62 protein-coding genes and 2 tRNA genes (2 of these 64 only partly in view) are annotated in these 54072 nt (G+C 68.4%); 20 read left to right on the forward strand and 44 right to left on the reverse strand.

Going from position 1 to position 54072, the window contains the following annotated elements:
• On the forward strand, positions 1–394 hold the 3' portion of the coding sequence (locus HHL10_RS01580; RefSeq protein ID WP_169158582.1) for a Smg family protein. The gene continues 59 nt to the left of window position 1, outside the view; 394 of the gene's 453 nt are visible here — the last part of the coding sequence; its start codon lies beyond the left edge, outside the window; its stop codon occupies positions 392–394.
• A 100-nt stretch (positions 395–494) separates the two neighbouring features.
• Here HHL10_RS01580 and secF read toward each other — a convergent pair whose 3' ends face one another.
• The 5 genes from secF to HHL10_RS01605 all read right to left on the reverse strand — a co-directional run bounded on the left by secF (position 495) and on the right by HHL10_RS01605 (position 4319).
• Positions 495–1517: a protein translocase subunit SecF gene (gene secF / locus HHL10_RS01585; protein WP_169158583.1), complete on the reverse strand. Its 1023-nt coding sequence runs from the start codon at positions 1515–1517 to the stop codon at positions 495–497.
• A 23-nt stretch (positions 1518–1540) separates the two neighbouring features.
• The gene (gene secD, locus HHL10_RS01590) at positions 1541–3421 is read right to left on the reverse strand and encodes a protein translocase subunit SecD (protein ID WP_169158584.1); all 1881 of its coding nucleotides are present in this window, start codon (positions 3419–3421) and stop codon (positions 1541–1543) included.
• Between the two features lie 67 nt (positions 3422–3488).
• Positions 3489–3809 carry a preprotein translocase subunit YajC gene (gene yajC, locus HHL10_RS01595; protein ID WP_169158585.1) on the reverse strand — a complete coding sequence of 107 codons (321 nt, stop codon included), beginning with the start codon at positions 3807–3809 and terminating at the stop codon, positions 3489–3491.
• 199 nt (positions 3810–4008) lie between these two features.
• Positions 4009–4085 (reverse strand) — tRNA-Met (locus tag HHL10_RS01600).
• 157 nt (positions 4086–4242) lie between these two features.
• A tRNA-Met gene (locus HHL10_RS01605) sits at positions 4243–4319 on the reverse strand.
• Between the two features lie 225 nt (positions 4320–4544).
• Here HHL10_RS01605 and HHL10_RS01610 point away from each other — a divergent pair.
• The 18 genes from HHL10_RS01610 (at position 4545) to HHL10_RS01695 (ending at position 22552) form a co-directional block, all read left to right on the forward strand.
• Positions 4545–5951, forward strand: coding sequence for a phage tail sheath subtilisin-like domain-containing protein (locus HHL10_RS01610; RefSeq protein WP_169158586.1), 1407 nt, complete (start codon positions 4545–4547; stop codon positions 5949–5951).
• A 21-nt stretch (positions 5952–5972) separates the two neighbouring features.
• A complete protein-coding gene (locus HHL10_RS01615; RefSeq protein ID WP_169158587.1) occupies positions 5973–6365 on the forward strand; it encodes a hypothetical protein in 393 nt (130 codons plus the stop codon).
• Positions 6362–7261: a hypothetical protein gene (locus HHL10_RS01620; RefSeq protein ID WP_169158588.1), complete on the forward strand. Its 900-nt coding sequence runs from the start codon at positions 6362–6364 to the stop codon at positions 7259–7261. Before HHL10_RS01615 ends, HHL10_RS01620 begins: the two co-directional genes overlap by 4 nt.
• 1212 nt (positions 7262–8473) lie before the next feature.
• Positions 8474–8938 carry a hypothetical protein gene (locus tag HHL10_RS01625; RefSeq protein WP_169158589.1) on the forward strand — a complete coding sequence of 155 codons (465 nt, stop codon included), beginning with the start codon at positions 8474–8476 and terminating at the stop codon, positions 8936–8938.
• Positions 8935–9963, forward strand: coding sequence for a hypothetical protein (locus HHL10_RS01630; RefSeq protein ID WP_169158590.1), 1029 nt, complete (start codon positions 8935–8937; stop codon positions 9961–9963). Before HHL10_RS01625 ends, HHL10_RS01630 begins: the two co-directional genes overlap by 4 nt.
• Positions 9964–9973: 10 nt before the next feature.
• Entirely contained in the window at positions 9974–10858 is an 885-nt protein-coding gene (locus tag HHL10_RS01635) for a DNA circularization N-terminal domain-containing protein (RefSeq protein ID WP_169158591.1), read from the forward strand.
• Positions 10855–11412: a hypothetical protein gene (locus tag HHL10_RS01640; RefSeq protein WP_169158593.1), complete on the forward strand. Its 558-nt coding sequence runs from the start codon at positions 10855–10857 to the stop codon at positions 11410–11412. The genes HHL10_RS01635 and HHL10_RS01640 overlap by 4 nt, the downstream gene beginning before the upstream one ends.
• Positions 11413–11458: 46 nt before the next feature.
• Positions 11459–12592 carry a peptidoglycan-binding domain-containing protein gene (locus tag HHL10_RS01645; protein WP_169158594.1) on the forward strand — a complete coding sequence of 378 codons (1134 nt, stop codon included), beginning with the start codon at positions 11459–11461 and terminating at the stop codon, positions 12590–12592.
• Between the two features lie 27 nt (positions 12593–12619).
• On the forward strand, positions 12620–13258 hold the full coding sequence (locus tag HHL10_RS01650) for a phage baseplate assembly protein V (protein ID WP_169158595.1): 639 nt from the start codon (positions 12620–12622) through the stop codon (positions 13256–13258).
• A 21-nt stretch (positions 13259–13279) separates the two neighbouring features.
• On the forward strand, positions 13280–13927 hold the full coding sequence (locus HHL10_RS01655) for a hypothetical protein (RefSeq protein WP_169158596.1): 648 nt from the start codon (positions 13280–13282) through the stop codon (positions 13925–13927).
• Positions 13928–13953: 26 nt separating this feature from the next.
• Entirely contained in the window at positions 13954–14382 is a 429-nt protein-coding gene (locus HHL10_RS01660; RefSeq protein ID WP_169158598.1) for a contractile injection system sheath initiator, read from the forward strand.
• Positions 14372–15895, forward strand: a complete 1524-nt coding sequence (locus tag HHL10_RS01665; RefSeq protein ID WP_169158599.1) for a baseplate J/gp47 family protein — start codon at positions 14372–14374, stop codon at positions 15893–15895. The genes HHL10_RS01660 and HHL10_RS01665 overlap by 11 nt, the downstream gene beginning before the upstream one ends.
• A gap of 76 nt (positions 15896–15971) precedes the next feature.
• Positions 15972–17945 (forward strand): hypothetical protein, encoded by a 1974-nt coding sequence (locus HHL10_RS01670; RefSeq protein WP_169158600.1) that lies wholly within the window; start codon positions 15972–15974, stop codon positions 17943–17945.
• Positions 17942–18403, forward strand: a complete 462-nt coding sequence (locus HHL10_RS01675) for a hypothetical protein (RefSeq protein ID WP_169158602.1) — start codon at positions 17942–17944, stop codon at positions 18401–18403. Before HHL10_RS01670 ends, HHL10_RS01675 begins: the two co-directional genes overlap by 4 nt.
• Before the next feature lies 1 nt (position 18404).
• Positions 18405–20057: a tail fiber domain-containing protein gene (locus HHL10_RS01680; protein WP_169158604.1), complete on the forward strand. Its 1653-nt coding sequence runs from the start codon at positions 18405–18407 to the stop codon at positions 20055–20057.
• Between the two features lie 71 nt (positions 20058–20128).
• Positions 20129–20338, forward strand: a complete 210-nt coding sequence (locus tag HHL10_RS01685; RefSeq protein WP_205832860.1) for a hypothetical protein — start codon at positions 20129–20131, stop codon at positions 20336–20338.
• A gap of 35 nt (positions 20339–20373) precedes the next feature.
• Positions 20374–21711, forward strand: a complete 1338-nt coding sequence (locus tag HHL10_RS01690; RefSeq protein WP_169158605.1) for a hypothetical protein — start codon at positions 20374–20376, stop codon at positions 21709–21711.
• A 10-nt stretch (positions 21712–21721) separates the two neighbouring features.
• Positions 21722–22552 carry a hypothetical protein gene (locus HHL10_RS01695; protein ID WP_169158606.1) on the forward strand — a complete coding sequence of 277 codons (831 nt, stop codon included), beginning with the start codon at positions 21722–21724 and terminating at the stop codon, positions 22550–22552.
• Positions 22553–22734: 182 nt separating this feature from the next.
• Here the strand turns inward: HHL10_RS01695 and rplQ are convergent, their stop codons facing one another.
• From rplQ to rpsL, 34 genes are all read right to left on the reverse strand, one after another.
• The gene (gene rplQ / locus HHL10_RS01700) at positions 22735–23133 is read right to left on the reverse strand and encodes a 50S ribosomal protein L17 (protein ID WP_169158608.1); all 399 of its coding nucleotides are present in this window, start codon (positions 23131–23133) and stop codon (positions 22735–22737) included.
• A gap of 128 nt (positions 23134–23261) precedes the next feature.
• Positions 23262–24248, reverse strand: a complete 987-nt coding sequence (locus HHL10_RS01705) for a DNA-directed RNA polymerase subunit alpha (protein WP_157269293.1) — start codon at positions 24246–24248, stop codon at positions 23262–23264.
• Between the two features lie 158 nt (positions 24249–24406).
• Positions 24407–25030 (reverse strand): 30S ribosomal protein S4, encoded by a 624-nt coding sequence (gene rpsD, locus HHL10_RS01710; RefSeq protein ID WP_169158610.1) that lies wholly within the window; start codon positions 25028–25030, stop codon positions 24407–24409.
• 197 nt (positions 25031–25227) lie between these two features.
• Positions 25228–25632, reverse strand: a complete 405-nt coding sequence (gene rpsK / locus HHL10_RS01715) for a 30S ribosomal protein S11 (RefSeq protein ID WP_169158611.1) — start codon at positions 25630–25632, stop codon at positions 25228–25230.
• 30 nt (positions 25633–25662) lie between these two features.
• Entirely contained in the window at positions 25663–26028 is a 366-nt protein-coding gene (rpsM, locus tag HHL10_RS01720; RefSeq protein ID WP_169158612.1) for a 30S ribosomal protein S13, read from the reverse strand.
• Positions 26029–26066: 38 nt separating this feature from the next.
• Positions 26067–26180, reverse strand: a complete 114-nt coding sequence (gene rpmJ / locus HHL10_RS01725; protein ID WP_028997278.1) for a 50S ribosomal protein L36 — start codon at positions 26178–26180, stop codon at positions 26067–26069.
• 26 nt (positions 26181–26206) lie between these two features.
• Positions 26207–26425 carry a translation initiation factor IF-1 gene (infA, locus tag HHL10_RS01730; RefSeq protein ID WP_009855680.1) on the reverse strand — a complete coding sequence of 73 codons (219 nt, stop codon included), beginning with the start codon at positions 26423–26425 and terminating at the stop codon, positions 26207–26209.
• A gap of 7 nt (positions 26426–26432) precedes the next feature.
• Positions 26433–27743 (reverse strand): preprotein translocase subunit SecY, encoded by a 1311-nt coding sequence (secY, locus tag HHL10_RS01735; RefSeq protein ID WP_169158613.1) that lies wholly within the window; start codon positions 27741–27743, stop codon positions 26433–26435.
• A gap of 11 nt (positions 27744–27754) precedes the next feature.
• Positions 27755–28195, reverse strand: a complete 441-nt coding sequence (gene rplO / locus HHL10_RS01740; protein ID WP_169158614.1) for a 50S ribosomal protein L15 — start codon at positions 28193–28195, stop codon at positions 27755–27757.
• A gap of 33 nt (positions 28196–28228) precedes the next feature.
• Positions 28229–28411, reverse strand: coding sequence for a 50S ribosomal protein L30 (gene rpmD, locus HHL10_RS01745; protein ID WP_066342448.1), 183 nt, complete (start codon positions 28409–28411; stop codon positions 28229–28231).
• A gap of 20 nt (positions 28412–28431) precedes the next feature.
• On the reverse strand, positions 28432–28950 hold the full coding sequence (gene rpsE / locus HHL10_RS01750; RefSeq protein ID WP_169158615.1) for a 30S ribosomal protein S5: 519 nt from the start codon (positions 28948–28950) through the stop codon (positions 28432–28434).
• A gap of 12 nt (positions 28951–28962) precedes the next feature.
• Positions 28963–29331 (reverse strand): 50S ribosomal protein L18, encoded by a 369-nt coding sequence (gene rplR, locus HHL10_RS01755; RefSeq protein ID WP_169158616.1) that lies wholly within the window; start codon positions 29329–29331, stop codon positions 28963–28965.
• 11 nt (positions 29332–29342) lie between these two features.
• Positions 29343–29876: a 50S ribosomal protein L6 gene (gene rplF, locus HHL10_RS01760; protein ID WP_169158617.1), complete on the reverse strand. Its 534-nt coding sequence runs from the start codon at positions 29874–29876 to the stop codon at positions 29343–29345.
• Positions 29877–29889: 13 nt separating this feature from the next.
• On the reverse strand, positions 29890–30285 hold the full coding sequence (gene rpsH, locus HHL10_RS01765; RefSeq protein WP_028997285.1) for a 30S ribosomal protein S8: 396 nt from the start codon (positions 30283–30285) through the stop codon (positions 29890–29892).
• A gap of 24 nt (positions 30286–30309) precedes the next feature.
• On the reverse strand, positions 30310–30615 hold the full coding sequence (rpsN, locus tag HHL10_RS01770) for a 30S ribosomal protein S14 (protein ID WP_169158618.1): 306 nt from the start codon (positions 30613–30615) through the stop codon (positions 30310–30312).
• A gap of 8 nt (positions 30616–30623) precedes the next feature.
• Positions 30624–31178, reverse strand: a complete 555-nt coding sequence (gene rplE / locus HHL10_RS01775; protein ID WP_169158619.1) for a 50S ribosomal protein L5 — start codon at positions 31176–31178, stop codon at positions 30624–30626.
• Between the two features lie 12 nt (positions 31179–31190).
• Entirely contained in the window at positions 31191–31508 is a 318-nt protein-coding gene (gene rplX, locus HHL10_RS01780; protein ID WP_169158620.1) for a 50S ribosomal protein L24, read from the reverse strand.
• 22 nt (positions 31509–31530) lie between these two features.
• Entirely contained in the window at positions 31531–31899 is a 369-nt protein-coding gene (gene rplN / locus HHL10_RS01785) for a 50S ribosomal protein L14 (RefSeq protein ID WP_028997289.1), read from the reverse strand.
• A 269-nt stretch (positions 31900–32168) separates the two neighbouring features.
• On the reverse strand, positions 32169–32687 hold the full coding sequence (locus tag HHL10_RS01790) for a peroxiredoxin (RefSeq protein ID WP_169158621.1): 519 nt from the start codon (positions 32685–32687) through the stop codon (positions 32169–32171).
• 91 nt (positions 32688–32778) lie between these two features.
• Positions 32779–33066: a 30S ribosomal protein S17 gene (gene rpsQ, locus HHL10_RS01795; RefSeq protein ID WP_043458341.1), complete on the reverse strand. Its 288-nt coding sequence runs from the start codon at positions 33064–33066 to the stop codon at positions 32779–32781.
• Entirely contained in the window at positions 33063–33263 is a 201-nt protein-coding gene (gene rpmC, locus HHL10_RS01800) for a 50S ribosomal protein L29 (RefSeq protein ID WP_028997292.1), read from the reverse strand. Before rpmC ends, rpsQ begins: the two co-directional genes overlap by 4 nt.
• A 14-nt stretch (positions 33264–33277) precedes the next feature.
• Positions 33278–33694, reverse strand: a complete 417-nt coding sequence (rplP, locus tag HHL10_RS01805) for a 50S ribosomal protein L16 (RefSeq protein ID WP_028997293.1) — start codon at positions 33692–33694, stop codon at positions 33278–33280.
• 12 nt (positions 33695–33706) lie between these two features.
• The gene (gene rpsC, locus HHL10_RS01810) at positions 33707–34519 is read right to left on the reverse strand and encodes a 30S ribosomal protein S3 (RefSeq protein WP_169158622.1); all 813 of its coding nucleotides are present in this window, start codon (positions 34517–34519) and stop codon (positions 33707–33709) included.
• 16 nt (positions 34520–34535) lie between these two features.
• Entirely contained in the window at positions 34536–34865 is a 330-nt protein-coding gene (gene rplV, locus HHL10_RS01815; RefSeq protein WP_028997295.1) for a 50S ribosomal protein L22, read from the reverse strand.
• A 12-nt stretch (positions 34866–34877) separates the two neighbouring features.
• On the reverse strand, positions 34878–35153 hold the full coding sequence (gene rpsS, locus HHL10_RS01820) for a 30S ribosomal protein S19 (RefSeq protein WP_066342435.1): 276 nt from the start codon (positions 35151–35153) through the stop codon (positions 34878–34880).
• Between the two features lie 15 nt (positions 35154–35168).
• A complete protein-coding gene (gene rplB, locus HHL10_RS01825) occupies positions 35169–35993 on the reverse strand; it encodes a 50S ribosomal protein L2 (protein WP_028997297.1) in 825 nt (274 codons plus the stop codon).
• Positions 35993–36307: a 50S ribosomal protein L23 gene (gene rplW / locus HHL10_RS01830; protein WP_028997298.1), complete on the reverse strand. Its 315-nt coding sequence runs from the start codon at positions 36305–36307 to the stop codon at positions 35993–35995. Before rplW ends, rplB begins: the two co-directional genes overlap by 1 nt.
• Complete coding sequence (gene rplD / locus HHL10_RS01835; RefSeq protein ID WP_169158623.1) at positions 36304–36924, reverse strand: 50S ribosomal protein L4; 621 nt, start codon at positions 36922–36924, stop codon at positions 36304–36306. The genes rplW and rplD overlap by 4 nt, the downstream gene beginning before the upstream one ends.
• Entirely contained in the window at positions 36924–37595 is a 672-nt protein-coding gene (gene rplC / locus HHL10_RS01840) for a 50S ribosomal protein L3 (RefSeq protein ID WP_169158624.1), read from the reverse strand. The genes rplD and rplC overlap by 1 nt, the downstream gene beginning before the upstream one ends.
• A 209-nt stretch (positions 37596–37804) precedes the next feature.
• Positions 37805–38116, reverse strand: a complete 312-nt coding sequence (gene rpsJ, locus HHL10_RS01845) for a 30S ribosomal protein S10 (RefSeq protein WP_019561663.1) — start codon at positions 38114–38116, stop codon at positions 37805–37807.
• Between the two features lie 93 nt (positions 38117–38209).
• A complete protein-coding gene (gene tuf / locus HHL10_RS01850; RefSeq protein ID WP_169158625.1) occupies positions 38210–39400 on the reverse strand; it encodes an elongation factor Tu in 1191 nt (396 codons plus the stop codon).
• A 191-nt stretch (positions 39401–39591) separates the two neighbouring features.
• Entirely contained in the window at positions 39592–41694 is a 2103-nt protein-coding gene (fusA, locus tag HHL10_RS01855; protein ID WP_169158626.1) for an elongation factor G, read from the reverse strand.
• 69 nt (positions 41695–41763) lie between these two features.
• Positions 41764–42234 (reverse strand): 30S ribosomal protein S7, encoded by a 471-nt coding sequence (gene rpsG, locus HHL10_RS01860; RefSeq protein ID WP_169158627.1) that lies wholly within the window; start codon positions 42232–42234, stop codon positions 41764–41766.
• 176 nt (positions 42235–42410) lie between these two features.
• Complete coding sequence (gene rpsL, locus HHL10_RS01865; protein ID WP_169158628.1) at positions 42411–42785, reverse strand: 30S ribosomal protein S12; 375 nt, start codon at positions 42783–42785, stop codon at positions 42411–42413.
• 373 nt (positions 42786–43158) lie between these two features.
• Between rpsL and HHL10_RS01870 the strand changes: the two genes are divergently transcribed.
• Positions 43159–43635 (forward strand): PIN domain-containing protein, encoded by a 477-nt coding sequence (locus HHL10_RS01870; protein WP_169158629.1) that lies wholly within the window; start codon positions 43159–43161, stop codon positions 43633–43635.
• Between the two features lie 92 nt (positions 43636–43727).
• Here HHL10_RS01870 and rpoC read toward each other — a convergent pair whose 3' ends face one another.
• The 5 genes from rpoC to rplA form a co-directional block, all read right to left on the reverse strand.
• On the reverse strand, positions 43728–47966 hold the full coding sequence (gene rpoC, locus HHL10_RS01875) for a DNA-directed RNA polymerase subunit beta' (protein ID WP_169158630.1): 4239 nt from the start codon (positions 47964–47966) through the stop codon (positions 43728–43730).
• An 11-nt stretch (positions 47967–47977) separates the two neighbouring features.
• A complete protein-coding gene (gene rpoB / locus HHL10_RS01880; protein WP_169158631.1) occupies positions 47978–52102 on the reverse strand; it encodes a DNA-directed RNA polymerase subunit beta in 4125 nt (1374 codons plus the stop codon).
• 300 nt (positions 52103–52402) lie between these two features.
• Complete coding sequence (gene rplL / locus HHL10_RS01885) at positions 52403–52780, reverse strand: 50S ribosomal protein L7/L12 (RefSeq protein WP_169158632.1); 378 nt, start codon at positions 52778–52780, stop codon at positions 52403–52405.
• 41 nt (positions 52781–52821) lie between these two features.
• Entirely contained in the window at positions 52822–53349 is a 528-nt protein-coding gene (rplJ, locus tag HHL10_RS01890) for a 50S ribosomal protein L10 (protein ID WP_169158633.1), read from the reverse strand.
• Between the two features lie 275 nt (positions 53350–53624).
• Positions 53625–54072: the 3' portion of a 50S ribosomal protein L1 gene (rplA, locus tag HHL10_RS01895; RefSeq protein WP_169158634.1), read on the reverse strand. 260 nt of this gene lie beyond the right edge of the window; only the last 448 of its 708 coding nucleotides appear in the window; the start codon falls outside the window, past its right edge — the gene reads right to left on this strand; the stop codon is at positions 53625–53627.

The raw sequence follows: 54072 nt of genomic DNA on the forward strand, positions 1-54072 counted from the left end.
CCATGACCAGCTCACGCGCAAGCTCTCGGCGGTGGGTTTCGAGTCCGACGACATCGAGGAAGCGCTGAGCTGGCTCGACGGCCTGGCCGGCATGGCCGAGTCCTGCACGCAACCCCAGGCTGCCACGAGCATGCGCGTCTATACCGCCGCCGAGCGCGAGTTGCTGGGCGATGCCTCCATCGGCTTCATCAGTTTCCTCGAAGGCGCGGGCGTGCTGCCGCCGCTGATGCGCGAGATGGTGGTCGACCGCGCCACCGCCATCGGCCGCGTGCCGCTGGAGCTGGAAGACCTCAAGATCATCGTGCTGATGGTGTTCTGGAGCCTGGGCGAGGAACCCGACGCGCTGATCCTCGACGAGCTGTTCGTGGACGACGAGGAACGCATCATCCACTGAGCTTTCCCATGAGTTGCATCGGCGCCCTCACCGGCGTCAGCCGCAAGAAAAAACAAGGGCCGCGATCGCGGCCCTTGTGCTTTTCAGGAGGACGGCAGCGTCACACCGCCGCTCCGGCGTTGGGATCGTTCGAATCCGAGCCGCGTGCCGAAGCCTTCACCAGGTCCTCGCGCTTGACGCCCATCCACATGGCGATGGCGGCAGCAACGAACACCGAGGAGTAGATGCCGAACAGGATGCCGATGGTCAGCGCCACGGCGAAGTAGTGCAGCGTCGGCCCACCGAACAGCAGCATCGCCAGCACCATCATCTGGGTCGAGCCATGGGTGATGATGGTGCGGCTGGTGGTGCTGGTAATGGCGTGGTCGATCACCTGCTGGGTATTCATCTTCCGGTATTTGCGGAAGGCCTCGCGAATCCGGTCGAAGATCACGACCGATTCGTTGACCGAGTAACCGAGTACCGCCAGCACCGCTGCCAGCACCGCCAGCGAGAACTCCCACTGGAAGAAGGCGAAGAAGCCCAGGATGATGACCACGTCGTGCAGGTTGGCGATGATGCCCGCCACGGCGAACTTCCACTCGAAGCGGATCGCCAGGTAGATCATGATGCCCAGCACCGTCACGGCCAGCGCCAGCGCGCCGTCGCGCGCCAGCTCCGAACCCACGGAGGGGCCGACGAACTCGGTGCGCGAGAGCTTCAGCGGCTCGCTGCCATCGGCGGCCACGCAGGCTTGGCGCGTCGTGTCGCCCTCGCCCGGGCGCGTCTCCACGCGGCCCGGAGCGGCTTGGCACAGCGCGGCGAAGACGCGGCCCGCGACCTCGCTTTGCTTGACGTCGCCGCGCACGGGCAACCGGATGAGCACGTCGCGCGCGGTGCCGAAGTTTTGCACCTGCACCTCGCCGAAGCCCAGCGAGTCCACCGCGGCGCGGGTGCGGTCGATCTCGGCCGGCTGCGCGTAGTTGACCTCCAGCACCGTGCCGCCCGTGAACTCGATGGACAGGTGCAGCCCGCGCGTGACCAGGAAGAACACGGCCGCGGCGAAGGTCAGGAACGAAATGACGTTGAACACCAGCGCATGCCGCATGAACGGGATGTCGCGCCGGATGCGAAAGAACTCCATGCAGGTCTCCGGAGGCTACGGCTTCAGGCCTTGGCAGCCGGGGTGTCGCCCTCGGGGCGCCAGACCTGGCCAATGGACACGGACTTCAGGCGCTTCTTGCGCCCGTACCAGAGGTTGACCAGGCCCCGCGAGAACATCACGGCCGAGAACATCGAGGTCAGGATGCCCAGGCAGTGCACGACGGCGAAGCCGCGCACGGGGCCCGAGCCGAAGGCCAGCAGCGCCACGCCGGCAATGAGCGTGGTGACGTTGGAGTCCAGGATCGTGGCCCAGGCGCGCTCGTAGCCGGCGTGGATGGCCGTCTGCGGCGAAGCGCCGCCGCGCAGCTCCTCGCGCACGCGCTCGTTGATGAGCACGTTGGCGTCGATGGCCATGCCCAGCGTCAGCGCGATGGCGGCGATGCCCGGCAGCGTCAGCGTGGCCTGCAGCATCGACAGCACCGCCACCAGCAGCAACAGGTTGAAGGCCAGCGCCAGCGTGGAGAACACGCCGAAGAGCAGGTAGTACGCGCACATGAACGCGGCGATGGCCAGGAAGCCGTACAGCACGCTGTTGAAGCCCTTGGCAATGTTGTCCGCGCCCAGGCTCGGGCCGATGGTGCGCTCCTCGATGATCTCCATCGGCGCGGCCAGCGAGCCCGCGCGCAGCAGCAGCGCCGTGTCGTTGGCTTCCTGCGTGGTCATGCGGCCCGAGATCTGCACGCGCCCGCCGGAGATTTCCGAGCGGATCACGGGCGCGGTGACGACCTCGCCCTTGCCCTTCTCGAACAGCAGGATCGCCATGCGCTTGCCCACGTTCTCGCGCGTGACGTCGCGGAAGATGCGCGCGCCCTTGGCATCGAGCGTGAGGTGCACGGCAGGCTCGTGGTTCTGGCTGTCGAAGCCGGCCTGGGCGTCGGTGAGGTTCTCGCCGGTGAGGATGAACTGCCGCTTGACGATCAGCGGCGCGCCGCCGCGCTCGACGTAGCGCTCGGTACCGAAGGGCACCGGGCCGGAGCCCACCGCGGCCGCGGCGGCCTCGGTGCTGTCGTCCACCAGGCGCACCTCCAGCGTGGCGGTGCGGCCGATGATGTCCTTGGCCTTGGCGGTGTCCTGCACGCCGGGCAGCTGCACCACGACGCGGTCGGCGCCCTGCTGCTGGATCACGGGCTCGGCCACGCCGAGCTCGTTGACGCGGTTGTGCAGCGTGGTGATGTTCTGCTTGAGCGCGGCTTCCTGCACCGCGCGCTGGGCCTGGGGCTTGAGCGCGCCGACCAGGCGCAGCTCGCTGCCGTCGCCGGTGGGCGTCCACTGCAGGTCGGGCAGCTGCTCAGTCAGCAGCGCCTGGGCGCTGGCAAGCGTGGCGGCGTCGCGGAAGCGCACCTCCACGTTGTTGCCGTCACGCGCGATGCCGGCATGGCGCACGTTCTTGTCGCGCAGCAGGGTGCGCACGTCGCCGGTCAGCGACTCGGCCTTCTTGGTCAGCGCCGCGCGCATGTCGACCTGCATCAGGAAATGCACGCCGCCGCGCAGATCCAGGCCCAGGTACATGGGCAGCGCGTGCACCGCGGTGAGCCACGACGGCGAGCGGCTCACCAGGTTGAGCGCGACGATGTAGGTCGGGTCGGCTGGGTCGGGGTTGAGGGCGCGGTTGAGCGCATCCTTGGCCTTGAGCTGGGTGTCGGGGTCGCCGAAGCGCGCGCGCACCGAGTTGCCATCGAGCTGCACGAAGTCGGGTTGCACACCCGCCTGTGCCAGCACGCTCTCCACCCGCTGGACCAGCGCAGCATCGACCTTGACGGTGGCCTTGCCGCTGGAAACCTGGACCGCGGGGGCCTCGCCAAAGAAGTTGGGCAGCGTGTACACGAGCCCAACCAGCAGCGCGACCGCCAGGATCGCGTACTTCCACCAGGGATAGCGGTTCATCGATGTTCCTTGCGCCGCGACGGGAGCAGCGCGTGGCGCGGACCGCCAGGGGCCCGCAGCCGATTACTTACTTGAAGGTGCCCTTGGGCAGCACCTGCACCACGGCAGAGCGCTGCACCTGCAGTTCCACGCCGTTGGCGACCTCGATGTGGACAAAGCTCTCGTTGAGCTTGGTGACCTTGCCCAGGAACCCGCCGGCGGTCACGACCTCGTCACCCTTGGCCAGCGCGGCGATCATGGCCTTGTGCTCCTTCTGCCGCTTCATCTGGGGACGGATCATGATGAAGTACAGCACCACGAACATCAGCACCAGGGGCAGCATGCTCATCAGGCTGTCGGTGGCGGAGGGGGCGGCGGCGGTCTGGGCAAAGGCAGGGGAAATCAACACGGCAGGCAGTCCTTGTTCTGTACGAAAGCCCGGCAACCGTCCCGCCGGAAGCAGGCGGCGCAGGGAGCCGACGATTCTAAGCGGCACCCAGCTCCTGCCCCGCGCCCGCGGGGCTTGCGCCTTCGCTGCCCATGCGGTCTTGCCGTGAGGCCCAAAAGCAAACGGGCCGTCGCTGAGGACGGCCCGTTGTGCAGGTGTTTGGTTGCGGGGGCTGGATTTGAACCAACGACCTTTGGGTTATGAGCCCAACGAGCTACCAGACTGCTCCACCCCGCGACTGAAGCTGCAATTCTAACGCACTTGCCTGAAGTTTTGCAAGCGCTTATTTGCAAAACACAGATCGCCCAGATTCGGCGCGAATCGACCATCCGCAAAGAGACGGCCGCAAAGCAAACGGGCCGTCGCTGAGGACGGCCCGTTGTGCATGGTGTTTTGGTTGCGGGGGCTGGATTTGAACCAACGACCTTTGGGTTATGAGCCCAACGAGCTACCAGACTGCTCCACCCCGCGACTGAAGCTGCAATTCTAGCACAGCTTTCGCGAGCTGTGCCAACCGGTATGCACCGTGCCCAGCAAACCTGTGGCGGCGCGCAACACGCCAGCCCCCTGTCACAGGGAGTTATGGACAGGTTGCCACTACACGCTGACACTCGAATAACGGATTGCCACAGCGCCCTACTAAAGACAAGGGCGGCCTTGGCGATCACCGACGAACCATCAGGAGAGACGGGTTCCATGACGCTGATCATTCCGGGCGTTGAGGTCAAGGTCGTCAAAGACCTTCTGGCGCCACAGCTGGCACCTTCGGGCGTGCTGGGCATCGTCGGCCTGACCGAGAAGCAGCCTCCGGGCGGCGTCGGCCGGGCCTCCAGCTGGAACAGCCTGGCCGAGTCCTTCGGCGGCGCCTCGGCCTACAGCCTGGCCGAAGCGCCGCAGGCGCTGGCCAACGGCGTGTTCGAGCTGGTGGTCAGCGCGGTCAGCCCCGACAACGCCAGCGCCGCCACGGCCGACCTGCTGGCGGCCGACGGCAAGGCCGTGGCGCTGCCGCTGGCTGCGCGCGCGCCCGGCACCTGGGCCAATGGCCTGGCCGTGACGGTGACGCCGCGCCAAGTGCCCGCCACCGGGGCGGACGGCAAGCCCACCACCGTGCCCGTGTTCGACCTGACGGTGCAGCGCCCCGGCGGCAGCGACGTCGAGACGCACCGCAACCTCTCGCTTGATCCGGCCAATGCGCGCTACGTGGTGGACGTGCTGGCCCGCCAGTCGCAGCTGCTCAAGGTGCGCGACGCCAGCAAGCTGGCCCTGCCGCAGGCCAGCAGCGACACCGTGAAATACGCGCTCGCCAACGGCAAGGACGCCGGCCGCGCCGACTACCAGGCCGCCCTGGCCAAGCTGGTCAACGAATCCGACGTGGACATGGTGCTGGTGTCGGTGCAGGACACCGCCGACACCGCGCGCCTGGCGCAGATCTACGCCGACCTGGTGAGCCACTGCGAGCGCATGAGCGCGCTGGGCCAGGGCCGCATCGGCTTCGCCGGCATCCCGGGCGCCACGGCCGACGCCATCCGCGGCAATGCCGCCACGCTGACCAACAGCCTGATCTCCGACCGGCTGGTGCTGGTGGCGCCCTTCGGCACGGTCGGCGCCGTGGCCGGCATGGTGGGCAGCCTGGATTACTTCCAGTCGCCCACCTTCAAGCCGCTGGCGCTGGGCGGCGTGGCCCCGATCGGCGTGGAGGCGCAGCAGGAGCTGCTGAAGCTCAACGCGGTGCCGGTGGTGAGCCAGCGCGGGCGCGGAATCATCGTGCTGCGCGGCCTGACCAGCGACGGCGACCAGATCAGCGTGCGCCGCGTCGCCGACCACGCCGTGCGCAGCGTCAAGAGCATCGGCGAGCTGTTCATCGGCAAGCTCAACAACGAGCTCGGCCGCGGCGCGCTCAAGCAACACCTCACCGCCGCGCTGGTGCAGATGGAGAAGGACGGCGCCCTGGTGCCCTCCACCGACGGCAAGGACCCGGCCTTCAAGGTGGACGTCTATTGCAGCCAGGACGACTTCGCCAAGGGCATCGTGCGCGTGGACATGGCCGTGCGCCCGGTGCGGGCCATCGATTACGTCTACGCCAAGGTGCTGGTGCAGATCTGACCCGAGTGACGGAGCGAGTTGATGCCCACCATTTTTTCCGCCAACCGCAGCAGCGTGCTGATCGACGGCGAAGCCATCGAAGGCCTGCAGTCGCTGGCTTTCCGCGTGACGACGGAGCGCGAGGACATCCGCGCCATCGGCAGCGCCGAGCGCATTGCCGTGAGCTTCGGGCTGCGCAGCGTGCAGGGCGAGGTCGTCGTGCGCTCGGCCAGCTACAAGCTCGATGAGCACCTGAAGAACCAGAGCACCTTCCAGATCGTGGCCAACCTGAAGAAGGACGAGGCCGCCGACGCGCCCAAGCGCACGCTGTCCTTCGACGAGTGCTTCGTCGAGAACAAGGAGTTCAGCGTGGGCGCCGGCGGCACGGTGGTCAGCACCTACGTGTTCTCGGCGACGCGCGTGCGTGAAGAGTGAATGCGGCCGCCGGCGCGCCCGGCTGGCGCGCACTGACGATTGACCGCCAGCGCTTCGCCATCCGGCTGCGCGGCCACGACCTGCCGCTGGAAGTGCAGTGTCCCGACGGCGCCACGCAGGTCCTGCCGGTGTGGCGCTGCCGTGACCACTTCACCGCCCTGCGCGCGGCACTGACCGTGCACGCCGGCGGCGCGCCCGCGCAGGGCAGCCCCGGCGACCCCAGCACCACGGCCACCCTGAGCCTCGACCCGATGCATTACCTGACGGCGCTGCCCGGCTTCGCCGACATCGACCCCGCGCGGCGCGAGTCGCTGGCGCCGGCCGCCTTGTGGTGGGCGGCCGGTGGCGACGAAGCCCCGGCCCGGCTGCTTGACGGCTTCGGCGCCATCGACGGCCGCCTGTTCGAGCTGCGCCGCTGGACCGCCGGCGAGCGCCAGGCCGCCCTCGCCGCGGCACTGCAGCGCCATGCCACCGAGAGCGGCGACGGCGACGACGTGCGCTTCGATGCGGTGACCCACCTGGCCGCGCTGCTGCGCCACGGCGTGGTCGCCGACCCGGCGGAGATCGACACGCTGCCGCTGCACTGGGCCCTGCCGCTGATCGACCTGGTGGTGACGCTGAACCAGCCGCCCGCGGCCGATCCGCTGCTGGGCGATGACGAGGCCGCGCGGCGCCTGGCCGAGCGCACGCTGCGCCTGGCGCGCGCGCTGGGCTGGACGCCGGAGCAGGTGCTGCGCACGCCGGCGGTGGAGTTGGACCGCCTGCTGGCGTTGCTCGACCGCGAGGAGGCCCGGGCCCGCGGCACCGCGACGGCCACGGCGGCGCCTCCTGCCCCGCCGCGCCGGCGCCGCCTGGCCGACGCACCCGACGCGGTGCTGATCCGGATCGACGACTGAACGATGTCCAGCCTGCCGCCCGACGCGACCTTCGCCGCGCCCGCCGCGCTGCTGCAGCGGCTGGTCGGCCCGCTGCAGCGCGCCACGCTGGCGGCGGTGCGTGAGGCGGGTTTTCACATTGCACCGCCCGAAGGCACCCTGCCCGGCACGCCGGGCCAGGATCAGCTCGCGGTGGAGCCGGCCGCACGGCCGGAGCAGTTGGCCAGCGACGCGCAACCGCATGACGGCGCCTCGGAAACCTCGGCAGCCTGGGACGGCACGGAGGCCGCGCCGACTCAACCGGCGTCCGGGGCCAGCGCCAGCGCTTCCCGAGGTGCCGAGGCCACGCCCGTCCGGCCCGGCTCCGACACGGCGCCTCCCTGCGAGCGGCACGTTGGCGCCGGCATCCCGGTCGCACCGACGCCCGGGACCGAAGCACGAGTCCTCCCGGACGGCGCGGCGCACGCCGGCACCGGCCATTCCATCGCCGCGCCGCATCTGCCTGATGGGCCGATGTCCGCGAGCATTCCCGCCGGGGTCCCGGCCTCGCCTGCCGCATTGGTGCAAGCCGGTCATGCGCCCGGAAGTCGGCCCGCCGCCACACCGCCCCTGGCAGCACCTACCGCCTTCCCGCGCAGGCCGGACGCCACGCAGGCCCCAGCGCCGCACCAAGAGCTTGCCCTGGGCCGGCACACTGCTCCCGCCGCGCCGCCCGGGGCCACGGGCCTGGGCCGGCCTCGGAATGACGGCGCCGCTACCCCCAGCCTCCCAACCAATCGTTTCCCCACACTTCCCAATCAAAGCCAGGAAGTGGCACTGAGCGAGAAAACCGTCACCCCTGGGTGGACAGTTCCCGCAGACCCCGCGCCTGCTGGGAGCCGCGCTGAGGCCCCCGCGCCGTCACGCCCGGCGGCTCCCGGGGCATCGGTGTCCCCGGTTCCGACGGCACCACCGGGCATGCCGCCCAGCGCCCCGGCCCCCGGCTCGCTCCCGCTGCAGCGGCTCCAGGACGGCACGCCGCCGGCCACCCGGTCCGCCGCGCTGCCGGCTGTCGTCCAACCCTGGAGTGAGGCGCCCGCGCCGCTGGCGCCAGCCGCCGCCGCAGAGCAACCGGCGGGGGTCCCAGGGCCGCAGTTCTCCTTCACGTCCGCTCCGACTGGCGCGGCGCCCCTCACGGCGCCGACACCGCGCCCCGCTCCACCGTCCGGCGCACCGCTCGCAGCAGCCGGCCGCGTGCGGCTGGTGAAGGCCGCGCCGGCAGCGCCGATGGCGCAGGAGCCGGGCTTGCCTCCCGCCGCTGCGGCATCGCCCTTCGGCGCGGACACCGCCCCGCCCGATACCCCATCCACCACGCCACTCGCGGACCGGGCGGCGGCTTCTGCAACCCAGTCCGCCCCGCTGCCCACCCCGCCCTCCACGGGCGTGCGCTGGCCGGCCGAGCTGGAGCGCCGGCTCGAACGCCACCTCGACCGCGCGCTCACGCCGCTGCGGGCCCGCGCCGCGCAGTCGGCCGGAGACACTGCGGCCGGCCTGGACGACGCCGAGGCCGCCGAGGCGCCGCGCATCAGCCAGACCTTCAACGTCCGCCTCACCGTCGGCGCCGCGCCCCAGGCCGGCGGCCTGGCCGCCTGGCAGGCCGGGGACGCCTGCGGCGACGCGCTGCGCGACGCGGCGCTGCGCCAGGGGCTGATGCCATGAGCACGCGCTACAGCGCCCGCTTCGGGTCCTACCGCGTCAGCGACCGCGCCCAGGACAGCGACCGGCTGCTGCTGGCGCTGCTGGTGGAGCAGAGCATGGACGGCCTGGGCGGGCGCTGCGTGGCCGAGCTCTCCGGCGCCGAGCACGCCCTGCCCCAGCTGGGCGATGCGGTGGAGGTGAAGCTGGACGCGGGCGGCGGCGCCGTCACCGTCTTCACCGGCGAGGTCACGCTCAGCGCCGCCACCGCCACCACGCAGCGCATCGAGGCGCAGGACCAGGTGGCGCGGCTGGCGCGCGTCGAGGTCGAGGCCGCCTACGAGGACGTGTCGCTGGACTTCATCGTCAAGGACCTGCTGCAGCAGGCCGGCGCCCGGGCCGGCAGCGTCTGCCGCGGGCCCGACGTGCCCTTCTACGCCGTGCACCGCCAGCCGCGCGTGCTGGGCCAGGTCTGGCGCCTGGCGCAGGCCTGCGGCGCCGACCTGTTCGCCGACGGCGAGGGCCGCGTGCACCTGGCCACGCCGGACGAAGCTGGCAGCGAGCACGCGCTGCGCTTTGGCGAGACGATCCGCCGGCTCGACCTGCACGAGCGCGTGCTGCCCTACGACAGCGTCGAGGTCTGGGGCGAAGGCGCCGCCAGCGCCAAGGGCGCGGACAAGGCGCACTGGCTCAGCACCGATCTCTCGGGCGTGAGCGCCAAGGCCAAGGTCGATGCGGCGGGCCAGGTCAGCACCGGCAGCCTGGGCCAGCGCCCGCTGCGCGTGCGTGACGGCGCGTTACGCGCCGGCGCCGCGGCCGAGGCCTCGGCCAAGGCGCGCATGGCCTGGCTGGCGGCACGCCGCATCGCCGGCAGCATCGAGGCCAACGGCGCACCGGCGGTGAAGGTGGGCGACACGCTGCGCATCGAGAAGCTGCCCGCCGCCCATGCCGCCAGCGCCCTGCTGAAGCAGGCCGGCGCGCTGCGCGTGCGCGGCGTGCGCCACACGCTGGACCGCGAATCCGGGCTCGTGACCCGGATCGAGATCTGAGGAGCCGGCCATGACGGTGCGCCTGGGCCGGATCACGCTCGACGCGGTGCAGAGCCTGCACACCGAGGAGTCGCGCACCCTGGTCGAGCAGCGCGTGCCCGAGCAGCAGGGCAGCGTGTTCCAGGACCTGGGCCGCGAGCCGGTGACGCTGGTACTCGAAGGCCTGCTGCTGGGCGAGGCCGCACTGCAGACGCTGGAGCAGCTGCGCCAGGCGCAGGCCAAGGCCGAGCCGCTGTCCTTCGCCGCCGACATCGCCGTGGGCAGCGAGCTCACCGACGTGGTGATCGAGGACTTCCGCGCGCGCCAAGTCGCGGGCTACGAGGCGCGCTTCCGCTTCACGCTGCGGCTGCGCGAGCACGTCGAGCCGCCGCAGCCCGCCGCCACGGCCAGCACGCCGGTCAACCAGGGCGTGCAGGCCGATGCCGCGGCCTGGGCCGGCGACAACGTCGCCGCTGCGGCCGTGCTGGAAGACCCGGCCTCGCTGGGTGAGGCGCTGGCCGCCAACCCCGCGCTGCTGGAGCAGCTCGACATGGACCAGCTCGGCGGCGCGGTGGCGCGCAACCTCGACGGCCTGAGCGCCGACCAGGTCGGCGGCCTGCTGGGCGCCGTCGGCCAGCTCGACCCGGCCAAGGCGCACGGCCTGTTCGAGTCGCTGCAGAAGGCCGGCAGCCTGGGCGCGCTCATGGGCAAGTACCTCAAGGAGGGCGCCAGCTTCATCGACAAGCTGCGCAACATCCCGCTGAGCTCGCTGATGAAGGCCTTCGCCGGCGGCCTGGAGTTCCTGCAGAAGCTCCAGCAGGTGGCCAACGACGCCGGCAAGCTCGTCAGCGACATCGGCGCGCTGGAGCTGCCGCCGGGCGTGAAGGCGCTGGTGGACAAGGGCCGGTCGTCATGAGCACGCCCGCCGACGTGGTGCGCGACGTGATCAAGCTGATCAACAGCGTCACGGAGCTGCTGCAGACCCAGACCGCGCGCGAGGCGCCCAACGTCGCGCGCGACCTGGGCGTGCTGCCGCAGTTCAACGCCGGCGTCGCGGCGCTGGCGGGGGCGATCCGCAAGATCCGCACGGCGCTGGTGCCGGTGCAGCGTGCCGTCATCGACGCCGACGCGCTGGTGGCCGTCATCGGCTTCGTGCCGGACCTGCTCACCGGCCTGGGCGACGCGGTGTCGTCCTCGGGCGAATGGCTGGCCTCGCTGGAGCTGCGCCTGGACGGCGCCACCGACGCCGCGCGCCAGGCCGAGGGCGCCATCGACACCGTCTCGGACGCCGTGGCCATCGGCATCGACGCCGGCGAGGCCGCGCTGGAGCTGGTCGCGCCCGCCCAGTGGGGCGGCGTGGTGCAGGGGCTGGACCGCCTGCTGGCCGCGCTGGCCGATCTCAAACCCACGCCGCCGGCCACGCCCGGCACCACACCGGCCCCGCCGGCGCTGGCCGGCCTGACCGGCTGAGCGCCCCGCATGAGCCGCACCACCCATTTCCAACGGAGGGACCACCATGCCTGACACCGTCACCACCACCCCCGCGGTTGCCACCGTCGCGGCGCCCGCGCCGGCCAACCTGCCCGCTGTCGTCCCGGCCACGACGCCGGCCGCGGTCGATGCGCGCGCCAACCCCTTTGCCGCCATCGCGCAACTGCTGGCGGCGGTGCGCCGCTCGCTGGAGTCGAGCAAGCGCCCCGACCAGGCCCCGCGCTGGGTGCGCATCGTGCGCGTGCGCCAGTTCGCCGACCCCGCCACCGGCGACGCCGACGTGATCGCCAAGGGCGTGATGAAGGCCATGGACGTGGTGACGCTGGCCATCTCCTACCTGCAGCGCTTCACGCTCGACGCCACCGACCTGCTGGTGCAGGGCGACGCCGCCAAGGCGCTGGTGGAGGTCTCGGCCGACCTGGTCAAGCAGGCCACCAGCAAGGAGTTCATCAACGCGCTGGAACTGGCCGTGGGCCAGGAGCCCAGCCCGGCCTCGCCCATCGCCGGCGTGGGCGACATCGTGGACAAGATCGTGCAGCTCGCCGACAAGGTGCCCGAGCCCGAGGACCTGGAGATCATCGGCGCCGAGCTCTACGGCCTGCTGGCCGTGGAACAGCTCACCGACGGCACGGTGGACGACAAGCTCACCACGCACGTCAACATCGCCAAGACCGGCAAGCTGCAGCTGCTGCACTGGGGCTTCTGGCAGGGCTGGAAGGTGCAGAACCTGGGCAAGGGCAAGGAGCCGATCTCGGTGCTGACGCTGGGCGCGCGCCGCGTGGCCGGCGCCGCGCCGGGCAAGCTGCCGCTGCGCGCCGTGGGCACCTGGGGCGACCCGGGCAGCAGCGAGACGGTGTACGACCTGGACTTCAGCGGCGCGCAGGCCGGCCGCGACATCGCCGAGGCCAACGCGCTGCTGGAGGCGCTGGGCTACGGCGCCAAGTACCCGGTGGCCGACGCCAAGGTGCTGGCCGACGACTTCGCCACGCGGCTGCGCGCGTTCCAGAAGATCAACGACCTCCCCGTCACCGGCCGGCTCGACAACGCCACCATCAACCGGCTGATGCACCTGGACTACGACGCCAAGAACCTCAAGCGCGCCAAGCCCTTCCGCGCCGACGCGCTGCCGGTGGGCTTCGACCCGACCAAGGCTGCCTGAGCCTGACGCCACGAGCGCCGCAGTGCCATGACCGATCCCACCGCCGCCATCCGCGCCATCGTGCGCGACGAGCTCGCCGCGCTGCGCCTGCCCGACATCGGGGTGGTGACCAGCGTGTTCGCCCACGAGGGCGACGACGACGGCCACAACCACGAGTGCAACGTGCAGCTGCGCGAGGGCACGCTGGAGCTGCGCCGCGTGCCCATCGCCACGCCGCACATCGGCATGGTCAGCGCCCCGGCGGTGGGCGACCTGGTGCTGTTGGCCTACGTCAACGGTGATCCCAACCGCGCCGTGGTCGTGGGCCGCCTCTACTCGGAGAAAGCCAACCCGCCCAAGCACGCCGAGAAGGAGTGGCGCATCGAGTCGCCGCTGCGGGGCGTGAGCTCGATCGCCATCGACAAGGACGAGTCGGTGGTGGTCACGGCCGGCAAGACGGTGCTGACGGTGCGCAAGGACGGCGCGGTGGAGATCGCCGGCGAGGCCGAGCTCAAGATCGAGGTCAAGGGCGCGGTGGCGCTCAAGTGCACCGACGCCAAGATCGACGCCTCCGGCAACATCGACCTGGGCGACGGCGGCGCGGGCGTGATCACCGAGGCCAGCCACAAGTGCTACTTCACCGGCAAGCCGCTGGTGCCGTCCAAGACGGTCAAGGCCAAGGGCTGAGGACGAGAGGACACGCTGCCCATGCCCGCCCCCACCGCCTCCCAGCTCGAATCGGCCACTCTGGGCTTCCTGCAGGGCGCCGGCCTGCGCGGCGAGGATGCGCCCGGCCTGGCCAAGGCCATCGCCGCCTCGACCGCGCAGACGCTGACGCTGCTGCTGTCCATGGCGATGGTGCAGCCGGGCATCCCGGCGCCGTGCGACCCGATCAGCGGCAGCGGCGCCACCGCCGGCCCGGGCCTGCTCATGCCGCCGCCGGCCGGCGGCCCCGGCGCTTCGCAGCTCGAAGGCCTCGTCAACGGCTTCCTGGCGGGCCAGGGCATTCGCGGCGAGGACGCCAATCCGCTGGGCAAGGCGCTGGCCGCGGGCCTGGCCCAGGCGGTGCAGCTGTTCACGGCGCTGGCGATGGTGCTGCCCGGCATCGCCATCGCCGGCTTCGTCACCACGGCGCCGGGGATGCTGGCGCCGGTGCCGCTGCAGTCGCAGCTCAAGCCGCTGCTCGACGGCTTCCTGCAGCAGAACGGCATCCGCGGCGAGGACGCGCCGGCGCTGGCCCAGGCCGCGGCGCAGGCCATCGACCTGGGCTTCACGCTGTTCGCCGCGCAGGCGATGGTCAGCCCCGGCATCGCCTGCGCCCCCGGCGCCAGCGCCGCGCCGGGCCGCCTGATGTGAGAAGGGTCCGCAACGAGGACATGGCGATGAACCCCCGCAACCCCGCCGACGCCGCCGCGCTGTACGGCGTCGATCTCAAGCTCGAATTCAACGCCCAGGGCGTGGACCTGGCCGCGCAGAGCGGCGGCCTGGAAACCGTTTCGGGCCTGGACAACCTGGTGCAGGCGCTGTCGCTGCGGCTGCTGGTGGACCGCGGCGACCTCGGCGGCCTGGGCCATCCGCGCTACGGCAGCCGCATCCGCGACCTGCTGGGCGAGCCCATGGACCGCGCCAACCGTGAGCTCATCCGCCGCTACGCGCGCCGCGCGCTGCTGGACGACCCGCGCGTGCAGGAGGTGGTGGAGATCACGGTGACGCCGCGCGCCGACGCGCCCGACAGCCTGGACCTGCACGCGGTGGTCACCGCGATCGACGGCCGCCGCGCGGCCCTGGGAGTCACGCTCGATGGCCGCTGAGCTGCCGTTCCACAAGAAGGACTTCGCCGAGATCGTCGCGGCGCTGCTGGAGGACGCGGCCTCGGGCCGCGGCGGGCGCACCGCGCTCACCGACGCCAACGGCGGCAGCGTGGTGCGCACGCTGATGGAGGTGTTCGCGCGCGAGATGGCCGTGGGCTACGAGCAGCTGGAGCAGGTCTGGCGCAGCGCCTACCTCGACACCGCCAGCGGCCAGGCCCTGAACTTCGTGGTGGCGCTGGTGGGCGTGCAGCGGCGCGCGCCGGGGCACCTGGAAGGCCTGGTGACCTTCTCGCGCGGCCAGGGCGCGCCGCAGGACATCCACATTCCCGCCGGCACGCTGGTGGCCGGGCGCGACCAGCCGCTGTTCGCCACCACCGAGCCGGCCACGCTGGCGCAGGGCGACAGCCTGGTGAGCGTGGGCGTGCTCAGCGTGGAGCCCTCGCGCGACGGCAAGCCGGTGCCTTCGGGTGCGCTCAACACCATGCCCCGGCCCATCGCCGGCATCGAGGCCGTGCGCAACGCCGCCGACCTGATCCCGCGCCAGCGCGCCGAGAGCGACGAGGAGCTGCGCCAGCGCGTGCGCGCGCAGGCCGGCGCCACCACCACCGCCACCGTCGCCGCCATCGAGCAGGCGGTGCGCGCGCTGGGCATCGCCGAGGTCAAGGTGCTGGAGTACCCGGCCGACCCGGCGCTGCTGCCCGGGCAGATCCAGGTGGTGGTGGGCGACCCGGACGTGGACGCCGCGCTGATGCAGCAGGTGCATGACCGCATCGAGCTGGTGCGCCCGGCCGGGATCGTGGTGCGCAGCGCGCCGGCCACGCGGGTGTGGGTGCAGGTGACGGCGACGCTGACGCTGGACAGCGAGCGGCCGCTGCACGAGCGCAAGGCCATCGAGTCGCTGCTGACGGGCCGGCTGGCCAGCTACTTCGCGCAGCTGGGCGTGGGCGAGCCGGTGCGCGAGAGCAAGCTGCGCTCGATCCTGAGCAGCCACGACGCGGTGATCCAGATCGACTCCACGCCCGGCTTCAGCACGCTGATGGAGCCCTTCGTGCGCGAGGACGGCGCCGACGGGGCGCTGAAATCGCAGGCCAGCCGCTACCTGCTGAGCAATGGGGACATCCTGGTCGGGCCGCGCGAGCGCATCGGGCTGCGGCCCGCGGAGCTGCCGGTGCGGCTGACGCTGCTGGGCCCGGCGCCGGAGGTGCTGGTGGACATCGCCCTGGAGCTGGCCCCGGGCGGCAGCAGCGAGGGCGTGGCGGACAAGCTGCGCACGCTGGTGGGGCCGCTGGTGACGGCCGCGGCCAAGGCCGGGCGCCTGGAGTTCGAGCCGCTGCGCGCCAAGATCGTCGGCCCGGTGCTGCGCGCCGAAGCGCTGGCCGGGCTGCGCATCACGGTGCTGCATGCCGCCGACGGGCGCGTGGTCGAGCTGTCCAAGGACCAGCCCGATGACGCGCTGGCCCCGCGCGAGCTGCCGCGGCTGCGCAACACGCCGGTGAGCGTGAGCCCGCAATGAGCGCCCCCGCACGGCCGTTCCGAAGGGGGCGATCCGTCCCGCTTGGCGGGACCGCGCGCAGCGCGAGGGTGCCCCAATGAGCGACGCCGCGCGACGCCTGAGCCGGCTGCTGGAGCTGCTGCCCCGCGTCTACGCGGCGCAGCCGGCCGGCAGCGCGGTGGGCACGCTGCTGGACGCCCTGGCGCAGGCGCTGGGCCGCTTCGACACCGACGCGCGCCGGGTGCTGCACGACCGCTGGGTGGCCCTGGCCGGCACCGAGCCCGGCAGCGAGGACGAGGCGGCCCTCTCGGCCCTGGAGCGGCTGGGCGCGCTGCTGCGCATCGAGCGGCTGCCGGCGCGGCTGCGCCACGCCGGGGCCACGGCGCAGGCGGACGGCAGCGTCAGCGTGCGCTTCGACGCCCCGGCCGAGCGCGACGACGCGCTGCAGCTGTTGGGCGTGATGCTGCCGCTGGGGGATTTCCCGCTGCCCGTGCCACGCCTGCCGGGCCTGAGCCTGCGGCTGGACGACGGCGACGAGCTGCGCTGGCGCTTCGCGCCGCTCCAGGCCGCGGCCGGGGACGGCAGCGCCGAGGCGGACGACCCCACCGCGGAGGGCGCGGCGGACGCCGACCCGCTGGCCGCGCTGTGGCGGCTGCTGCGGCCCGAGGCCGGCGAGGCCTACCGGCAGCGGCTGCAGATCACGCAGGCCATCCGCCAGGGCGGGCTGGCCACGCCGCGCGCGCTGCTGTCGCTGGCCATTGCCGACCTGGGCGCCGAGCCCTGCCCCAAGTTCCGCCGCGACCGCAACGCCACGCTGGCGCGCGCGCTGCCGCCGGGCCGGCGCAAGCGCTGCCCGGCCTGCGGCGACCCCTCGCAACCCTGCCCGCAGCCGGCGCTGTTCGAGCCCTGGCTGAACGAGCAGCCAGCCCATTCGGCGCGCTGGCAGGGCCGGGACCTGCGGCTGCGGCGCTTCTTCACGCTGCGCAACGACTCGCTGGTGGCGGACCGGCCGCAGCTGGAGCTGGCGGTGGACCGCGCGGTGTCGTTCCCCGCGCTGCAAAGCCGGGCCTCGGGCGAGATCGTGCTCTACGCCGGCGACCTGGAGCCGGGCTGGACGCTGCGGCTGGCGCCGCAGCTCAGCGCCGAGGAGGACGCCGCGCTGGCCTCCTACGAGCGCCCGACACCGCACCCCTGGCTGCTGCGCAGCCCGCGCGGACGCGCCGAGCTGGTGCAGGCCCAGAGCGGCCAGGTCCGCGACGTGAGTGCGGCCATCTACTACCTGCGCGGCTCGCGCCTGGGCGGGCCCAACGCCGAAACCGCGGAGCCCGAGGGCCCCAAGTTCGGCGGCGTGGGCATCGAGGCCGACGAGTGCATGCGCTTCGGCGTGCTGGAGGCGGCCGTCCGCACCCCGCTGCTGACGCCGGGCGACAACGAGTGGTCGCTGCTGACCTTCCCCTCGCCGGTGTACCGCTTCGACGCGGCCACCTCGCGCCTGGCGGCCTCGGAGCAGGACAGCGGCGCGCATTTCTCGCTCATCGACCCGGGCATCGGCGACGCCAGCGCGGCCTTCGCCAAGACGCTGTTCGAGGTGCTGGAGCGCGCCGACCCGGCCAGTGCCGGCGACGGCCCCAACGCGCCGCGCTTCACGCTGGCGCTGCGCTGGGTCACGCGCGAGCCGTTCAGCTTCGTGCTCAACCTGCCGGCCAACGGCTGGGTGGAGACGGCCAAGCTCAGCGGCGCGGTGGAGCTGCTGCTGGCCGACGTGGAGCGCGCCCGCCCGGCCGGCACGCGCGCGCGGGTGGACTTTCCCGCGCCGGTGCTGCGCGAGGCGCAGCCGCTGGACGAGGCGCTGGCCGCCTTCGGCGTCGGGCTGCGCCACCAGGAGGCCATGGCGCTGCAGGATGCGCTGGTCAGCGTGAAGCTGGGCCAGACGCTGCGCGAGCCGGCCTCGGCCGGGGAAGTGGGATTGAGCATCGGCGCGGTATTCGACGTCGCGCGGCTGGCATCCGGGGCCTCCCCCGCGGCTGCCGCGGCCGGCGACCGCATTGAACTGAGGAGCACGTGGCAATGAGCCTGAAGGAACGGCACGGCCTGTCTGGCCGGCTGCACATCGCCATCACCGACGGCGCGGGCCGGCTGGTCGATGAGCGCCGGGTGGACAACCTGATCACGGACGTAGGCCGGCAGCTGCTGGCGCGCATGTTTGCCGGCCAGGTGCAGCCCAGCGAGCTGCGCATCGCCGCCGGCAGCAACGGCGAGAGCCTGGGCGCCGACGCGGCCACGATCACCACGCTGGCCGACGCGCCGGCCAGCGTGGTGGTGGATGCGGCGGTGCAGGAGCACCGCGCGCTGGCGCGCGTCACCGCCACGCTGCCGGCCACCGGCGACGCGCGACCGCAGGCGATCCAGGAGGCCGGCATCGTGATCGTCCTGCCCGAGCGGCAGGTGGTCTACAACCGCGTCACCTTCCCGGTGATCAACCGCGCCGGCAACCTCGAATTGACCTTCACCTGGGAAGTGAGCTTCTGACATGGCCCGACCCGTCCCCTACGTCAAGAAGGACCCCGGCGACATCATGCTCGCCGCGGATTGGAACGAAATGCAGGTGCAGGCCCGCGAGGCGCTGCACGGCCATGCCCACACCGGCGGCGACGACGCGCCGCCCATCGGGCGCGCGGGCATCGCTCCGGGTGCCATCGACGGCGCGCGCATCGACCCGCAGGCCGAGGTGGCGGTGAAGTCGCTGCAGGTCAACGGCCGGGGGCTGCTCAAGGAGATCGACGACCTGCTCAGCAAGGTCAAGGGCCTGGGCGACAGCAAGCTCGACCGCAGCGGCAACCCGACCGTCACGAGCAAGCTCACGGTGCAGGGCGACCTGCGCATCAACGACAGCAACCTGCTGCTGCGCAGCGGCAGCGACAACAACCACGGCCTGGGCTGGTTCGGCGGGGGCAAGACCTTCGCCACGCTCAGCGTGGACGGCCCGGTGCTCTACGGCTTTTCCGGCGGCGTACTGGGCAGCACCAACGGCGCCGAACGCGCCGCGCTGCGCTGGGATGCCAACGGCCGCGTGGGCATCGGCGGGGCGCCGGGCGCGGCGGCACTGCAGGTCACCGGCGCGGCGCTGGTGAGCGCCGACGGCGGCTACGCGGTGCCCAACGGCCGCATGGCCGCCGGCTCGCTGACCATCGGCAGCACCACGACCAACTACGGCGGCGGCAGCAACTGGAACGCCAGCACGGCCGCGCTGCTGCTGGAGACGCTGGACGACACCGAGATCGCGATCCACGACGCCGGCAAGCGCCTGGCCAGCCTCGCCTATTACCGCGGCGCGGAGAACTCGATCACCATCGGGCGCGACATGGGCTGGGGGGCGCTGAGCCGGCTCAACGTCAACGGCGCGCTCAACGTCACCGGCGACCTGGCGGTCAACGCCAGCAGCATCCGGCTGGGCCTGCAGGGCAACGGCGGCGGCCAGCTGCTCATCGTCAACAACCCGAACGACAACCGCATCTACCTGGAGGCCTACAACAGCGCCGGCAACGGCAACGCCGCCGAGCTGCTGCTCACGGGCTTCCAGGCCAATGCCGTGCCGCAGCTCAGCCTCTACGCCACCAACACCACCGCGTCGGGCACGCTCAAGGTCAACGGCGCCATCACCAGCGACACCTGGATGCGCTCGCGCGGCCTGATCGTGGAGGACGAGGCGCCCGCCCACCTGGGCAACGACGGCGCCTTCTACCGCTGGCAGGGACAGGTCTACCTCTCCGTGGACGACTGGCTCTACCTGCGTGACGCCAACGACGGCACCATCAAGATCGCCTTCAACACCGACTCGGGCATCGTCTACTGCAACCGCACCACGCCGATGTCGGACCGCAACCTCAAGCACGACATCCGCACCATCGAGGGCGCGCTGGACAAGCTGCGCGCGCTGCGCGGCGTGAGCTTCCGCTGGAACGACCAGCCCGACAACGGTGAGCAGGTCGGCGTGGTGGCGCAGGAGGTCGAGGCGGTGCTGCCCGCGGCGGTCGTGCCCCGGCCCGACGGCTTCAAGGGCGTGGACTACAACGCGCTGGTGGGCCTGCTGCTGGAGGCCGTCAAGGCGCTCGACGCACGCGTGCAGCAGCAGACCCGGCAGCTCGATGCGCTCGGCGGTGTCCGGCCGGCCGGCGCCGCGTGACCGGCTGGGCACCCCGGTGGGCCACCGGCCCTGGGGCCGCCCGGCAATTTCAAGCAACAGGAAGTGATTCGATGAGCACCGAAACCGATCCCCAGCTGCGCGCCCAGCTGCAGAACCGCCGCAGCGAGCTGCAGGCCCAGCTCAACGAGGGCCAGAACGCGCTGGCCGAGCTCAACCGCCGCCAGGAGGAGCTGCGCACCACGCTGCTGCGCATCAGCGGCGCGATCCAGGTGCTGAGCGAAGTGCTCGGTGACGAGCCCGCCGCCGCGACCTCGCGCTGAGGTCGGGACCCGCGCAGCGCGAGGCGGCCAGCGACATGGGCGACAACACGATCCGGCTCCTGGTCCAGGGCGCACCCGCCGGGGCGCCGCCGATCACCGTGCAGGCCACGCCGGCCGGCACGGCGCTGGAGATCGTGCTGCCGGCCAGCCGCAAGCTGGTGTCGGCGCAGCTGCAGTTCGTGGCGGCGGGCGGCACGGCCACGGCGTTGGAGGCACCGGCGCTGGACTCCGATGCCTTCACGCCGGGCGCCGACGGCAAGCCCGATGTGAGCCAGGGCAGCAACGCGCACTGGCTGTCCATCGACTGGGGGCGCGAATGCGCCCTCACCGCGCTGACGCTGAAGGCGCCGTCGGCCAAGACCAGCGCGCCGGCCTCCGGGGCGCGGGTGCGCATGTTCAGCGCCGGCCAGTGGCTGCCGCTGCCACCGCGCGACACGCTGGGCTTCGGAGCGGACGGCGTCGCCAGCGCGCGCTTTCCGCCCTGCGCGGCCAGCCGGTTGATGGTGGAGCTGCTGACGGAGAACAAGGTTGGCGGCAACTGGTCCGGCGTGCTGGTGCCCGGCGCGGTGGACCTGAGCAAGCTGTCGGTGAGCGTGCAGGCCACGCCGCAGCCCTGCCATGTCTCGCTGGCGGTGGGCGACGAGGCGCCGTTCTTCCAGCACCCGGGCCCGCTGCCGTTGCAGCCGGTGGCGGTGGACGGCTTCAGCCGCGCCCTCAACCGCTGGCTGGTGGACCATCCCGGCAGCACCCGCATCCCGCTGACGCTGCGCGCGGCGGCGCCGGCCTCGCTGCGCATCGCGGCCTGGGCCGTGGAACAGGAGCCGGCGCCGGGAGACGGCGCTTCCAGCGGCCCCGTCGCGCCGCCGCCCCCGCCACCACGGCCGGAGAGCCCCGGGCCGGGCCCGCTGCCGCAAGCGCCGGCTCCGGGGCGTGGGCGCTGGTGCGACCCGGGCCGCGCCGCGGCGCAGGGGTTCAGGCCGACACCGCCCGGGCTGGGCCTGTCCGCGCTGGAACTGCAGCTGCGCAACACCGGCGCGGTGGAGGCCACGGGCACGCTGGCCCTGCATGCCGACGCGGGCGGTGCACCGGCGGCCACGCCGCTGGCCGCGCCGCTGCGCTGGCAGCTGCCGCCGGGCACGGCCCCCGCCTGGCTGCGCTGCGAGCTGCCCTTGCCGGCCGTGGCACTGCCGGGGCCCTGGTGGGCGGTGCTGCGCGTGGAGCAGGGAGAGTTGATCTGGTACGAGGGCGGCGAGCCGGTGGACGGCATCGCGAACGCGGCCTGGCAGGCCGACGGCGGGGCCTGGATTCCGCTGGGCGCGCAGTCCGGCGGCTGGCTGGCCAGCCGGCTGTGGTGGCTACCCGCCGAAGCTTGAGGAGCCGGCCATGCTGATGGCGATCGAAACCCTGCTCGAAACACCGTTGCGCCAGGCGCTGGGCGACGGCGTGGGCGTGGCGCTGCAGCCGGCCGAGCGCGCGCCGGCGGACGCGGCGCCGCTGGTGAGCCTGTGCGCGCGCACGCTGCAGCGCCATGTGCCGCCCCTGGACAGCGCCGAGGCGGAGGACAGGCCGTCGCGCCCGCAGGCGCTGCGCCTGCTCACGCTGCAGCCCGATGCCGGCGACGCGCGGCGCTATCCGCTGCCGGCCGGCACCGGGCCGCAGGTCAGCGAGGTGCAGTCACCGCCGGGCTGGCTGCTGCCGGCCCACGATGCCTGGGAGGTCGAAGGCGACGCGCTGCGGCTGCGCGCCGCGCCCAAGGGGCCGGTGCTCGTCCTGCTCAAGGGCGCGCCCGTGCGCGGCCTTGCCGAGCGCGCGCCCGTGCAGGTGGAGCTGGCGCTGGCGGTGTGGGCCCTGGCGGCGGCGCAGGCCGACCGGCTGCTGGCCCAGGCGCTGGCGGCGCTGTTCAAGGAGTTCAACGGGCGCGACTTGGTCACGCTCACCGAGGGCGGCGCCATCGACGGCCTGTGGCTGCGCCTGGAGCGCCCGCGCGTGCTGCTGTCGGGCGTGGAGCGCGACATGGCGGCGCGCAACGGCGGCGGGGACTGGCAGCGGCTGACGGCCACGCTGCTGCTGCGCGGCGAGCTGGCCACGACGCTGGCGCTGGAGCCCGTGCCGGACGGCGGGCGCATTGCCGGCATCGCGCTGGAGGTGGCGCACATAGGCGCCGACGGGCAATTGCGGCGCGATCGCGGCACGCTGGGAGAGGCAGCAGACTGAGCACCGGCAAGGGTGTATTGGTCAGCTCTACCGAACAATGCGCGCGCTCATTGGGAGACTTTCCAGCTGTCCTAAACAATCCAGGCCCGGCTCGCGCATGCCGGACGGTGGTGCGCCGTCCCAGCGCCCATGAAAAAGGCCCGCGCGCGGCGGGCCTTCTGGCACGAGGAGGCTGAAAAGGCTTACTCGGCGGCGGCTTCGGTCGTAGCGGCTTCGACCGGCTCGGGGCGGTCCACCAGCTCGACGTAGGCCATGGGGGCGTTGTCGCCGACGCGGAAGCCCATCTTCAGGATGCGGGTGTAGCCGCCCGGACGGGTCTGGTAGCGCGGGCCCAGCTCGTTGAAGAGCTTGACCACGATGTCGCGGTCACGCAGGCGGTCGAAGGCCAGGCGGCGGTTGGCCAGCGTGGGCTCCTTGGCCAGCGTGATCAGCGGCTCGACGACGCGGCGCAGTTCCTTGGCCTTGGGGACCGTGGTCTTGATGGCCTCGTGCTGCAGCAGCGACACGCACATGTTGCGCAGCATGGCGGCGCGGTGTTCGCTGGTGCGGTTCAGTTTGCGGGGACCGTTACGGTGGCGCATGGTGCGTTCCTTTCCTTATCAAAACCCCCGGCCGTGTCAGGTACCGGGGGGTGCACCGGGCCGCCCGCCAAGGCGGCCCTATTTCTTCAATCAGTCGCGGCAGCGGCCGGGGCCGCTGCCGGCGGCCATCAACGCTTGTCGAGGCCTTGCGGCGGCCAGTTCTCCAGGCGCGCGCCCAGGGTCAGGCCGCGCGAGGCCAGCACTTCCTTGATCTCGTTGAGCGACTTGCGGCCCAGGTTGGGCGTCTTGAGCAGCTCGGTCTCGGTGCGCTGGATGAGGTCGCCGATGTAGTAGATGTTCTCGGCCTTGAGGCAGTTGGCCGAGCGCACGGTGAGTTCGAGCTCGTCCACGGGGCGCAGCAGGATCGGGTCGAACTGGGCGCTGCGCTGCGCGGGCTGGTCGAAGGCGGCGATCTCGTTGCCTTCGAGCTGCGCGAACACGGCGAGCTGTTCCACCAGGATCTTGGCCGAGGCGCGGATGGCTTCCTCGGGCGAGATGGCGCCGTTGGTCTCGATCTCCATCACGAGCTTGTCGAGGTCGGTGCGCTGCTCGACGCGGGCGTTCTCGACGGCGTAGCTGACGCGGCGCACGGGCGAGAAGGAAGCGTCGAGGACGATGCGACCGATGGCCTTGGTGGGCTCGTCGCCGAAGCGGCGCATGTTGCCCGGCACGTAGCCACGGCCCTTCTCGACCTTGATCTGCATGTCGAGCTTGCCGCCTTGCGACAGGTGCGCGATGACGTGCTCGGGGTTGATGATCTCGACGTCGTGCGGCGTCTGGATGTCGCCGGCGGTGACGGGGCCCTCGCCTTCCTTGCGCAGCACCAGCGTGACCTCGTCACGGTTGTGCAGCCGGAACGTCACGCCCTTGAGGTTGAGCATGATGTGGACCACGTCTTCCTGCACGCCGTCGATCGTGGAGTACTCGTGGAGCACGCCCGCGATGGTGACTTCCGTCGGCGCGTAACCCACCATCGACGACAGCAGCACACGACGCAGGGCGTTGCCCAGCGTGTGGCCGTAGCCGCGCTCGAAGGGCTCGAGCGTCACCTCGGCACGGTGACCGCCCAGCGACTCGACGTTGATGGCCTTGGGTTTCAGCAGATTGGTTTGCATTGAGTCCTGTTCCTGTCAATACCCTCGGCTCGTTACACCGATAAGGCTGATGGAGCTGCCGGGCATGGCACAGACCGCTGCACGCCCGGCATGCACAGCGGGTCTGCCGCCGCCGTGCGCGCACGCGGGCGCGGCGCACGGCGGCGGGGGCTCGCGCATCAGCGCGAGTAGAGTTCGACGATCAGCGACTCGTTGATCTCGGCACCGAACTCATCGCGGTCCGGGGCCTTCTTGAACACGCCTTCCATCTTGGCGATGTCCACCTGCACCCAGGCCGGCAGGCCGATGGAGTCAGCCAGCTTGAGCGCGTCCTGGATGCGCAGCTGCTTCTTCTTGGTGTCGCGCACGGCCACCGTGTCGCCGGCCTTGACCAGGTAGGAGGCGATGTTCACGACCTGGCCGTTGACCGTGATGGCCTTGTGCGACACCAGCTGGCGCGCTTCGGCACGGGTCGAGCCGAAGCCCATGCGGTACACCACGTTGTCCAGGCGCGATTCCAGCAGCGACAGCAGGTTGGCACCGGTGTTGCCGCGGCGGCGCTCGGCCTCGGCGAAGTAGCGGCGGAACTGGCGCTCGAGCACGCCGTACATGCGCTTGACCTTCTGCTTCTCGCGCAGTTGCAGGCCGAAGTCGCTGGTGCGCGAGCCGGAGGTGCGGCCATGCTGGCCGGGCTTGCTGTCGAACTTGGCCTTGTCGCTGATGGCGCGGCGGGCGCTCTTCAGGAACAGGTCGGTGCCTTCACGGCGGGAGAGTTTGGCCTTCGGGCCGAGGTAACGTGCCACGTGCTTGTCCTTGGGTCTGTCTGACGCCGCGGCCGGGATGGCCGTGCGCGAGTCTGGCGGGTCTTGTTGTGAGACGCTCAGACGGTGGTCTTCATCGGCCCGGGGCGGCGGAAGGTACCTTCCACCCACGCACGGGCCCACTGAAAGCGCCAATGCCGCCCGAAGGCGGCGGCAAAGGGCGCGATTCTATAACGAAATCAGATGCGGCGGCGCTTCTGGGGGCGGCAGCCGTTGTGCGGCACGGGCGTCACGTCGGAGATCGACGTAATGCGGATGCCCAGCGAGGCCAGCGCGCGCACCGAAGACTCGCGACCCGGGCCCGGGCCCTTGATCTTAACGTCCAGGTTCTTGATGCCCTGCTCTTGCGCAGCACGGCCGGCCGTCTCGGCAGCCACCTGTGCCGCGAAGGGCGTGCTCTTGCGCGAGCCCTTGAAGCCCTGGCCGCCGGAAGAGGCCCAGGACAGGGCGCCGCCCTGGCGGTCAGTGATCGTGATGATCGTGTTGTTGAACGACGCGTGTACGTGAGCGATGCCGTCGGCGATGTTCTTGCGAACCTTCTTGCTGACGCGACGCGCGGCGGAGTTGGTAGGTGCCTTAGCCATGTTCGGTATCTCTCAATCGCTGCGAGCAGCTCACTTCTTGACCAGGGCGCCCGACTTGCGCGGGCCCTTGCGGGTGCGCGCGTTGGTCTTCGTGCGCTGGCCGCGCACGGGCAGGCCGCGGCGGTGGCGCATGCCACGGTAGCAGCCGAGGTCCATCAGCCGCTTGATGTTGATCGACATCTCACGGCGCAGATCGCCCTCGATGGTGAGGCGGCCGATCTCCTCGCGGATCTTTTCCAGATCGGCGTCGGTGAGGTCCTTGACCTTCTTGGAGTAGGCGATGCCGACCGAGTCACAGATCTTCTGTGCAGTGGTGCGGCCGATACCGTAGATCGAGGTCAGACCGATCTCGGTGTGCTTGTGCGGCGGGATGTTGATGCCGGCAATACGTGCCATGGAATACCTCTGTGTCCTGTTGGTGAGGGCTCAGCCGCTCAACCCTGGCGCTGCTTGTGGCGCGGATCGGTGCAGATGACGCGCACCACGCCGTTGCGGCGGATGATCTTGCAATTGCGGCACATCTTCTTGACCGAAGCTGCTACTTTCATGGTCTTCTCCTTGACCTTTCAATGACTCATTTCGCCCGGAAGACGATGCGAGCGCGACTCAAATCGTAAGGGGTGAGCTCCACGGTGACCTTGTCGCCGGGAAGGATGCGGATGTAGTGCATACGCATCTTTCCGGAGATGTGGCCGAGCACCACGTGCCCGTTTTCAAGCTTCACCCGGAAGGTGGCGTTGGGCAGATTTTCGAGGATCTCGCCCTGCATCTGGATGACGTCGTCTTTGGCCATGCGCGTCTCAGCTTGCCTTGAAGTTCGCCTTCTTCAGCAGCGACTCGTACTGCTGGCTCATCACGTAGCTCTGAACCTGGGCCCAGAAGTCCATCGTCACCACCACGATGATCAGCAGCGAGGTGCCCCCGAAATAGAACGGCACGTTGTACTTCAGCACCAGGAACTCCGGCAGCAGGCATACCAGCGTGATGTACGCCGCCCCCGCCAGCGTCAGGCGCGAGAGGATGCGGTCGATGTGCCGCGCCGTGTTCTCGCCCGGACGGATACCCGGAATGAACGCACCGCTCTTCTTCAGGTTGTCTGCCGTCTCACGGCTGTTGAACACCAGCGCCGTATAGAAGAAGCAGAAGAAGACGATCATCGCCGCGTACAGCAGCACGTAGACCGGCTGCCCCGGCGACAGCGCGCCGGAGAGATCCTTGAGCCACGTCAGGCCCTCGCCGGTGGCGAACCAGCCGACGATGGTGGCGGGCAGCAGGATGATCGACGACGCGAAGATCGGCGGAATCACACCCGACATGTTGAGCTTCAAGGGCAGGTGCGACGACTGGCCACCATAAACCTTGTTGCCCACCTGACGCTTGGCGTAGTTCACCAAGATCTTGCGCTGCCCGCGCTCGACGAACACGACGAAATACGTCACCAGCACAACGATCGCGATGATGAACAGCGCCGCGATGATGCTCATCGCGCCAGTGCGCACCAGCTCGAACAGCCCGCCCACCGAACCCGGCAGACCCGCGGCAATGCCCGAGAAGATCAGGATCGAGATGCCGTTGCCCAGCCCGCGCTCAGTGATCTGCTCGCCCAGCCACATCAGGAACATCGTGCCGGCCACCAGGCTCACCACGGTCGTCATGCGGAAGCCGAAACCCGGCGACAGCACCAGACCCTGCGAGCCTTCGAGCGCGAGCGCGATGCCCAGCGACTGGAACAGCGCCAGACCCAGCGTGCCGTAGCGCGTGTACTGGGTGATCTTGCGCCGCCCGGCCTCGCCTTCCTTCTTGAGCGACTCCAGCGAAGGCACAACGTAGGTCATCAGTTGCATGATGATCGACGCCGAGATGTACGGCATGATGCCCAACGCGAACACCGTGAAGCGCGACAGCGCCCCGCCGGAGAACATGTTGAACAGGCTCAGGATGCCGCCCGACTGGCTCTTGAAGAGCTGCTGCAGCTGCTGCGGGTCGATCCCCGGCACCGGTATATGGGCGCCAATGCGATAGACCACCAGCGCAAGCACCAGGAAGACGAGCCGGCGACGCAGGTCGCCGAACTTGCCGCTCTTGGCCAGCTGGTTCGCTGAAGTAGCCAAGGCGCAAGTCCTTAAGCGTTGCTGGCCAGGCTGCCGCCGGCCGCTTCGATCGCCACCTTGGCGCCCGCAGTGGCACCAATGCCCGACAGCGTGACCGCGCGGGTCAGCTCACCGGACTTGATCACCTTCACGTTGCGCGCGATCTCGGGCACCAGGCCGGCGGCCTTGAGCACCACGAGGTTCACTTCCGTGGCTTCGAGCTTCTGCAGCGCGGCCAGGGTGATCTCGGCGTTGAACTTCAGCGAAGCCGACTTGAAGCCGCGCTTGGGCAGGCGACGCTGCAGCGGCATCTGGCCGCCTTCGAAGCCCACCTTGTGGAAGCCGCCGGCGCGCGACTTCTGGCCCTTGTGGCCGCGACCCGCGGTCTTGCCCAGGCCCGAGCCGATGCCGCGGCCGACACGGCGCTTGGCATGCTTGGCACCCGAGGCGGGCTTGATGGTGTTGAGTTGCATGGTTCGATTCCTTGTGCCTGGTCCCGTGGATGCTTAGAGCACCTTCACGAGGTAGGCGACCTTGTTGATCATGCCGCGCACCGCGGGCGTGTCCTCGAGGACAGACTCGCTGTTGAGCTTGCGCAGGCCCAGGCCGCGCACGGTGTCGCGGTGGGACTGCTTGGTGCCGATCACGCTGCGCACCAGCTTGACCTTCAGGGTTTGCTTGTCAGCCATGGTTGTTCTCCGCGTGCGGCTCAGCCGAGGATCTCTTCGACCGTCTTGCCGCGCTTGGCCGCGACTTCGGCCGGCGTGGTGGAGCGGCGCAGCGCGTCGAGCGTGGCACGCACCATGTTGTAGGCGTTGGAAGAGCCCAGGCTCTTGGCCACGATGTCGGTGACGCCCATCACTTCGAAGACGGCACGCATCGGGCCGCCGGCGATGATGCCGGTACCAGCCGGCGCGGGGGCCAGCAGCACCTTGGCCGCGCCGTGCTCGCCACGCAGGTTGTGGTACACGGTGCCGTTCTTCAGGGCCACCTTGAACATGTTGCGGCGGGCGGCTTCCATGGCCTTCTGCACCGACACCGGCACTTCCTTGGCCTTGCCCTTGCCCATGCCGATGCGGCCGTCGCCGTCACCCACCACCGTCAGAGCCGCGAAGCTCATGGTGCGGCCGCCCTTGACGACCTTGGTGACGCGGTTGACCGCGATCATCTTTTCCTTCAGACCGTCGTCGTTGCCTTCAGTCTGAGCGCGAGGTTGAAACTTTGCCATGTTGGATCCTGGTCAGAACTGCAGGCCGGCTTCGCGCGCCGCCTCGGCCAGCGCCTTCACGCGGCCGTGGTAGGCGAAGCCCGCGCGGTCGAACGCGACCTTCTCGATGCCGGCGGCCTTGGCCTTCTCGGCGATGCGGCGGCCGATGATCGTTGCGGCAGACACGTTGCCACCCTTGCCGGCGGCGCCCAGTTGCTCGCGCACTTCCTTCTCGGCGGTCGAGGCGCTGGCCAGGACCTTGGTGCCGCAGTCGGAAATGACGCTGGCGTAGATGTGCAGGTTGGAGCGGAACACCGTCAGGCGCGCCACGCGCTGCACGGCGATGCGCGCACGCGTCTGGCGCGAGCGGCGGATGCGCTGATCCTTCTTGTTGATGGTCATGCTGCCACTCCTTACTTCTTCTTGGTCTCTTTGAGGACCACGCGCTCGTCGCTGTAGCGGATGCCCTTGCCCTTGTAGGGCTCGGGCGGACGGATGGCGCGCACTTCAGCGGCCAGCTGCCCCACCACTTGACGGTCGGCACCCGTGATCACGATCTCGGTCGGGGTCGGGCAGGCCACCTTGATGCCGGCGGGCATGTCCTTCACCACGGGGTGCGAGAAACCGATCTGCAGGTTGAGCTTCTGGCCCTGGGCCTGGGCGCGGAAGCCCACGCCCACCAGGTTGAGCTTGCGCTCGAAGCCCTTGCTCACGCCCGTGACCATGTTGTTGACCAGCGCGCGCAGCGTGCCGCTCATGGCATCGGCCTCGGCGGTCTCATTGGCCGGGGCGAAGCGCAGCGTGCCGGCCTCGTTGCTCACCGACACCAGCGGATGCGCCGAACGGGTGAGCGTGCCTTGCGCGCCCTTGACGGTGATTTGATCGGCCGTCACCGACACGTCCACGCCCTGCGGGACGGCGATGGGCATTTTTCCAACGCGGGACATTGCTCGTCTCTCCTTAGGCCACGTAGCACAGCACTTCGCCGCCGATACCGGCAGCGCGCGCCTTGCGGTCCGTCATCACGCCCTTCGGGGTGGTGACGATCGCCACGCCCAGGCCGTTTTGGACCTGAGGAATGTCGTGGCGGCCCTTGTAGATGCGCAGACCCGGGCGGCTCACGCGCTCGATGCGCTCGATCACCGGACGGCCCGCGTAATACTTCAGTGCGATCTCCAGCTCGGACTTGCCGGGCTCGCCCTTGATGGCGAAGCCGTCGATGTAGCCCTCGTCCTTCAGGACCTGGGCAATCGCCACCTTCAGCTTGGACGACGGCATGGACACGCTGGCCTTGTCAACGCTCTGGGCGTTGCGGATGCGCGTCAGCATGTCGGCGATCGGATCACTCATGCTCATTCGAAATCTCCTGCTCTCGCCGACTTACCAGCTGGCCTTGACGACACCGGGGATGTCGCCCTTGAAGGCCAGTTCACGGATCTTGGTACGCGCCAGACCGAACTGGCGGAAGGTGCCACGGGGACGGCCCGTCATCTCGCAGCGGTTGCGCAGACGGGTCGGGTTGGCATTGCGGGGCAGCTTCTGCAGCTCCAGGCGCGCGGCGTAGCGCTCCTCTTCCGAGCGCTTGGCATCGTCGATGATGGCCTTGAGCTCGGCGTACTTCTTGGCGAACTTGGCAACCAGCTGTTCGCGCTTCTGCTCACGTTGAATGAGAGAGAGTTTGGCCACGGGTTACCTCAGTTCTTGAACGGGAAACGGAAGGCCTGCAGCAGGGCCTTGCACTCTTCGTCGGTCTTGGCCGTCGTGGTGATGCTGATGTTCAGACCACGGATGGCGTCGATCTTGTCGTACTCGATCTCGGGGAAGATGATCTGTTCCTTGACGCCGACGTTGTAGTTGCCGCGACCGTCGAAGGAACGACCCGAGATGCCGCGGAAGTCACGCACGCGCGGCAGCGCGATGGTGACGAAGCGGTCCAGGAATTCGTACATCTGCACGCCACGCAGGGTGACCATGCAACCAATGGGCACGTTCTCGCGGATCTTGAAACCGGCGATGGCCTTCTTGGACTTGGTGATCACGGGCTTCTGGCCGGCGATCTTGGTGAGGTCGCCCACGGCGTGGTCCATCACCTTCTTGTCCGACACCGCCTCGCTCACGCCCATGTTGAGCGTGATCTTGGTCAGGCGCGGCACTTCCATCACCGACTTGTAGCCGAACTTCTTCATCAGGTCCGGCACGACCTTTTCGCGGTACTGCTGCTGCAGACGAGCGTTTTGTTGCTGAGCCATTCGAACCTCGACTTAAGCCTGAATCTCGTCGCCCGTGGACTTGTACACGCGCACCTTCTTGCCATCGGCCAGCAGCTTGATGCCGACGCGATCAGCCTTGCCGGTGGCGGCGTTGAAAATCGCCACGTTCGACTGGTGGATCGGCATGGTCTTGTCGACAACGCCGCCGGTCGTGCCCTTCATCGGGTTGGGCTTGACGTGCTTCTTGGCAACGTTCACGCCTTCGACGATCAGATACGAGTCGTCCACGCGCTGCGCCACGGTGCCACGCTTGCCCTTGTCGCGGCCGGTCAGCACGATGACCTGGTCGCCCTTGCGAATCTTGTTCATGGTCTGTCCTTTGACCTGGGGCTCAGAGCACTTCGGGCGCGAGCGAGACGATCTTCATGAAGCGCTCGGTACGCAGTTCGCGCGTCACCGGGCCGAAGATGCGGGTGCCGATGGGCTCGAGCTTGTTGTTCAGCAGCACGGCGGCATTGCCGTCGAACTTCACCAGCGAGCCGTCCTGGCGGCGCACGCCCTTGGCGGTGCGCACCACCACGGCGCTGTAGACCTCGCCCTTCTTGACGCGACCACGAGGCGCAGCTTCCTTGATGCTGACCTTGATGATGTCGCCAATGCCGGCATAACGACGCTTGGAACCGCCGAGCACCTTGATGCACATGACGGATTTCGCGCCCGTGTTGTCAGCGACGTCGAGTCGCGATTGCATTTGGATCATGTCTGTCCCCAACTTGCCCCAGAGCGACAACAACGTCGCACCGGTCAGTCTTGGGCCCGTCGCACCGGCTGCGTGACGAGTTCTCAAACAGCCGGCGATTGGGGCGGATCCGGAAGCCTCGCCTGCGCCGCCAATTGGACGCAGGCCGACTCTCCGGCGAAGCTGCTGATTGTGCAGCGAAAACCCGCACCGTGTCAAGACATGACACCGCGCGGGGTGATGAACGAGAGCCCGACGACCCTATCGTCGCCAGGCCAGAAACCAGCAGTTCAGCCGCGCGGCAGCGCGCGCGCCTGGGCCAGCAGCGTCTGGGCGTCGCTGACCTCGAACTTGCCGGGCGCCTCCACATTGAGTGCGCGCACCACGCCATCCACGACCAGCATCGAGCAGCGCTGCAAGCGCTTGCCCAGGCCGCGGGCGGTGAGATCCAGCTCCAGGCCGGCGGCACGGGCGAAGTCGCCGTTGCCATCGGCCATCATGCGCACCTTGCCGGCCGCGCCCTGGGCACGACCCCAGGCACCCATGACGAAGGCGTCATTGACCGACACGCACCAGATCTCGTCCACGCCGGCAGCCTTGAGATCGTCGGCCGCGGCCACGTAGCCCGGCACATGCTGCGCCGAGCACGTGGGCGTGAAGGCGCCGGGCAGGCCGAAGATCGCCACCGTGCGCCCGGCGGTGGACTGGGCGATGTCAAAGGCGTTGGGGCCCAGGCTGCAGCCCTCCCCTTCAACCTCGATGAACTCGTACAGCGCGCCGTTGGGCAGCCGGTCACCAACTTTCAACATGCGGTTCGTCTCCTGCGGTGGAAATGAAAAACGGCCGCCACGCCGGAATCCGACGCAGGCGGCCGCTCATGCGGGCGCTAGGGCCTCGAGGTCAGACCGTACGGGCCTTTTCGACCAGACGCGTCACGACCCAGGACTTGGTCTTGGAGATCGGACGGCTTTCCGTGATCTCGACCGTGTCGCCGACCTTGTACTCGCCGTTCTCATCGTGGGCGTGGTACTTGTTCGAGCGCGCAACGATCTTGCCGTAGAGCTCGTGCTTGACGCGGCGCTCCACCAGCACCGTCACGGTCTTGGCGCGCTTGTCGCTGACGACCTTGCCGATGAAGGTGCGGACGACCTTGGTCTTGCCTTCGGCGTTTTGAGCTTGGGCGTTCATTGGGCGGCTTCCTTCTTCTTCTGGGCCAGCACGGTCTTGGCGCGCGCGATGTCGCGGCGCGTCTTGCCCAGGACCGTGTGGTTGCTCAGCTGTTGGGTCGCCTTCTGCATGCGCAGGCCGAAGTGAGCCTTCAGCAGCTCGGAGATTTCCTTCTCCAGTTCGGCGACGTCCTTGGCGCGGAGTTCAGATGCTTTCATGAGGTTCTCCGATCTCAGGCGCCGACCTGGCGCGCCACGAAGGTGCAACGCAGGGGCAGCTTGGCTGCGGCCAGCGTGAACGCTTCGCGGGCGAGCTGCTCGGGCACGCCGTTGATTTCGTACAGCACCTTGCCCGGCTGGATCTCGGCCACGTAGTACTCGGGGTTGCCCTTGCCGTTGCCCATACGGACTTCGGCAGGCTTTTGCGAGATCGGCTTGTCCGGGAAGATGCGGATGAAGATGCGGCCGCCGCGCTTGATGTGGCGCGAGATGGCACGACGCGCAGCTTCGATCTGGCGGGCGGTGATACGGCCGCGCTCGGTGGCCTTCAGGCCGAATTCACCGAACGACACATTGGCGCCGCGCGTGGCGATGCCGGTGTTGCGGCCCTTCTGTTCCTTGCGGAACTTGCGACGAGAGGGTTGCAGCATTGCTAGTTCTCCTTAGGCGCCCGTGGGCGCCTTGCGCACGCGCTGCGGCGCGCCGCCGGCAGGCTTGTCGCCGCCGCCGTCGCCACGCGGACCACGACCGTCGGGACGGCCACGGCCACCCGGGCCCGGACGCGCATTGCGACGCGGACGGCGCTCTTCTTCACCGGCGGGGGTCACGATGCCAGGGGCTTCGCCGCTGGCCAGACGGTCACCGCGGTACACCCACACCTTGACGCCGATGACGCCGTAGGTGGTGCGGGCTTCGGAGAAGCCGTAGTCGATGTCGGCCTTGAGGGTGTGCAGGGGCACGCGGCCCTCGCGGTACCACTCGGTACGGGCGATCTCGATGCCGTTCAGACGACCGGCGCTCATGATCTTGATGCCCTGGGCGCCCAGGCGCATGGCGTTCTGCATCGCGCGCTTCATGGCGCGGCGGAACATGATGCGCTTTTCCAGCTGCTGGGTGATCGAGTCGGCGATCAGCTGCGCATCGACTTCGGGCTTGCGCACCTCTTCGATGTTCACCGCCACCGGCACGCCCAGACGCTTGGTCAGTTCGGCCTTCAGGTTCTCGATGTCCTCGCCCTTCTTGCCGATCACCACGCCCGGACGAGCCGAGAAGATGGTGATGCGGGCGTTCTTGGCGGGGCGCTCGATCAGCACGCGCGACACGGCAGCGTTCTTCAGGCGCTGGCGCAGGTAGTCGCGCACCTGCAGGTCTTCGGCCAGCATGCCGGCGAAGTTGGTGTTCGACGCGTACCAGCGCGACGCCCACGCACGGGTGACGGGCAGGCGGAAGCCGGTCGGATGGATTTTCTGTCCCATAGTCTTCCTCAGCGCCTCAGTTGCCGACCGTCACGAAGATGTGGCAGGTGGGCTTGCTGATGCGATTGCCGCGGCCCTTGGCGCGCGCGGAAAAACGCTTGAGCGTGGCGGCCTGCTCGACGTAGATCGAGGTGACCTTCAGTTCGTCGATGTCGGCGCCGTCGTTGTGCTCGGCGTTGGCGATCGCGGACTCCAGCGCCTTCTTGATGATGCCGGCGGCCTTCTTCTGCGTGAACGTCAGGATGTTGAGCGCCTGGTCCACCTTCTTGCCGCGGACCAGATCGGCCACCAGACGGCCCTTGTCGGCCGACAGGCGGACGCCGCGAACGATTGCACGGGTTTCCATGGTCGTCATCCTTTAGCGCTTGGCCTTCTTGTCGGCCGGGTGACCCTTGAAGGTCCGGGTCAGCGCGAATTCGCCCAGCTTGTGGCCGACCATCTGGTCGGACACGTACACGGGCACGTGCTGCTTGCCGTTGTGCACGGCGATCGTCAGACCGATGAACTCGGGCAGGATCGTCGAACGACGCGACCAGGTCTTGATCGGCTTCTTGTCCTTGATCGCCACGGCCTTCTCGACCTTGGCCATCAGGTGGTGGTCCACGAAAGGACCCTTTTTCAGAGAGCGTGCCATCTCGTGCTGCCCTTCTTACTTCTTGCGACGCGAGACGATGAACGTCTGCGTGCGCTTGTTGTTGCGGGTGCGGTAGCCCTTGGTCAGCGTGTTCCACGGCGACACCGGCACCTGGCCTTCGCCGGTGCGGCCTTCGCCGCCGCCGTGCGGGTGGTCCACCGGGTTCATGGCCACGCCACGCACCGTCGGACGGATGCCCTTCCAGCGGATGGCACCGGCCTTGCCGTACTGGCGCAGGCTGTGCTCTTCGTTGCTGACCTCGCCGATGGTGGCGCGGCACTCGATGTGAACGCGGCGCACTTCACCCGAGCGCAGGCGCACTTGGGCGTAGGTACCTTCGCGGGCCATCAGCGTCACCGAAGTACCGGCCGAGCGCGCAATCTGCGCACCCTTGCCCGGCAGCATTTCGACGCAGTGAATCGTCGAGCCCACGGGGATGTTGCGGATGGGGAGCGTGTTGCCGGCCTTGATCGGGGCTTCGGAGCCGCTGATCACGGTGGCGCCAGCTTCCAGACCACGCGGAGCGATGATGTAGCGACGTTCGCCGTCGGCATAGCACACCAGGGCGATGTGGGCCGTGCGGTTGGGGTCGTACTCGATGCGCTCGACCTTGGCGGGAATGCCGTCCTTGGTGCGCTTGAAGTCCACCACGCGGTAGTGGTGCTTGTGACCACCACCCTTGTGGCGCATCGTGATGTGGCCGTTGTTGTTGCGGCCGGCGTTCTGCTTCTGCGGCTCCAGCAGCGAGGCTTCAGGAGCGCCCTTGTGCAGATGCTTGTGAACCACCTTCACCTGGGCGCGGCGGCCCGGCGAAGTCGGTTTGATCTTGACGACAGCCATTACGCGGCCTCCCCACCGAAGTTGAGCTCCTGGCCTTCCTTGAGCGACACGTACGCCTTCTTGACGTGGTCGCGGCGGCCGATGGAGCGACCGAAGCGCTTGACCTTGCCCTTCTGGTTCACGGTCTGCACCGACTCGACCTCGACCTTGAACATCAGCTCAACAGCGGCCTTGATCTCGGGCTTGGTGGCGTTGCGCAGGACCTTGAACAGGACCTGGTTGTGCTTCTCGGAGACGCTCGTGGCCTTCTCGGACACGATGGGCGCCACCAGCACCTGGGCCAGACGGCCCTCGTCGAACTTGGGGGTGCTCATGCGAACATCTCCTTGAGTTGCTCGATCGCGCCCTTGGTCACCAGCACCTTCTTGTAGAAGACCAGCGACAGCGGGTCGGCGTAACGCGGCTCGATCACGAGCACGTTGGCCAGGTTGCGCGAAGCCAGGGCCAGGTTGTCATCCACCTGGTCGGCGATCACGAGCACGGAATCCAGGCCCATGGCCTTGAACTTCTGGGCCAGCAGCTTGGTCTTGGGGGCTTCCACGGCCAGCGACTCGACCACGGCCAGACGGCCTTCGCGAGCGAGCTGCGAGAAGATGGCGGCCATGCCGGCGCGGTACATCTTCTTGTTGACCTTCTGGCCGAAGTTCTCGTCCGGGGTGTTGGGGAAGGTGCGACCACCTCCACGCCACAGCGGCGAGGACGTCATACCGGCGCGGGCACGACCGGTGCCCTTCTGGCGGAACGGCTTCTTCGTCGAGTGGTGAACCTCGGCGCGCGTGAGCTGCTTGCGGGTACCTTGACGGGCGTTGGCCTGGTAGGCCACGACGATCTGGTGCACCAGCGCTTCGTTGTAGTCGCGAGCGAAGACGGTGTCGGGGGCGTCAACCTTAGAGGCGGCCTGACCCTGCTCGTTCAGGAGCTCGAGCTGCATTACTGGGCCCCTTTCTTAACCTTGACCTTGACGGCGGGACGCACGACCACATGGCCGTTCTTCGACCCGGGGACGGCACCGCGCACCAGCAGCAGCGAGCGAGCCTCGTCCACGCGCACGATGTCCAGGTTCTGGGTGGTGACGGTCTCGTCGCCCAAGTGGCCCGACATCTTCTTGCCCGGGAACACGCGGCCCGGGTCCTGCGCCATCGAGATCGAGCCCGGCACGTTGTGCGAACGGCTGTTGCCGTGCGACGCGCGCTGCGAGCCGAAGTTGTGGCGCTTGATGGTGCCGGCAAAGCCCTTACCGATCGAGGTGCCCTGCACGTCGACCAGTTGGCCTGCGGCGAACAGCGTCACCGGCACTGCGGCGCCCGGCTGATACTGGGCAGCCACGTCAGCGCTGACGCGGAATTCTTTGAGGACTTCAGCCGGCTCGACACCAGCCTTGGCCAAATGGCCTGCCTCGGGCTTGGTCACGCGCGAAGCCTTGCGCGTGCCGAACGCCACCTGAATGGCGCTGTAGCCGTCGGTCTGTTCGGTCTTGACCTGGGTGACGCGGTTGTTGGACACGTCCAGCACCGTCACGGGCACGGCGTCGCCGTCGTCCGTGAAGATGCGCATCATGCCCACCTTGCGGCCCAGCAATCCGAGGCGATTGCTCAGACTCATGGTTCTTCTCCAGCCCCGCGCAGCGGAGCCTTTGTTTCAGACACCCGACAACGATTGGCCGGGAGTGACATCGCCGACGGCACCCACGCAACAACCGCGAGCACCGTCAGCCTGTGCAAAAGGCGCCCACGAAGGGCGCCCTTGTGCAAAGCCGGCGATTGTAGCAGACGAGGAAAACCCTAGGCCAGCATCAATCGCCTAAAGCCGCGTTACTGCAGCTTGATCTCGACGTCCACGCCCGCGGGCAGGTCAAGCTTCATCAGCGCGTCCACCGTCTTGTCGGTGGGATCGACGATGTCCATCAGGCGCTGGTGGGTGCGGATCTCGAACTGGTCGCGCGAGGTCTTGTTGACGTGCGGCGAACGCAGGATGTCGAAGCGCTGCATGCGCGTGGGCAGGGGCACGGGGCCCTTGACGATGGCGCCGGTGCGCTTGGCCGTGTCCACGATCTCGAGGGCCGACTGGTCGATCAGCTTGTAATCGAAGGCCTTGAGGCGGATGCGGATCTTCTGCTTTTGCATGACGTTTCCTTGAAAAGAGCGGTGCGGCCCGCAGGCCGCGGTGTTGAAGGCGCAAACCCGAACCGTTGCCGGCCCGGGACGTCACGCAACGACTTACTCGATGATCTTGGCCACGACGCCGGCGCCGACGGTGCGGCCACCTTCGCGGATGGCGAAGCGCAGGCCCTCTTCCATGGCGATCGGGGCGATCAGCTTGACGGTGATGGCGACGTTGTCACCGGGCATCACCATTTCCTTGTCCGCGGGCAGCTCCACCGCGCCGGTCACGTCCGTGGTACGGAAGTAGAACTGCGGGCGGTAGTTGTTGAAGAACGGCGTGTGACGGCCGCCTTCATCCTTGGACAGCACGTACACCTCGGCGGTGAAGTGCGTGTGCGGCTTGATCGAGCCCGGCTTGCACAGCACCTGGCCACGCTCGACGTCCTCGCGCTTGGTGCCGCGCAGCAGGATGCCCACGTTGTCGCCGGCCTGGCCCTGGTCCAGCAGCTTGCGGAACATTTCCACGCCGGTGCAGGTGGTCTTTTGCGTGGCGCGGATACCGACGATCTCGATTTCCTCGCCGACCTTGATCACGCCGCGCTCCACGCGACCCGTGACCACGGTGCCGCGGCCGGAGATCGAGAACACGTCTTCCACGGGCATCAGGAACGTGCCGTCCACGGCGCGCTCGGGCGTGGGGATGTAGCTGTCCAGCGCCTCGGCCAGCTTCATGATGGCCTGCTCACCGAGCTCGCCCTTGTCGCCTTCCAGGGCCAGCTTGGCCGAGCCCTTGACGATCGGGGTGTCGTCGCCGGGGAAGTCGTACTTGCTCAGCAGCTCGCGCACTTCCATCTCGACGAGCTCGAGCAGCTCGGCGTCGTCGACCATGTCGCACTTGTTGAGGAAGACGATGATGTAGGGCACGCCCACCTGACGGGCCAGCAGGATGTGCTCGCGCGTCTGGGGCATCGGGCCGTCAGCGGCCGAGCACACCAGGATGGCGCCGTCCATCTGCGCCGCGCCCGTGATCATGTTCTTCACGTAGTCGGCGTGGCCGGGGCAGTCCACGTGCGCGTAGTGGCGGTTGGCCGTCTCGTACTCGACGTGGGCGGTGTTGATGGTGATGCCGCGGGCCTTTTCTTCCGGAGCCGCATCGATCTGGTCGTAGGCCTTGGCCTCGCCGCCGAACTTGGACGACAGGATGGTCGTGATCGCCGCCGTCAGCGTGGTCTTGCCATGGTCCACGTGGCCGATCGTGCCCACGTTGACGTGCGGCTTGGTCCGCTCGAACTTACCTTTTGCCATTGTTCTCTCCTGATCAAAGAGCAGTGCCAGTGCTCGTGTTTAAGGTCTCGCGGCGGTGCTGAACGCCGCCTGCCACTGGCAGCAGACGGTGCACCCACCGGAGACCGGCTTGAATTCGAAAAGAGGCGGCCGCCTCAGCAGCCGCCGCCTCCAGAGGCACGCCGTCAGACGCGCCCCGAGTCGTTACCGACTTACTTGCCGCGGGCGGTGATGATCGCGTCGGCCACGTTCTTCGGAGCTTCGGCGTAGTGCTTGAACTCCATCGTGTACGTGGCACGGCCCTGCGACATCGAGCGCAGCGTGGTCGAGTAGCCGAACATCTCGGACAGCGGCACCTCGGCCTTGATGATCTTGCCGCCACCGACCATGTCGTCCATGCCCTGCACCATGCCGCGACGGGACGACAAGTCGCCCATCACCGAGCCGGCGTAGTCCTCGGGCGTTTCCACCTCGACGGCCATCATCGGCTCCAGGATCACCGGGCTGGCCTTGCGGCAGGCTTCCTTGAAGCCCATCGAGGCCGCCATCTTGAAGGCGTTTTCCGACGAGTCCACCTCGTGGTAGGAGCCGAAGGTCAGCGTGACCTTGACGTCCACCACCGGGTAGCCGGCCAGCACGCCGTTCGGCAGGGTGTCGATGACGCCCTTTTCCACTGCGGGAATGTACTCGCGCGGCACCACGCCGCCCTTGATGGCGTCGACGAACTCGAAGCCCTTGCCCGGCTCCTGCGGCTCGACCGTGAACACCACGTGGCCGTACTGGCCCTTACCACCGGACTGGCGCACGAACTTGCCTTCGACGTCCTCGGCCTTCTTGCGGATGGTTTCACGGTAGGCCACCTGCGGCTTGCCAACGTTGGCTTCCACGCCGAACTCGCGCTTCATGCGGTCGACGATGATCTCCAGGTGCAGCTCGCCCATGCCGGAGATGATGGTCTGGCCCGACTCTTCGTCCGTCTTAACGCGGAACGAGGGGTCTTCAGCGGCCAGGCGGCTCAGGGCAATGCCCATCTTCTCCTGGTCGGCCTTGGTCTTGGGCTCCACGGCCTGCGCGATCACGGGCTCGGGGAAGACCATCTTTTCCAGCGTAACGATGGCTTCGGGGTCGCACAGGGTCTCGCCCGTGGTGACTTCCTTCAGGCCCACGCAGGCGGCGATATCGCCGGCCAGAATTTCCTTGATCTCTTCGCGCTGGTTGGCGTGCATCTGCAGGATGCGGCCGATGCGCTCCTTCTTGCCCTTGATCGGGTTGTAGACGGTGTCGCCCGACTTGAGCACGCCCGAGTACACACGCACGAAGGTCAGCTGGCCGACGTAGGGGTCGGTCATCAGCTTGAACGCCAGCGCGGCGAACTTCTCGTTGTCGTCAGCCTTGCGGGTGACTTCCTTGTCGTCCTCGTCCGTGCCGGCCACCGGGGGGATGTCCACCGGCGAGGGCAGGAAGTCGATCACGGCGTCGAGCATGCGCTGCACGCCCTTGTTCTTGAACGCGGTGCCGCACAGCATCGGCTGGATCTCGGTGGCGATGGTGCGCGCACGCAGACCCTGCTTGATCTCGGCCTCGGTCAGCTCGCCGGTTTCGAGGTACTTGTTCATCAGTTCCTCGGACGACTCGGCGGCGGCCTCGATCATGTTCTCGCGCCACTTCTGGCAGTCGGCCTCGAGGTCCGCCGGGATGTCGGCGTAGTCGAACTTCATGCCCTGGGAAGCCTCGTCCCAGATGATGGCCTTCATCTTGAGCAGGTCCACCACGCCCTTGAAGTTGTCCTCGGCGCCGATGGGCACGACGATGGGCACGGGGTTGGCCTTCAGGCGCGTCTTCATCTGGTCATAGACCTTGAAGAAGTTGGCGCCGGTGCGGTCCATCTTGTTGACGAAGGCCAGGCGCGGCACCTTGTACTTGTTGGCCTGACGCCAGACGGTCTCGGACTGCGGCTGCACGCCGCCCACGGCGCAGTACACCATGCAAGCGCCGTCGAGCACGCGCATGGAACGCTCCACCTCGATGGTGAAGTCCACGTGGCCCGGGGTGTCGATGATGTTGAAACGGTGCTCCGGATAGGACAGGTCCATGCCCTTCCAGAAACAGGTCGTCGCAGCGGAGGTGATGGTGATGCCCCGCTCCTGCTCCTGCTCCATCCAGTCCATGGTGGCAGCACCGTCGTGGACTTCACCGATCTTGTGGTTCACGCCCGTGTAGAACAGGATCCGCTCGGTCGTGGTCGTCTTGCCGGCATCGATGTGCGCCGAGATACCGATGTTGCGGTAGCGCTCGATGGGGGTCTTGCGGGACATGGTGTCACTCCAAATACAGGGGCCGCCCGTGGGTTGGTACTAACCCTTGGGCGGCCGGAACAGACGAGTTTAGAAGCGGAAGTGCGAGAAGGCCTTGTTGGCTTCGGCCATGCGGTGCACTTCGTCACGCTTCTTCATGGCGCCGCCACGGCCTTCGCTAGCTTCCAGCAGTTCGTTTGCCAGACGCGCCGCCATGGACTTCTCACCGCGCTTGCGGGCGGATTCCTTGAGCCAGCGCATGGCCAGGGCCACGCGGCGCACGGGGCGAACTTCCACGGGAACTTGGTAGTTCGCACCGCCGACGCGGCGGGACTTGACCTCGACCATCGGCTTGACGTTGTTCAGCGCGATCATGAAGACCTCCAGCGGGTCCTTGCCGGCCTTTTTCTCGACCTGCTCCAGCGCGCCATAGATGATGCGCTCGGCCACAGCCTTCTTGCCGGACTCCATGACGACGTTCATGAACTTGGACAGATCGACCGAGCCAAACTTCGGATCGGGCAGGATCTCGCGCTTGGGTACTTCGCGACGACGTGGCATTTCTATTCCTTTGACTTCAGTTGGCAGGCCGTGCGTTCACTGCTTGCTTGCCTGCCGCGGAGACCGCTCACCGGTACTCCACTTACTCGGCCGCCTGGATTCAGTGCACCAGGACAACCGCGACACGCCTGGCAACGGTCGACTTGACCGCCATCCCGGCAATTGACGAACCCTGATTACTTCTTGGGCCGCTTGGCGCCGTACTTCGAACGCGACTGCTTGCGGTCCTTGACGCCTTGCAGGTCCAGCGAGCCGCGCACGATGTGGTAGCGCACGCCCGGCAAGTCCTTCACACGGCCACCGCGCACGAGCACCACCGAGTGCTCTTGCAGGTTGTGGCCTTCACCGCCGATGTACGAGATGACCTCGAAACCGTTGGTCAGACGCACCTTGGCGACCTTACGCAGCGCCGAGTTCGGCTTCTTCGGGGTCGTCGTGTAGACGCGGGTGCAGACGCCGCGGCGCTGCGGACCGCCTTGCATGGCAGGCGACTTGGATTTCGTGGGCTCGGTCTCGCGACCGTAGCGCACGAGTTGGTTGATGGTTGGCATAGGACTTGTTCCCGTTTGAAGTCACACCTGCGCCACCGCCACCACGCAAAAGTCCCTGGGGACCTGATGCAGTAGGCGATAGCGACTTGTTCTTCCGGAAGAGGCCGAGCACTCCAAGGCTGGAGACGGGCCCGAAGCCGCAAAGTGTTCGCGGTGAGCCGCCCGACAAAGAGCGCAGCAGTATCTGCCGAAAAGCCGGCGATTATAGTCCGCGCCGGGAGCGGGGCGCAAGTTGTCCACAAGGCACTGCCGGCGTCAGGGCGCGCGCTCTGCACGCCAACGGCGCCCAACCCGCCCGCCTCCCTGCCTTTTTGCTGTCCGTCTTGCCATGCCCCACACACCGCCCACCGCCCCGCCCTCTCCCGCTGCGTCAATGGATGCGTTGCCTTCGGGCAGTAGCGTGGCGGCAGCGCCGGGCGTCGTGCTGGACAGCAATGCCGTCCTGGACTGGCTGCTGTTCGGCGACGCCACCATGCACCGGCTGGGCAAGGCCATCGCCGACGGCCAGTGCCGCTGGATCGTGACGCCAGCGCTGCGCGGCGAGCTCGAACATGTGCTGGCGCGCGGGCTGCGCAGCCGGCCGCAGGCCGATGCGGCTCCACTGTGGCGGGCCTGGGAGCGCCTGGCCTGCAGCGTGGAGCACCCGGCCGAGACAGCGCCGCCGCCGGGGCTGCGCTGCAGCGACGGTGACGACCAGAAGTTCCTGGACGTAGCGTTGGCGCGGCGCGCACGCTGGCTCGTCAGCCGCGACCGCGCGTTGCTGAAGCTGCGCCGCAAGGCGCGCGAGCGCGGCCTGCTGATCCTTCCCCCGGCACAGTGGACGCTGGAGGAGCCGGCCTTCCCGGGTTGACCCACCGACACCCGCCGACGCGTACCGGGCGCCCATGAAAAAGGCGGCCGAAGCCGCCTTTTTGTTCAGGTGTCAGCTGGCAAGCCAGCGACTCAGCCCTGCCCCTCGCTGGACGGCGTGGCCGGGGTTTCCTCCTCGTCCACATGCGCCAGCTGCACGGCGGCGAGCTCCTGCGCCTCCTGCATCGCGATGGCACGGCGCTCGTTCTCGTCCATGTCTTCCTTGGCCTTGCGGGCCTGGTGGAAGGCCATGCCGGTGCCTGCCGGGATGAGGCGGCCGACGATGACGTTCTCCTTGAGACCGCGCAGCTCGTCGCGCTTGCCCATGATGGCCGCCTCGGTCAGCACGCGGGTCGTCTCCTGGAAGGAGGCGGCGGAGATGAACGAGTCGGTGGACAGCGAAGCCTTCGTGATGCCCAGCAGCACGTCGGAGTAGCTGGCCGGCACCTTGCCTTCGCCACGCAACTTGTCGTTGGTGTCGAGCAGCTCGGAGCGCTCCACCTGCTCGCCGGCGATGTAGGAGCTCTCGCCCGGGTTGACGATCTGCACGCGGCGCAGCATCTGGCGAACGATCACCTCGATGTGCTTGTCGTTGATCTTCACGCCCTGCAGACGGTAGACGTCCTGCACCTCGTCGACGATGTAGCGCGCCAGTTCCTCGACGCCCAGCAGGCGCAGGATGTCCTGCGGATCGGCCGGACCGTCGACGATGGACTCGCCCTTGTTCACCACCTGGCCTTCGTGCACGAGGATGTTCTTGTCCTTGGGGACCAGTTCCTCGTAGACCTTGCCGTCCGGGTCGGTGATCTGCAGACGCACCTTGCCCTTGGTCTCCTTGCCGAAGGACACCGTGCCGGTGATCTCGGCCAGGATGCCCTTGTCCTTGGGCGAACGGGCTTCGAACAGCTCGGCCACACGCGGCAGACCGCCGGTGATGTCGCGGGTCTTCTGGCCTTCCACCGGGATACGCGCCAGCACCTCGCCGGGAGCCAGGTCCTGGCCGTCGCGCACCTGGATCAGCGCGCCGACCTGGAAGCCGATCGTCACCGAGTGGTCGGTGCCGGGGATCTTGACTTCCTGGCCCGCGGCGTCGAGCAGCTTGACCTGCGGACGCACCACCTTGGCGGCACCGCGGCGCTTCGGGTCGATCACCACCAGCGTGGACAGGCCGGTGACCTCGTCCACCTGCTTGGCCACCGTCACGCCTTCCTCGACGTTCTCGAACTTCGCGCGGCCGGCGAACTCCGTGATGATCGGGCGGGTCAGCGGGTCCCAGTTCGCCAGCACGGTGCCGGCCTTGATGGCCTGGTCCGCCTTGACGTTCAGGGTCGCGCCGTACGGCACCTTGTGGCGCTCGCGCTCGCGGCCGTGCTGGTCGGAGATGACGATCTCGCCGGAACGCGAAATCACCACCAGCTCGCCCTTGCCGTTGGTCACGTAGCGCATGGTCGGGTTGAAGCCGATGAGGCCATCCGACTTGGCTTCCACGCTGGAGGCCACCGCCGCGCGCGAAGCCGCGCCACCGATGTGGAAGGTCCGCATCGTCAGCTGCGTGCCGGGCTCGCCGATCGACTGCGCAGCGATCACGCCCACCGCCTCGCCGACGTTGACCAGGCCGCCGCGGCCGAGGTCACGGCCGTAGCACTTGGCGCACAGGCCGAAGCGCGTGCCGCAGGTCAGCGGCGTGCGCACCTTGACCTCGTCGGCGCCGGCGGCCTCGATCTGGTCCAGCGCGTCCTCGTCGAGCATCTCGCCCGCTGGAACGATCACTTCCTGCGTCTCGGGGTGCAGCACTTCCACGGCCGCGACACGGCCCAGGATGCGGTCGCGCAGCGACTCGATGACCTCACCGCCTTCGACCAGCGCGCGCATGGCGATGCCGTGCTCGGTGGTGCAGTCGTCCTCGGTGACCACCAGGTCCTGCGTCACGTCCACCAGGCGGCGCGTCAGGTAGCCGGAGTTGGCGGTCTTGAGCGCCGTGTCCGCCAGGCCCTTACGCGCGCCGTGCGTGGAGATGAAGTACTGCAGAACGTTCAGGCCCTCGCGGAAGTTCGCGGTGATGGGCGTCTCGATGATCGAGCCGTCTGGCTTGGCCATCAGGCCGCGCATGCCCGCGAGCTGGCGGATCTGGGCGGCGGAGCCCCGCGCGCCGGAGTCGGCCATCATGTAGATGGAGTTGAACGACTCCTGGTCCACTTCCTTGCCGTGGCGGTCGATGACCTTCTGCTTGGCCAGCTGGCTCATCATGACCTTGCCGACCTCGTCGCCGGTCTTGCCCCAGATGTCCACGACCTTGTTGTAGCGCTCGCCGGCGGTCACGAGACCCGAGACGTACTGCTGCTCGATCTCCTTGACCTCCTTCTCCGCGCGCTCGATCAGGCCATGCTTTTCCTTGGGGACCAGCATGTCGTCGATGGCGATGGAGATGCCCGCGCGCGTGGCCAGGCGGAAGCCCGACTGCAGCAGCTTGTCGGCGAACACCACCGTCTCCTTCAGGCCGCACTTGCGGAAGGAGGCGTTGATCAGGCGCGAGATCTCCTTCTTCTTCAGCGCCTTGTTCATGTTGCTGAAGGGCAGGCCCTTGGGCAGGATCTCCGACAGCAGGGCACGGCCGACGGTGGTGTCGACAAGCTTGGTCTCGGGCGTGAACTCGCCCGTGTCCTTGTCCTTCGTCCACTCCGTCAGGCGCACGCTGATCTTGGCCGTGATCTCGACCACGCCGTTGTCCAGCGCGCGCTGCACCTCGGGCACGTCGGAGAAGACCAAGCCCTCGCCCCTGCCGTTGGTGCGCTCGCGGGTGGCGTAGTACAGGCCCAGCACCACGTCCTGCGACGGCACGATGGAGGGCTCGCCGTTGGCCGGGAACAGCACGTTGTTGGAGGCCAGCATCAGGGTGCGGGCTTCCATCTGCGCCTCGATGGACAGCGGCACGTGCACGGCCATCTGGTCGCCGTCGAAGTCGGCGTTGAAGGCCGCGCACACCAGCGGGTGCAGCTGGATCGCCTTGCCCTCGATCAGCACCGGCTCGAAGGCCTGGATGCCCAGGCGGTGCAGCGTGGGGGCGCGGTTGAGCATCACCGGATGCTCCTTGATCACCTCTTCGAGGATGTCCCACACCACGGGCGTGCCGGATTCGACTTCCTTCTTCGCCGCCTTGATGGTGGTGGCGATGCCCATCGCCTCCAGGCGCGAGAAGATGAAGGGCTTGAACAGCTCCAGCGCCATCAGCTTGGGCAGGCCGCACTGGTGCAGCTTGAGCGTCGGGCCCACGGTGATGACCGAACGGCCCGAGTAGTCGACGCGCTTGCCCAGCAGGTTCTGGCGGAAGCGGCCGCTCTTGCCCTTGATCATGTCGGCCAGCGACTTCAGCGCGCGCTTGTTGGCGCCCGTCATCGCCTTGCCGCGGCGGCCGTTGTCCAGCAGCGAGTCCACCGCCTCCTGCAGCATGCGCTTCTCGTTGCGCACGATGATCTCGGGCGCCTTGAGCTCCAGCAGCCGCGCCAGGCGGTTGTTGCGGTTGATGACGCGCCGGTAGAGGTCGTTGAGGTCGGAGGTCGCGAAGCGGCCGCCGTCCAGCGGCACCAGCGGACGCAGGTCCGGCGGCAGCACAGGCAGCACGTCCAGCACCATCCAGTTCGGCTTGATGCCCGACTTCTTGAAGGCCTCCATCACCTTCAGGCGCTTGGAGTTCTTCTTGACCTTGAGCTCCGAGCCGGTCATGTCGCCGCGCAGCTTCTCGATCTCGACGTCGAGGTCCATCTCCTCGAGCAGCTGCTTGATGCCCTCGGCGCCCATCAGCGCGATGAACTCGTCACCGTGCTTGTCGCGCTCGACCTCGTACTGGTCCTCGCTCAGGATGGAGAACTTCTTGAGCGGCGTCATGCCCGGGTCCACGACCACGTAGGCTTCGAAGTACAGCACGCGCTCGATGTCGCGCAGCGTCATGTCCAGCACCAGGCCCAGACGCGACGGCAGCGACTTCAGGAACCAGATGTGGGCACAGGGCGCGGCCAGGTCGATGTGACCCATGCGGTCGCGGCGCACCTTGGTCTGCGTGACCTCGACGCCGCACTTCTCGCAGATCACGCCGCGGTGCTTGAGGCGCTTGTACTTGCCGCACAGGCACTCGTAGTCCTTGATCGGGCCGAAGATCTTGGCGCAGAACAGGCCGTCACGTTCGGGCTTGAAGGTGCGGTAGTTGATGGTCTCGGGCTTCTTCACCTCGCCGAAGGACCACGAACGGATCTTCTCGGGCGAGGCCAAGCCGATCCTGATGGCATCGAAATGCTCATCAGGGGTGAATTGCTTGAAAAGGTCCAGCAAGCCTTTCATGCAGCTTCTCCTTAGTTGCGCTCGAGCTCGATGTCGATACCGAGCGAACGGATTTCCTTGACCAGCACGTTGAACGACTCGGGCATGCCCGCCTCGATCGAGTGCTCGCCCTTGACGATGTTCTCGTAGACCTTGGTGCGGCCGTTCACGTCGTCGGACTTGACGGTCAGCATCTCCTGCAGCACGTAGCTCGCGCCGTAGGCCTCCAGCGCCCACACTTCCATCTCGCCGAAGCGCTGGCCACCGAACTGGGCCTTGCCGCCCAGCGGCTGCTGCGTCACCAGCGAGTACGGGCCGGTCGAGCGCGCGTGCATCTTGTCGTCCACCAGGTGGTGCAGCTTCAGCACGTGCATGTAGCCCACGGTCACCGGGCGCTCGAACTGCTCGCCGGTGCGGCCGTCACAGAGATAAGCCTGCGTGCGCGTGGACGTGAGGCCCTTGCGCACGGCGGTCTCTTCCGGATAGGCCAGCTGCAGCATGCCGCGGATCTCCTCCTCCTTGGCGCCGTCGAACACCGGGGTGGCAAAAGGCACGCCCTTGGACAGGTTGTGCGCCATCTCCACGATCTCGTCGTCGCTGAGGTGGTCGAGCTTCTCGGTCTTGCCGCCGGACTGGTTGTAGAGCTGGTCCAGGAACTGGCGCAGCTCGGCGACCTTGGCCTGCTCCTGCAGCATGTCGCCCAGGCGCTGGCCCAGGCCCTTGCCGGCCCAGCCCAGGTGCACTTCCAGCACCTGGCCCACGTTCATGCGCGAAGGCACGCCCAGCGGGTTGAGCACGATGTCGGCGGGCGTGCCGTCGGCCATGTAGGGCATGTCCTCGATCGGCACGATCTTGGACACCACGCCCTTGTTGCCGTGACGGCCGGCCATCTTGTCGCCAGGCTGCAGGCGGCGCTTGACGGCCAGGTACACCTTGACCATCTTGAGCACGCCCGCGGGCAGCTCGTCGCCCTGCGTGAGCTTCTTGCGCTTCTCTTCGAACGCGAGGTCGAAGCTGTGGCGCGTCTGCTCCAGCGAGTTCTTGATCGACTCGAGCTGGTTGGCGATGTCCTCCTCGGCCGGGCGGATGTCGAACCAGTGGTACTTCTCGACGCCCGAGAGGTACTCCTTGCTCAGCACCGTGCCCTTGGCGATCTTCTGCGGACCGCCGTTGGCCACGCGGCCCACCAGCAGCTTCTCGATACGGTCGAAGGCGTCGGCCTCGACGATGCGCAGCTGGTCGTTGAGGTCCAGGCGGAAGCGCTTGAGCTCGTCGTCGATGATCTGCTGGGCACGCTTGTCGCGCTGGATGCCCTCGCGGGTGAACACCTGCACGTCGATGACGGTGCCGCTGGTGCCCTGGTCCACGCGCAGCGAGGTGTCCTTCACGTCGGATGCCTTCTCGCCGAAGATCGCGCGCAGCAGCTTCTCTTCCGGCGTCAGCGTGGTCTCGCCCTTGGGCGTGACCTTGCCCACCAGCACGTCGCCGGGGCCGACTTCCGCGCCGATGTAGACGATGCCCGACTCGTCCAGGCGAGCCAGCTGCTGCTCGGACAGATTCGGGATGTCGCGCGTGATTTCCTCGGAGCCCAGCTTGGTGTCGCGGGCCATCACCACCAGCTCCTCGATGTGGATCGAGGTGTAGCGGTCCTCGGCGACCACACGCTCCGAGATCAGGATCGAGTCCTCGAAGTTGTAGCCGTTCCAGGGCATGAACGCGACCAGCATGTTCTGGCCCAGCGCAAGCTCGCCGATGTCGGTGGAGGCGCCGTCGGCAATGATGTCCTCGGCCGCCACCTTGTCGCCACGCCGCACGATGGGACGCTGGTGGATGTTCGTGTTCTGGTTGGAACGCTGGTACTTGATGAGGTTGTAGATGTCCACGCCCACCTCACCGGCCACCGTTTCCTCGTCGTTGACGCGGATCACGATGCGGTTGGAGTCGACGTAGTCCACCACGCCGCCGCGGCGGGCAGCCACCACGGTGCCGGAGTCCTTGGCCGCCACGCGCTCCACGCCCGTGCCGACGAAGGCCTTCTCCGGACGCAGCGTCGGCACGGCCTGGCGCTGCATGTTGGCGCCCATCAGTGCGCGGTTGGCGTCGTCGTGCTCCAGGAAGGGCACCAGCGAGGCCGCCACCGACACGATCTGCGCCGGCGCCACGTCCATGTACTGCACGCGCTCGGGCGACACCAGCACGGATTCGCCCTTCTCGCGCGCGGACACCAGCTCGTCCACCAGCTGGCCCTGCTCGTTGAGCGTGGCGTTGGCCTGGGCGATGACGTACTTGCCCTCCTGGATGGCGGACAGGTAGTCGATCTGGTCGGTCACATGGCCGTCTTCCACTCGGCGGTACGGCGTCTCCAGGAAGCCGTACTCGTTGAGCTGCGCATACAGGGCCAGCGAGTTGATCAGGCCGATGTTCGGACCTTCAGGCGTCTCGATCGGGCACACGCGGCCGTAGTGCGTCGGGTGCACGTCGCGCACCTCGAAGCCGGCGCGCTCGCGGGTCAGACCGCCCGGGCCCAGTGCGGAGACGCGACGCTTGTGCGTGATCTCCGACAGCGGGTTGGTCTGGTCCATGAACTGCGACAGCTGCGACGCGCCGAAGAACTCCTTGAGCGCCGCGGAAATCGGCTTGGAGTTGATCAGGTCGTGCGGCATCAGGGCCTCGGTCTCGGCCTGGCCCAGACGCTCCTTCACGGCCTTCTCGATGCGCGCCAGGCCCGAGCGGTACTGGTTCTCGGCCAGTTCGCCCACGCAGCGCACGCGGCGGTTGCCCAGGTGGTCGATGTCGTCCACCTCACCCCGGCCGTTGCGCAGCTCGACGAGGATCTTGACCACGTCGAGGATGTCCGCGTTGGACAGCGTCATCTCGCCCTCGGCCGTGTCGCGGCCCACGCGGGCGTTGAACTTCATGCGGCCCACGCGCGAGAGGTCGTAGGTGTCGGCGCTGTAGAACAGGCGGTTGAACAGGGCCTCGACGGCGTCTTCCGTCGGCGGCTCGCCGGGGCGCATCATGCGGTAGATGGCCACGCGCGCGGCGAGCTGGTCGGCCGTCTCGTCGGAGGCCAGCGTCTGGCTGATGTAGGCGCCTTCGTCGAGCTCGTTGGTGTAGAGCGCCTGCAGGTCGCGGATGCCCGCGGCGCGCAGCTTCTTGAGCAGGCTCTCGGTGATCTCGTCGTTGGCCTTGGCCACGATCTCGCCGGTGTCCGGGTCCACCATGTTGCGCGCCACGACGCGGCCGATGATGAAGTCCTCGGGCACGCTGATGAACGTGGTGCCGCTTTGCTCCAGCGTGCGCACGTGGCGCGCGGTGATGCGCTTGTCCTTCTCGACGACGACGGTGCCGTTCTTGTCCGTGATGTCGAAGCGGGCGATCTCGCCGCGCAGACGGTCGGCCACGAACTCCAGCTGCGCGCCGGTGTCCATGAGACGGAAGTTGTCGAAGTCAAAGAAGTTCGCCAGGATCTGCTCGGGGTTCAGGCCGATGGCCTTGAGCAGGATCGTCACCGGCATCTTGCGGCGGCGGTCGACGCGGAAGTAGAGGATGTCCTTCGGGTCGAACTCGAAGTCCAGCCAGGAGCCGCGATAGGGAATGATGCGGGCCGAGAACAGCAGCTTGCCCGAGCTGTGCGTCTTGCCCTTGTCGTGCTCGAAGAACACGCCGGGCGAGCGGTGCAGCTGGCTGACGATGACGCGCTCGGTGCCGTTGACGATGAAGGAGCCGTAGTCGGTCATGAGCGGCACTTCGCCCATGTAGACCTCCTGCTCCTTGATCTCCTTGACCGTCTTGGCCTGCGGGCTCTCGCGGTCGTAGATGATCATCTGCAGCCGCGCGCGCACGGCAGCGGCGTAGGTCAGGCCACGCTGCTGGCACTCGCGCGTGTCGAAAGCCGGCTTGGCGATGTTGTACTCGATGAACTTCATCTCCACGTACCCGTTGTGCGACACGATCGGGAAGGCGGAGAGGAAGGCGGCCTGCAAGCCTTCGGGCTTGCGCTTTTGCGGCGGCACGTCCTTCTGGAGGAAGGCGACGTAGGATTCCCGCTGCATCGTCAGCAGGTAGGGGACGTTGAGAACGCTCTCACGCTTTCCGAAGCTCTTGCGGATGCGCTTGCGCTCGGTGTAGCTGTACGTGGGGGATGCTTGCGCCATATATGCTCCGTGTCGAGAACACGCGCCCCGGGCCCATGGAGCGCGCACTCGTCGGCGACTGGCCTACTCGGACGTTGCGTCCGGAGCTTGGTGGTTGGCCACTACCAACCGCTGGCGGACAACCCCGGCGTTGCACCGGAGCCCGACCAAACCCGTTCCCTGCAGTCGGATCAGAGAACACTCGGAAAAAGCCGCGCACGGCTGTTTCCGGCTGTTCTCGCCCTTCAGCACTGTAGCCCTGAAGAGCGAAAAGGCTGGCGGCCTTTGAAATCAGCCGCCAGCCTCCAAGGGTCAAGTGGATTACTTGAGGTCGACCTTGGCGCCGGCTTCTTCCAGCTTCTTCTTGGCGGCTTCGGCGTCGGCCTTGGCGATGCCTTCCTTGACGTTCTTCGGAGCGCCGTCCACCAGGTCCTTGGCTTCCTTCAGGCCCAGGCCCGTCAGTTCGCGCACGGCCTTGATGACGGAAACCTTGTTGGCGCCGGCTTCCAGCAGCACGACGTTGAACTCGGTCTTCTCTTCGGCGGCCGGGGCAGCGGCGCCGCCGCCGCCAGCGGCCGGAGCGGCCATGGAAGCGGCGGACACGCCGAACTTCTCTTCAATGGCCTTCACCAGGTCATTGAGTTCCATGACGGACATGCTGTCCAGGGCGGTCAGGAAGGCGTCTTTGTCGAATGCCATTTGGGATTCCTCGATTCGGTGATTCAGTGAAAAGGGTGCGCTCAGGCCGCAGCGGCCTCGGCGGGGGCGGCTTCTTCCGCGCCACCGCCACGCTTTTCGGCCAGGGCGGCCAGCACGGCAGCGGTACGCTGGATCGGCGCCTTCAGCAGGCCAGCCAACTGCGACAGCAGGACTTCCTTGCTGGGGATCGATGCCAGGGCCTTGACGCCTTCGGCGTCCAGGACCTTGCCCGCGTACGCGCCGGCCTTGATGATCAGCTTGTCGTTGCCCTTGGCAAAGTCAGCGATGACTTTGGCCGCGGCGACGGCGTCTTCGGAAAAGCCGTAGATCAGCGGGCCGACCATGCTCTCCGACGCAACCTCGAACGGCGTGCCGGCGACGGCGCGACGAGCCAGGGTGTTCTTCAGCACGTGAAGGTAGACACCCTTGGCGCGCGCGTCCACGCGCAGCTTGTTCAGGTTTTCGACGGTGAGGCCACGGTACTCGGCCAGCGCCAGGGTCTGCGACTTGGCGGCTTGCGCTGCCACGTCGCTGACGACGGCTGCCTTCTCGTTGCGATTGAGACTCAAGGTCTGCTCCTCACAAAACGCCCGCGCTCAAAGGCCTTGCGGCCATCCAGCAGCGGGCACCACGTTCAGCGACCTTGCTGCTCCAGGAACCCCTTGCGGGATCAACTTTCACAGCGGGTGCGCCATCTGCGCTGGCATCGGGACGAGCCCTCCATTACGGCGCCCGAAGGCGCCACCAGCGGTCTTGGATGACCCGTGCCCGGCATGACACCGGACACGGCCCACCAAATTCAGAGCAACGGCGCGCCAGACTCGCGCGCCGCCGCCGATTCACATCAGGCCTGGGCCTGCGCGCCAATGGACGCCACATCCACCCGCACACCGACGCCCATGGTCGAGGACACGGCCACCTTGCGCAGGTAGACGCCCTTGCTCGACGCCGGCTTGGCCTTGTTCAGGGCTTCCAGCAGCGCGGCCAGGTTGCCCACGAGCTTGTCGGCGTCGAACGAGCGACGGCCGATGGTGCCGTGGATGATGCCGTTCTTGTCCACGCGGAACTGCACCTGGCCCGCCTTGGCGTTGCGCACCGCGGTGGCGACGTCGGGGGTGACGGTGCCGACCTTGGGGTTCGGCATCAGGCCGCGCGGGCCCAGGATCTGGCCCAGCGTACCGACCACGCGCATCGTGTCCGGCGAGGCGATCACGATGTCGAAGTTCAGGTTGCCGGCCTTGACCTGTTCGGCCAGGTCTTCCATGCCGACGACGTCAGCGCCGGCGGCGCGG

The sequence above is a fragment of the Azohydromonas caseinilytica genome (assembly GCF_012927045.1).
GTDB lineage: Bacteria > Pseudomonadota > Gammaproteobacteria > Burkholderiales > Burkholderiaceae_C > Azohydromonas > Azohydromonas caseinilytica.

Bases quoted from the DNA above. Each gene is read 5' to 3' on its own strand.
- HHL10_RS01645 (WP_169158594.1), top strand. From the start codon at position 11,459: ATGCCTGACACCGTCACCACCACCCCCGCGGTTGCCACCGTCGCGGCG.
- rpsK (WP_169158611.1), bottom strand. From the start codon at position 25,632: ATGGCTAAGGCACCTACCAACTCCGCCGCGCGTCGCGTCAGCAAGAAG.
- rplX (WP_169158620.1), bottom strand. From the start codon at position 31,508: ATGAACAAGATTCGCAAGGGCGACCAGGTCATCGTGCTGACCGGCCGC.
- HHL10_RS01680 (WP_169158604.1), top strand. From the start codon at position 18,405: ATGGCCCGACCCGTCCCCTACGTCAAGAAGGACCCCGGCGACATCATG.
- secF (WP_169158583.1), bottom strand. From the start codon at position 1,517: ATGGAGTTCTTTCGCATCCGGCGCGACATCCCGTTCATGCGGCATGCG.
- tuf (WP_169158625.1), bottom strand. From the start codon at position 39,400: ATGGCAAAAGGTAAGTTCGAGCGGACCAAGCCGCACGTCAACGTGGGC.
- rpsS (WP_066342435.1), bottom strand. From the start codon at position 35,153: ATGGCACGCTCTCTGAAAAAGGGTCCTTTCGTGGACCACCACCTGATG.
- rpsH (WP_028997285.1), bottom strand. From the start codon at position 30,285: ATGAGCATGAGTGATCCGATCGCCGACATGCTGACGCGCATCCGCAAC.
- HHL10_RS01665 (WP_169158599.1), top strand. From the start codon at position 14,372: ATGGCCGCTGAGCTGCCGTTCCACAAGAAGGACTTCGCCGAGATCGTC.
- rplB (WP_028997297.1), bottom strand. From the start codon at position 35,993: ATGGCTGTCGTCAAGATCAAACCGACTTCGCCGGGCCGCCGCGCCCAG.
- rpsJ (WP_019561663.1), bottom strand. From the start codon at position 38,116: ATGCAAAAGCAGAAGATCCGCATCCGCCTCAAGGCCTTCGATTACAAG.
- HHL10_RS01615 (WP_169158587.1), top strand. From the start codon at position 5,973: ATGCCCACCATTTTTTCCGCCAACCGCAGCAGCGTGCTGATCGACGGC.
- rpsG (WP_169158627.1), bottom strand. From the start codon at position 42,234: ATGCCACGTCGTCGCGAAGTACCCAAGCGCGAGATCCTGCCCGATCCG.
- rplE (WP_169158619.1), bottom strand. From the start codon at position 31,178: ATGGCTCAGCAACAAAACGCTCGTCTGCAGCAGCAGTACCGCGAAAAG.
- HHL10_RS01670 (WP_169158600.1), top strand. From the start codon at position 15,972: ATGAGCGACGCCGCGCGACGCCTGAGCCGGCTGCTGGAGCTGCTGCCC.
- HHL10_RS01655 (WP_169158596.1), top strand. From the start codon at position 13,280: ATGCCCGCCCCCACCGCCTCCCAGCTCGAATCGGCCACTCTGGGCTTC.
- rplD (WP_169158623.1), bottom strand. From the start codon at position 36,924: ATGCAGCTCGAGCTCCTGAACGAGCAGGGTCAGGCCGCCTCTAAGGTT.
- rpsC (WP_169158622.1), bottom strand. From the start codon at position 34,519: ATGGGACAGAAAATCCATCCGACCGGCTTCCGCCTGCCCGTCACCCGT.
- HHL10_RS01675 (WP_169158602.1), top strand. From the start codon at position 17,942: ATGAGCCTGAAGGAACGGCACGGCCTGTCTGGCCGGCTGCACATCGCC.
- rplV (WP_028997295.1), bottom strand. From the start codon at position 34,865: ATGGAAACCCGTGCAATCGTTCGCGGCGTCCGCCTGTCGGCCGACAAG.
- rpsE (WP_169158615.1), bottom strand. From the start codon at position 28,950: ATGGCAAAGTTTCAACCTCGCGCTCAGACTGAAGGCAACGACGACGGT.
- HHL10_RS01660 (WP_169158598.1), top strand. From the start codon at position 13,954: ATGAACCCCCGCAACCCCGCCGACGCCGCCGCGCTGTACGGCGTCGAT.
- rpoC (WP_169158630.1), bottom strand. From the start codon at position 47,966: ATGAAAGGCTTGCTGGACCTTTTCAAGCAATTCACCCCTGATGAGCAT.
- fusA (WP_169158626.1), bottom strand. From the start codon at position 41,694: ATGTCCCGCAAGACCCCCATCGAGCGCTACCGCAACATCGGTATCTCG.
- HHL10_RS01695 (WP_169158606.1), top strand. From the start codon at position 21,722: ATGCTGATGGCGATCGAAACCCTGCTCGAAACACCGTTGCGCCAGGCG.
- infA (WP_009855680.1), bottom strand. From the start codon at position 26,425: ATGGCCAAAGACGACGTCATCCAGATGCAGGGCGAGATCCTCGAAAAT.
- rplW (WP_028997298.1), bottom strand. From the start codon at position 36,307: ATGAGCACCCCCAAGTTCGACGAGGGCCGTCTGGCCCAGGTGCTGGTG.
- HHL10_RS01640 (WP_169158593.1), top strand. From the start codon at position 10,855: ATGAGCACGCCCGCCGACGTGGTGCGCGACGTGATCAAGCTGATCAAC.
- secD (WP_169158584.1), bottom strand. From the start codon at position 3,421: ATGAACCGCTATCCCTGGTGGAAGTACGCGATCCTGGCGGTCGCGCTG.
- rplO (WP_169158614.1), bottom strand. From the start codon at position 28,195: ATGCAACTCAACACCATCAAGCCCGCCTCGGGTGCCAAGCATGCCAAG.
- HHL10_RS01650 (WP_169158595.1), top strand. From the start codon at position 12,620: ATGACCGATCCCACCGCCGCCATCCGCGCCATCGTGCGCGACGAGCTC.
- rpmD (WP_066342448.1), bottom strand. From the start codon at position 28,411: ATGGCTGACAAGCAAACCCTGAAGGTCAAGCTGGTGCGCAGCGTGATC.
- rpsQ (WP_043458341.1), bottom strand. From the start codon at position 33,066: ATGAACGCCCAAGCTCAAAACGCCGAAGGCAAGACCAAGGTCGTCCGC.
- HHL10_RS01870 (WP_169158629.1), top strand. From the start codon at position 43,159: ATGGATGCGTTGCCTTCGGGCAGTAGCGTGGCGGCAGCGCCGGGCGTC.
- rpsM (WP_169158612.1), bottom strand. From the start codon at position 26,028: ATGGCACGTATTGCCGGCATCAACATCCCGCCGCACAAGCACACCGAG.
- HHL10_RS01635 (WP_169158591.1), top strand. From the start codon at position 9,974: ATGACGGTGCGCCTGGGCCGGATCACGCTCGACGCGGTGCAGAGCCTG.
- HHL10_RS01685 (WP_205832860.1), top strand. From the start codon at position 20,129: ATGAGCACCGAAACCGATCCCCAGCTGCGCGCCCAGCTGCAGAACCGC.
- HHL10_RS01690 (WP_169158605.1), top strand. From the start codon at position 20,374: ATGGGCGACAACACGATCCGGCTCCTGGTCCAGGGCGCACCCGCCGGG.
- rplF (WP_169158617.1), bottom strand. From the start codon at position 29,876: ATGTCCCGCGTTGGAAAAATGCCCATCGCCGTCCCGCAGGGCGTGGAC.
- rplL (WP_169158632.1), bottom strand. From the start codon at position 52,780: ATGGCATTCGACAAAGACGCCTTCCTGACCGCCCTGGACAGCATGTCC.
- HHL10_RS01705 (WP_157269293.1), bottom strand. From the start codon at position 24,248: ATGCAAACCAATCTGCTGAAACCCAAGGCCATCAACGTCGAGTCGCTG.
- rplP (WP_028997293.1), bottom strand. From the start codon at position 33,694: ATGCTGCAACCCTCTCGTCGCAAGTTCCGCAAGGAACAGAAGGGCCGC.
- rpoB (WP_169158631.1), bottom strand. From the start codon at position 52,102: ATGGCGCAAGCATCCCCCACGTACAGCTACACCGAGCGCAAGCGCATC.
- rpmC (WP_028997292.1), bottom strand. From the start codon at position 33,263: ATGAAAGCATCTGAACTCCGCGCCAAGGACGTCGCCGAACTGGAGAAG.
- HHL10_RS01630 (WP_169158590.1), top strand. From the start codon at position 8,935: ATGAGCACGCGCTACAGCGCCCGCTTCGGGTCCTACCGCGTCAGCGAC.
- rplC (WP_169158624.1), bottom strand. From the start codon at position 37,595: ATGAGTCTGAGCAATCGCCTCGGATTGCTGGGCCGCAAGGTGGGCATG.
- rplN (WP_028997289.1), bottom strand. From the start codon at position 31,899: ATGATCCAAATGCAATCGCGACTCGACGTCGCTGACAACACGGGCGCG.
- HHL10_RS01610 (WP_169158586.1), top strand. From the start codon at position 4,545: ATGACGCTGATCATTCCGGGCGTTGAGGTCAAGGTCGTCAAAGACCTT.
- rplR (WP_169158616.1), bottom strand. From the start codon at position 29,331: ATGACCATCAACAAGAAGGATCAGCGCATCCGCCGCTCGCGCCAGACG.
- rplQ (WP_169158608.1), bottom strand. From the start codon at position 23,133: ATGCGCCACCGTAACGGTCCCCGCAAACTGAACCGCACCAGCGAACAC.
- rpsL (WP_169158628.1), bottom strand. From the start codon at position 42,785: ATGCCAACCATCAACCAACTCGTGCGCTACGGTCGCGAGACCGAGCCC.
- rpmJ (WP_028997278.1), bottom strand. From the start codon at position 26,180: ATGAAAGTAGCAGCTTCGGTCAAGAAGATGTGCCGCAATTGCAAGATC.
- HHL10_RS01790 (WP_169158621.1), bottom strand. From the start codon at position 32,687: ATGTTGAAAGTTGGTGACCGGCTGCCCAACGGCGCGCTGTACGAGTTC.